A 46,057-nucleotide genomic window follows, 5' to 3' on the forward strand; every position below is an offset into this window, starting at 1 on the left:
CTCTACCTGTCCCCAATTCTCGATCTGCACAGCAGCGATCTGGTCAGCTATACCATATCGGATCGTCCTGTGCTCAGCATGGTAACCACCATAGAAAGGGAAAGGCCGTCAGCCTTTCCCTTTTTTTGCTTTAACGGCAATATTTTTCAATATAAGCGTTCTGGCACTTGATGATGATCTTGATGGCTTCCTCGCGGCCGAGGACGTCGCTGACGACGGTCTCCTTGCCCTCCAGGCTCTTGTAGACGCGGAAGAAGTGGCGGATTTCGCTTGCCACATGGTTCGGCAGCTCCGAGATGTCCTGATAGGTGTTGTAGGTCGGATCCTGGAAGGGAATGGCAATGATCTTTTCATCGAGACTGCCGCTGTCCTCCATCGAAATAACGCCGATGGGGTAGCACTCCACGAGGCTCAGCGGGCGGATGCATTCAGAGCAGAGCACCAGAACGTCCAGCGGGTCGCCGTCGTCTGCCCAAGTGCGGGGGATGAAGCCGTAGTTGGCGGGATAGTGAGTCGAGGTGTAGAGAATTCGGTCGAGACGCAGCGCGCCGGTCTCTTTATCCATCTCGTACTTGTTTTTCGAGCCCTTCTCGATCTCGATGACCGCGAAAAAGTCCTCGGGGCGCACGCGCGCCGGTGCAATATCATGCCAAAGATTCATAATAGTTCTCCCTTCGTGAGAAATGGTATTGAGAAAACGCGCAGAAGTACGCTTCTGCGCGCTTTCGCTGACGAAAATTATTTGCTCAGTGCCTCGTCGATGCTCTTCGCGCCGAGCTTGCCGGCGCCCATGGCGAGGATGACGGTGGCAGCACCCGTGACGGCGTCGCCGCCGGCGTAGACGTTCTGATGAGAGGTGAGACCGGCCTCGTTCACGACGATGCCGCCCTTGCGGTTGACCTCAAGACCCGGGGTGGTGTTCTTGATGAGCGGGTTCGGCGTAGTGCCAAGCGACATGATGACGCAGTCGACCGGCAGATCGTGTTCGCTGCCGACCTTTTCGATCGGGCGGCGGCGGCCGGAGGCGTCAGGCTCGCCCAGCTCCATCTCCACGCAGGTCATGGAGGAGACATAGCCCTTCTCATCGCCGTTGATCTTGACGGGGTTATTGAGCGTCTTGAAGACGATGCCCTCTTCGATGGCATGCTCGACCTCCTCGTGACGGGCGGGCAGCTCTTCCATGCCGCGGCGGTAGACGACGTACACGTCCGCGCCCAGGCGCTTGGAGCAGCGCGCGGCGTCCATGGCGACGTTGCCGCCGCCGACGACGGCGACTTTCTTGCCCTGAAGCGGCATGATGGGCGTGTCGGAGCCGTCCTTATAAGCCTTCATCAGGTTGATACGGGTCAGGAACTCGTTGGCGGAGTAAACGCCGCAGAGGTTCTCGCCGGGGATGTGCATGAACATCGGAAGACCCGCGCCGGAGCCGATGAACACGGCCTCGAAGCCGTACTCGCTCATCAACTCGTCGATGGACACGACGCGGCCGATGACCATGTTCGTCTCGACCTTGACACCGAGGGCCTTCAGGCCGTCGACTTCCTTCTGCACGATGGCCTTGGGAAGTCTGAACTCGGGGATGCCGTAGACCAGCACGCCGCCGGCGAGGTGGAGCGCTTCAAACACGGTGACGTCATAGCCATTCTTGGCAAGGTCACCCGCGCAGGTGAGACCGCTGGGGCCGGAACCGATGACCGCGACCTTGTGGCCGTTGGGCGTGGGCTTGGCGGGCGCTTCCTGCACGTTTGCATTGTGCCAGTCGGCGACAAAGCGCTCGAGGCGGCCGATGCCGACAGGCTCGCCCTTGATGCCGCGGATGCACTTCGATTCGCACTGCGTCTCCTGCGGGCAGACGCGGCCGCAGACGGCGGGCAGGGAAGAGGTCTCGTGAATGACCTGATAGGCGCCCTCGTAGTCCTTTTCAGTGATCTTCTTGATGAATTCGGGGATCTTGACCTGCACCGGGCAGCCGGAGACGCAGGGATGGTTCTTGCAGTTTAAGCAGCGGGCTGCTTCGTCGAGCGCCTGCTCCTCGGTATAGCCGAGGGCAACCTCCAGAAAGTTCTTGTTGCGGACGTTGGGCTCCTGCGAGGGCATTTCGTTCTTCTTCAGACTCATGTTAGGCATATTACTGAACCTCCTTGCTGAACAGGTTGCAGGTCTCTTCGTATTTGTGGCGCTCCCAGTCGAAGTACATCTTGCCGCGCTTGAGACTCTCGTCCCAGTCGACCTTGTGACCGTCGAAGTCCGGGCCGTCGACGCAGGCGAACTTCGTCTCGCCGCCGACGGTGAGGCGGCAGCCACCGCACATGCCGGTGCCGTCGACCATGATCGGGCTCATGGAAACGGTGGTGGGGATGCCGTAGGGCTCGGTGGTCTTGGACACGAATTTCATCATGATGGCAGGGCCGATGGCGAAGATCTCGTCATACTGGTTGCCCGCGTCGATGAGCTCCTTGAGCGCATCGGTGACAAGACCCTTCTCGCCGTAAGAGCCGTCGTCCGTCATCAGCTTCAAAACGCTGGACGCCGCGCGGAACTTGTCCTCAAGAATGACGAGGTCCTTATTCTTGAAGCCGACGACCGCGTGGACTTCCGCGCCGCAGTCGTGGAACTTCTTCAAAACGGGGTAAGCGATGGCGCAGCCGACGCCGCCGCCCACGACGCAGACCTTCTTCTTGCCTTCGGTCTCGGTCGGGCGGCCCAGCGGGCCGACAAAGTCCTGAATGTACTCGCCCTCGGCTTTATGTCTGAGCTTTTCGGTGGTGGCGCCGATCGTCTGCACGATGATGGTGACGGTGCCCTTCTCACGGTCGAAGTCGTGGATGGTGATGGGGATACGTTCACCGTTTTCATCGACGCGCAGGATGATGAACTGGCCGGGCTCGGCCTTCTTTGCCACCATCGGCGCCTCGATCTCGTAGAGGGTCACGGTGGGCTTGAGCGCTTCTTTCTTCACGATGCGATACATGAATGATTCTCCTTTTTGTTGAGATTCAGCGCCGTGCCGTCCGGGGAGAACGGCAGGCGGGATTCCTGGACGCAGCGCCGGGAATATGGAATGATGCTATATTTTATATCATGAAAGTTTTCTTGCGTCAATGAATGTCAAAATTCTGACGACGCAGGAAAACTTGCATTTACGAAAAATATTTGCAAAAAACTAAAGCAGCGTCACGCTGCGGCCCTCGGTGCTGATGAGGTCCTCCTCGCGCATCTTGCGCATCTCGCGCATCATGGCGCTGCGGTCGGCGCTGATGTAGTCGGCAAGCATGCTGAGGGAAAACGGCAGGGGGAACGTCCGGCTGCCGTGCTCGTCGGCGAGCTGCTCGAAAAAGCACAGCAGCTTTTCGCGGATGGAGCGGCAGGCGAGCACCTCGATCCGGCGGCTCAGATGCAGAGACTTTTTCGAGAGCAGTTGGAAGAGGTTCGTTACGACCTGACTGTGGCAGGCGCAGGCGTTTTCGCAGCGCTTTGTGATCTGGTCATAGCGCATGAAGATGACGCGGCAGTCCTCGCGGCACTCGATGAGTGCGCTGCCGTCGCGAAAGCCGGTGAATGCCAGCTCCTCGCCAAAGACGCTGCCCTCGTCCATGCTTTCAAGCACGGTGCGGTTGCCGTCGGCGTGCAGGCGCAGAAGCGCCGCGCTGCCCGAGAGCAGCACGCCGATCATGTCCTGCTGCTGCCCGCAGGTGAGGATGGTCTGTCCTGCGCTGAAGCGCTGCTCGTAAGCGCTGAAGCAGCGCAGCATATTTTCGCACGATGCTTCGTCCACGCCTGTAAACAGCGCGGAATCGCGGCAGTCCATCGCTTTCCCTCCCGTAAGGCCTGCTGCTTTACCGGTGCAGCGCAGCCGTTGACCTATTGCATTATCATATACCAGAGAGGGAAAAAAGTAAATGACAATTTCGCGAAAAAATCGGACAAAAAAGCGTGCGATCCCTGTAAAAAAGCATCCGCCTTATTTGGCGGATGCTTTGTCCTTGGTTTTGCGCGCATAGTCGTAAAACACCTGCGCGATGGGCGACAAAATGCTGTTTTTGTGCTTGACGATATAGAGCTGGCGGCGGAAGCGCGAGTCGGGGAAGGGGAAGGCGAGAAGCTTTCCGAACTGAACATAGTCCTGCGCGGCGCTCTGCGCGATGAGACCGACGCCGAGACCCTCGCTGACCATCTGCTTGACGCTCTCGGTCGAGCGGATCTCGACCGCGGTGCGCAGCTGGGCGATGTCGACGCCGAGCTCATTTAAGAGTTCCTTGCCCGCCTGATACGTGCCGCTGCCCTTTTCACGGCTGATGAACGTCTCTTCCTTGAGCTGCTCGATGGGGAAGGGCTTGCCCGCAAAGGCCTGATACTTTTCGGTGTTCGGCGCGATGAGCACCATCGGGTCGTTGGCAAAATCCTGATAGACGCATTTGTGGCTCGCCACCATCGTGCCGCAGAAGCCGATCTCTACGCTGCGCGTGGCGACGAGCTCCACGACCTTGGGACTGTCCTCCATCTGGATATTGAAGGTGATGTCCGGATAGCGGGCGCGGAAGTCCTGCAAAAGGTGCGGCAGATAATACTGGCTGGGCACCGTGGAGGCCGCGATGGAGATCGTACCCTTCATCTCCTGCGAGAAGTTGCGCAGCGCGATGGCCGCGTTCTCGCGCACCTGCAGGATCTCCTTGGCGTATTTGTAGAGGAGCTTGCCCGCGTCGGAGGGGTAGGTCTCCTTCGTGGTGCGGACGATGAGCTTGATATTCAGTTTTCTCTCCAGTGCGGAGACGTGCGAGCTGATGGTCGGCTGCGTCAGGTGCAGCAGCTCCGCGGCGCGGGAAAAGCTGCAGTTTTCCACCACGTAGACGAACGCTTCGAGCTCTTTGATATCCATATCAATGTCCATGAAGTTCCCCCGTCAGACCGGCAAAAGCAAAATGTTTTGCGTTGATAGTGCGTTGAATGCTTATTTTTTAACAGTATACACAGTTTAGCGCCGTTTGTCCAGAGAGGGAAACGGCATTTTGCAGGATTTTATGCATTTTTTGCCCGTGCGATGCACCGCGCGGGCAAAAAATGACGACTTACTGCTTGTCCTGCGCCAGCGCCTCGCCCAGCGCGATGGCGAGCTGATCGGGGCAGGAGGTATTCTTGAAGCCGCAGCGGATGCCGCGCATGCGCGCGATGGCATCCTCGGCCTTCATGCCTTCGACCAGGCGCGAAATGCCCTGAAGGTTGCCGTTGCAGCCGCCGATGACCTCTACGCTCTTGATGGTGTGGTCGTCGTTCAGCTCAATGTGCATTTCCTTGGAGCAAACGCCCTTGGTGCGGTAGTTATAAGTCATTTCTATCTCTCCTTTTCTGATAGTCCGCGCCAATCATAGCACATTCGCCCTGCGTTCGCAAGGGATGCACCGAAAAAGGAAAGAAAAAGAAGATGCGGCAATTCGGGGTGGTATTCCGCGAACAAGCGTGCTATAATTATCCTGTTAGAATATTGCCATTACAGAACAAAACGCAAAAGGAGTTGTTTTTTATGTCAGTTTTGACCGCCGTTGTTCTCGGCCTTGTGCAGGGGATCGCGGAATTTTTACCGATCTCGTCCTCCGGCCATCTCGCCATCGCGGAGCATTTACTAAGCATCCAGGGCGCGAGCAACGTGCCCGACTTTTTCGACGTGCTGCTCCACCTCGGCACGCTCGTGGCGGTGTTTGCCGCTTACTGGGATGATATCCGCGATATGATCGTGGAGTTTTTCACCGGCATCGGCGACCTTGCCCATCATCGCACGCCGAACCCCGTGCCGCCTGCGCGCCGTCTTATCCTGCTCATCATTGTGGGCACGCTGCCGCTTTTCGTCATGGTGCCGTTTCGCCGTTTTTTCACGGAGCTGAGTGATAATATGTACTTTATCGGCGGCGCGCTGATCGTCACGGGCATCCTGCTCTTTGCGAGCGACCGTGTGCGCCATGGCCGCAAGACGGAAAAGACCGCCACGCTGCTCGACGCGCTGCTTGTCGGTATCGGTCAGGCCATCGCGCTGTGCCCGGGAATCTCCCGCTCCGGCATGACGATCACGGCGGGCTGCTTCACGGGCTTTGAGCGCAAGTTTGCCGTGCGCTTTGCATTCCTGCTCTCCATCCCCGCGGTGTTGGGGGCGAACATCCTGACACTCAAAGACGCGATCGACGCGGGCATCGACTTCTCCAGCGTGCCCGTGTACCTCGTCGGTGTCGTCGTCGCGGCGGTGTCGGGCTATGCGAGCATCCGCCTGCTGCGCTATGTTGCCGACAAGGGCCGTTTCGGCGCGTTTGCCTATTACTGCTGGGCCGCCGGCGTGCTGACGCTGGTGCTCACGATCCTGCACTAATTTTTGATTCTGAGGTGAATCATGGCACAACAGAAGAAAAAAACCACCACAACGAAAAAGAAAACGACGGGTTCGTCCCGCTCCTCGTCTTCCGGCAAGCGCACGGCGAAGAAGAATCAAAAGCGCCCCATCCGCCGTGAGGTCGCGGGCGCAATCCTGCTGGTGCTGGCGCTGTGCCTGGGCTTTAGCTATTTCCAGTCGGGGGCGTGGCTGCTCGATCAGCCGGCGAAGCTGTGCCGGTCGCTCTTTGGCTGGGGCTATTACCTCGTCGCGCCCGCACTGCTGCTGGGGAGCTACATTCTGCTCTTCCACCGTGGGCGGAACGTCGCGTCCTGCCTTGTCGGCACGGCGCTGCTGCCGGTCGTGTTCGGCGCGATCATGCACATCGCCCTCTGCAAAGAGAAGTATGTCAACATGGATGGCATCTTGAAGCTTCTGTGGACGAGCGGCAACGCGCTCGAGTCCGGCGGCGCGGTGTCTGCATCGCTTGCGATCATGCTGGTGCTGCTGGTGAAAAAGGTGCTGGCGATGGTCCTGCTCGTTGTGCTGTTCGTCGCATTTTTGATGATGGCGTTCCGTTTGACGCCTGCCGCCGTGATCGAGGCCGTGCGCTCGCACGAGCGCGTGCCCTATGAGCCAGCGGAGGAAGAGGATCTTCCGCCGCAGCACACCCATGCACCGCGCCGCAGTGCGCCGGTCCATACGCCGGACGCCGCCATCGACATTCCGCTCGACGGCGAGGAGCGCGTCATCAAGAAAAATTCCACGGGCGGCTTCTTCCGCAAGAAGTCCGACAATATCAAGAGCCCCGACGAGCTGTTAGCGGGCGGAAGTGCCGCGGAGACAAAGATCGCTGCACCCGTTTCGCCTGCCGCCGCGCCGTCCGCACCCGTTAAGCCTGTGACGGTGGAGGCCGACGATTTCGACCTGCCGCCGTTTGATACAGCGCCGAGCGCGCCCGCGCCGGTCGTCCCGGCACCCGCACCTGTGATGCACACACCGTTTGCCGCGCCCACGCCGAGCGTGCAGAGCGCACCCGTCGCCGCAGCCGCAGCAGCAACGACGGTTCCCGCCGTGCTGACTGACAAGCAGGAGGACAAGCTCCGCCGCGCCGAGGTCGATGCCGCGCGCGAGGAGGTCACGCGCGAGATCGAGGGCAGCGACGCGCAGCCCCAGCCGCCTGCATATCAGTATCCGCCCATCACGCTCTTAAAAGAGGGCAGCGTGACGAACGCCGCTGAGGCGGGCGCGGAGCTGCGCAACAACTCCCGCCGCTTGGCGCAGACACTCACGAGCTTCGGCGTGGACGCCCAGCCGGGCGATGTGGTGCGCGGCCCGTCGGTCACGCGCTATGAGTTCACGCTCAGTCAGGGCGTGAAGCTCTCGAAGATCACAAATTTGCAGGACGATATCGCCCTTGCGCTGGGCGCGAGCGGCGTGCGCATCGCGCCCATCCCCGACAAGATCTCCGTCGTGGGTGTCGAGGTGCCGAACAAGCTTGTTTCGCCCGTCAGCATCCGCACGGTGCTCGAATCCACGGAGTTCACCACCCATCCTTCCACCACGGCCTTCGCCGTCGGCAAGGACATCAGCGGCAAGAACATCGTCGGGAATATCTCGAAGCTTCCGCACGTGCTCATCGCCGGTACGACAGGCTCCGGTAAGTCCGTGTGCACGAACTCGCTGATCGTCTCGATGCTCTATAAGTCAACGCCCGAAGAGGTGCGCTTCATCATGGTCGACCCGAAGATGGTCGAGCTTGCGCCCTACAACGGCATCCCGCACCTGCTCATCCCCGTCGTCACCGACCCGAAAAAGGCTGCAGGTGCGCTGCAATGGGCCGTGTACGAGATGATGAAGCGCTACAAGATGTTCTCCGAGCACAACGTCAAGGACCTTGCCTCCTACAATAAGGTGGCGGAGACGGACGAAACGCTCAAAAAGCTGCCGAGCGTCGTTGTCGTCATCGACGAGCTGGCCGACTTGATGCTCGTCGCGGCGAAGGAGGTCGAAGAGTCGATCTGCCGCGTGGCGCAGATGGGCCGCGCCGCGGGCATGCACCTGGTTATCGCGACGCAGCGTCCGTCCGCGGACGTCATCACGGGCCTGATGAAGGCCAATATCCCGAGCCGCATCGCGTTCGCGGTCGCTTCCGCGATGGAATCGCGCATCATCCTCGACACCGCGGGCGCGGAAAAGCTCGTGGGCCGCGGCGATATGCTCTATGCCCCGCTGGGCGAAGGCAAGCCCAAGCGCGTGCAGGGCTGCTTCATCTCGAGCGAGGAAATTGAGCGCGTGGTCAACTTCGTCAAGGAAAACGGCGAGACGGACTACGACGAATCCGTCATCGACAAGATCAACGCCGCCGTCGCCGAAAAGGAGAAGGGCAGCGCCAAGGGAGGCGGCAATGCCGCGCCTGATCAGAACGCCGCCGACGATGTGGATGAGCTGCTCCCCGCCGCGATCGACGTGGTCATGGAGACGGGTCAGGCGTCCGTCTCGATGCTCCAGCGCCGCTTGAAGCTCGGCTATTCGCGCGCGGCGCGCATCGTCGACGAGATGGAGACGCGCGGCATCGTGGGCCCGTTCGAGGGCTCGAAGCCCCGCCAGCTGCTTATCACGAAAGAGCAGTGGCAGGAGCTCAAGATGAAGGGCGCCTACGGCGCGACGCCGCCGGAAGCGGAAGAGCTTCCGCCGCCGGACGAGGAAAACTGAACAAAGCAAAAGCACCGAAAGCAAAACGGCTTTCGGTGCTTTTTTTGCGTGTCTCGGTTTCCATGCGCACGGGAAGCGCATAGACTGTCGGGGAAGAAGAAATGGGGGAGGAGATCGACATGGCCTATTCCGACAGGGAGCTGCTCGCCCGCCTCATCGAGTGCGAAGCGGGCGGCGAGGGCGAGAATGGGATGAAAGCCGTGGCGAGCGTCGTGATGAACCGTGTGCGCTCGACGGGCGGCGAATACGCGCGCGTGGGGCAGGGCAGTATCCGCAATATCATCTTTCAGCCGGGGCAGTTCGTCTGCGCGAGCGAGACCGAGCGCGGCAGCTACAACCCGCAGAACATCTACAACATGCGCCCGACCGATATCCACTATGAGATCGCGGACTGGGCCATTGCGGGCAACCGGTTGAACGGTCTTGGAACGGCGTTGTGGTTCTTTAACCCGTTTTCGCCGTCCTGCCGCGCGAATTTTCCTTCAAATGTGGGGACGTTCGTCATGCGTATCGGCGACCACTGTTTTTATAACCCCACCGCCGCGTATTACGACACCTGAGAAAAGCAAATCAGCAGCAACGGGAAAGGGAGAGGACGTTTTTTATGATCCAGATGGGAAAAAGCATGCCGTGCCTTTATGAGCAAATGGCCGCCGTGCCCGCGATGGCGAGCACGCAGCAGAGCGGCAACAGCAATAATAGCAGTAATAACAACAGTAATAACAACGCGAGCCAGAGCTATGAGGAAATGCTTGGAGGATCGCCGGGGGCGGGGGGCATGTCGCTCGTGCTGCAGGGCGGCGCGAGCGGGCAGTTCCAGCCCACGCCCGACAAGATCGAAGAGTCGCAGACCGTCGACAAGATGGCCTACAATTCGTGGAAGGGGATGCTCGCGCGCAACATCGGCCGCGCAGTCATCGTGAGCTTCCTCGTCGGTTCGCAGAACACGGTCGTGGCGGTCGGCACGCTACAGGAGGTCGGAAACGACTATATCACGCTGTTCCACCCCGGCCGCAGCGCCTACATCACCGCCGACATCTACTCCATCCGCTTCGTGGAGTTCCCGCAGGGGAACAACGTGATCACACTCAACTAGTGATTTCGAAGAAGCGGCAAAGACACTTCTTCGAGAAAAATCCGCTGCGTTCTGCGCCTCGGTTGTCCGCTTTAAGCGTACAATTCGACGCTTACTCCGCGTAAAGTGTTTTCTGCCACGCGCATGTCGCGGCAGAAAACGAATTAAATTATTTTCGCGTCTGCGGACACGAAACTCTGCGAGGCGTTTATCAAAAAAGGGACGCTTTTTGCGTCCCTTTTTTGATGATTTAGAATCTTCTTCTCCGCCCGCGGTAGCCGCTGTGTGCTGCGCCGCGGCGGCGGTGGCCGTAACGACGGCGGCGGGAGAACATCGTCACATAGACGACGAGCGCGGCGATGAGCAATACCACCGCGATCAGCAAAATGCGGACGAGCGGCTTTGCGAAAAAGTCAGACACCCTGCGCTGTGCCGTCAGGAACCACGAGGCCGATACATCGTTCAGCGCTAAGAGGTCCGTCTCGGCGTAGACCTTACCATTGTAGGAGAGCGTCAGCTTGCCGAGCACGTCGCCCGCGGAAACGGGCGCGTCGACCGTGTCGTTCGTGAGCGTTACGGTGCGCTCGAGCATGTTGGGCTCCACGTTGTCGGGCAGAAGACAGGAGATATCCTCCGCCGCGTGGGTCGAAACGTAGCTCGCCTCGCTCGAAAGCGCGACGGGCACCTCCTGCACAAGGTCGGAGGAGGAGAGAATGTCGCGGAGGACAAAGTTGTCAAAGCCCCAGTCGAACATGCGCGACGTTTCGGAGAAGCTGCGCGTCTGGATGGTCACACCGTCCTCGAGCGTCACGCGCTCTGCGCCCAGCACCACGCTGATCATGTGGCGGCTGCCGCGCAGGGCGGACGAAATGAGGCAGTAGCCCGCCTCGGGTGTCGAGCCGGTCTTGATGCCCTGCGCGTCGCGGTACACATACCCGCGGGCGCGCCAGTTGGAAATGAGAAAGTTCGTCGAATGCAGCTCACGCGGCTTGTCGGTCATGTTCGTGGCGGGCACGGTGTAGCTCTTGGAGTTGCAGATCTCCATGAATTTGTCGTGCTTCATCGCCTCGCGCGTGATGAGGTAGAGGTCCCACGCGGTCGTGTAGTGCTGGGAATTGTGAAGGCCCGTGGCGTTGGCGAAATGCGTGTGCTCGCAGCCGAGCTCCGTCGCACGCTCGTTCATGCGCGCGACAAAGGCGTCGACCGAGCCGTAGAGCGTTTCGCCCAAAATGTTGCACGCCTCGTTCGCCGAGACGATGAGCATGCAGTTGAGCAGCTGCTCGACCGTCATCGTTTCGCCGGGGACGATGTTCGCCGTGCTGCCGTCGCTGGAGAGCCCCTCGAACGCCGATTCCGTCGCAGTGACGGAGTCGGTCAGCGCGATCTTGCCCTCGTCGATGGCCTCAAACACCAGCAGCGCGACCATCACCTTTGTGAGCGACGCGGGGAAGTTCTCCTGATGGGCGTTTTTCTCGTAGAGAATTTCACCCGTGTCGGCCTCGATGAGAAGACCGGCCTTCGCGTCGAGCGTGAAGTCCTCATAGGCGTCGGCGCTCGTCAGTGAAAAGAGCGGGAGCAGGAGCGCAAAGGATAAAAAAAGTGAAAACCAGCGGCGTTTTTTCATGGAAATATACCTCGTTGTATGATACAATCAAATATGGAATACAGTGAAGAGGAGCGCGCCGTTCGGCACGCTTCGACATCAGTATAGCAAAAAAGGCAGGCGAGCGCAACCGTGGAAAAGCAAGAAAAGAAAACCAAAGTCAGCGGCGTCTACCTTGTGCTCGCCGCGCTGACGGTGCTGTTCGCCGCTTCGCTCGTTTTTCTGCACAAAACGACCTACGAGGGCGCCTCGCACGGGAATTACACTGTGACGACGCAGGACAAGACCGACGAGATCACCGCACCCACGCGCGTTGTGACGCTCGTGAACGTCAACACCGCGACGGCGGAGGAGCTTGAAACGCTGACGGGCATCGGCCCGTCGCTCGCGCAGGCGATCATCGACTACCGCGCAGAGCACGGTGATTTTACGGCGGCGGAGGACCTTTTGAAGGTCAAGGGCATCGGAGAGGCGAAGCTCGAGGGCTTCCGCGCGGAGATCACATTCACGGAGAAGGATGGCAATGAAAATTCTGGTGGTTGACGACGAGCAGCTTCTCGTCAAGGGCATGAAATTCAATCTGGAAAACGAGGGCTATACGGTCGAGACCGCCTACGACGGCGCGACCGCCATCGACATGGCGAAAAGCGGCGGGTTCGACCTCATCATTCTCGATCTGATGATGCCGCAGGTGGACGGGCTGACGGCCTGCATGCGCATCCGCGAATTTTCCAATGTGCCGGTCATCATGCTGACCGCCCGCAGCGAGGACGCCGACAAGATCATCGGCCTTGAGTCCGGCGCGGACGACTATATCACAAAGCCGTTCAACATCTTAGAGCTCAAAGCGCGCATCCGCGCGCTGCTGCGCCGCGCAAACGCCGCACCGCAGCAAAAGCAGCCTGAAACGCTCCTGTTGACCGCGGGCGGCATCACGCTCGACCCCGAGCAGCGCGTCGCCGTCAAAAACGGCGAGATCGTCGAGCTCACGGCCAAGGAATACGACCTCATCGAGCTTCTTGTCAAGAATCCGCGCCGCGTTTACTCGCGCGAAAATCTGATGGACCTCGTCTGGGGCTACACCTACGCAGGCGACTACCGCACAGTGGATGTGCACATCCGGCGGCTTCGCGAAAAGCTCGAGGAAAACCCCGCCGCGCCGCAGCACATCCTGACCAAATGGGGCGTGGGGTACTACTTGAAGGACTGATTTCCCACTAAAAGAAAGAGAAGGGGGGCAGCGCCGTGCAGATGCATGCGAGCCTGCAGCGAAAATTCAGCTTCAGCTATATCGCCATCATTCTGGCGGTGCTGATCCTGCTGAACACGTATCCGCTCATCACGTCGGAAAACCTGACGTTCCGCTCTAAGCAGAGTTCGCTGCAGGGCAGCGTCTCGGTGATGGTGACGGCGCTTTCGGGCCTTGAGGAGCTGAGCGAGGAAAATGTCGCGGGTGCGATGACGCTCGTGGAGGAGACGGGCATCTCCCGCGTGCTTGTGACGGACGCCTCGGGCCGCGTGCTGTACGACACGCGCGAGACTGACGGCGCGATCGGCCGCTACGCCTTTTATACAGAGCTTGTGCAGGCGCTGCGGGGGGAGGACGTCTTCTACACCGAATTTTCGGACAAGGCGTTCAAAAGCCGCGCGGCCTCGCCGGTCATCTACCACAGCCAGACCATCGGCGCGGTCTACGCCTATGAATACGACACCGAGCAGGCGGAGCTGCTGTTGTCCTTGCAGCGAAATCTTCTGACCATTTCCGCGGTCGTGCTGGTGTTCGCCGGCGGGATCAGCGTGCTCTTATCCCGCGTGCTGACGCGGCGCTTCGGCGTACTGACCGACGCCATCCGCAAGATGCGCGAGGGCTCATACAGCCACCGCGCCGAGGTCGGCGGGCACGACGAGATCAGCGAGCTCGCCGCCGAGTTCAACGACATGGCCGACCGTTTGCAGACGACGGAGGACGCGCGCCGCCGCTTCGTGTCGGACGCGAGCCATGAGCTCAAAACGCCGCTGGCCGGTATTAGGCTTCTCTCCGACTCCATTTTGCAGACGGAGAACATGGACGCGCAGACCGTGCGCGAATTCGTCGGCGATATCGAGCAGGAGTCCGAGCGCCTGGCGCGCATCACGGAAAATCTGCTGCGCCTGACGCGTCTGGACAGCGGCATGCTGCCCGAGGCGCAGCGCGTCGACCTCTCGTCCGTGATGGCGCACGTGGTACGCATGCTGCGCCTTGTGGCCGAGGAAAAGCAGGTCGACCTCTCGTGTGAAATTCGCCGCGAGGGACAGACCCTTGCGAGCGAGGATGAAATTCACGAGATCATCTACAACCTGACGGAAAACGCCATCAAGTATAACCGCCCCGGCGGCTTTGTGAAGCTGCTGCTCGCGGGGGATGAGAAGGACTGCCTTCTCACCGTCAGCGACAATGGCATCGGCATTCCAGAGGGGGACATGCCCCGCATTTTCGACCGCTTCTACCGCGTGGACAAGATGCGCTCGCGCGCCGCGGGCGGTACAGGCCTTGGCCTTTCCATCGCCGCCGACACGGCGCGCCGCCGCGGCGGCAGCATCGAGGTCCGCGCCCGCGAGGGCGGCGGCACGGTGTTTACCGTGCGCCTGCCGCGCTGCGAAGAGGGAGGGAATGAGACATGAGAAGACGTCTTTCCCTGACTGCGGCATTAGTCCTCCTGCTTTCGCTTCTCTGCGCCTGCGCGGCCCAGCACGCGCAGGAAATGGACGAAAACGGCTACGAGCTCTATTTTCTCAGCGATCCCAACTCCGCGGGCGGCGGCGACGCCATCCGCGCGCAGGAAAAGCGCCTGGTGCTCGACGGCGCGATGGAGACCGAAGACTGTGTCCGCGCGCTGCTGGAGGCGCTGCTCGCAGGGCCCGACGAGCCGTCGCTCTCTTCGCCCATCCCGGAGGGAACGGCGCTCAAGTCGCTCAAGGTGTCGGGCCGCCGCGCGCAGATCGACTTGAGCGCACAGTATGCGCGCCTGACGGGCATCGACCTGTCGCTCGCTGACTACTGCATCACGCTGACGCTGACGCAGCTGCCGAATGTGAACGCTGTGAGCATCACGGCGGACGGGCGCGAGCTGCCGTACCGCGAGACGCAAGTGCTGCTCTCGGCGGATACGCTGCTTTCCTCGCGTGAGAGTGGCCTGCAGCCGATCACCGTGTCGCTTTATTTCCTCGACAGCAAGACGGGCGAGCTGCGCGCCGAGCAGCAGACGCTCGCGCTCTACGAGGGCCAGACGCGCGTGAACGCGCTACTCGAGGCGCTCGCGCAGGGGCCGGAGGACGATTCGCTCGTCTCGCTCCTGCCGGAGGACTTCACGGTCATCTCCTCTCGCATCGAAAACGGCGTGTGCTATCTGAATCTCCCGGCTAACGTCTCGCTGCCGGAGGATGAGGCGGCGCGCGATTTGATGCTGAGCGCGCTCGAGCAGTCCATTTTGTCGCTCGGCGGCGTGGACGAGGTGCAGTTTTTGATCGAAGGCTCGGCCGAGCCCGACGGCTACCGGTAAAAAAGGCCATCCGCAGAAATGCGGAGGGCCTTATCATATCTTGCGCTATTTTACGCTCACTCGCGTGCGAGCATCGCCGCGCCGATCACGCCCGCGCGGTAGCCGAGCGTGCAGAGCTCGATGCGCGTGTGCGAGACGGCATAGCGCGAGCCGAACGAACGCTCGCGCACCCTTTCGCGCAGCGGCAGGAGCAGCGCGTCGCCCTGATTTGCTACGCCGCCCGAGAGGGCCAGCACTTCGGGGAAGAAAATGTTGACAAGATTTGTGAGCCCGCAGGCCAGATGCTCGATGTAGTCCTCCACGACCTGCGCGCCCGCCTCGTCGCCGCGCTCCTTGGCGAGAAACGCTGTGCGGCCGTCGACACCGCCCTGCTCCGCGGCAATCGCGTGCAGCAGGCTCTCGGGGTGCGCGGCCATGGTGCGCTTCGTGTCGCGGATCAGCGCCGTGGCGGAGGAGTAGGCCTCGAAGCAGCCGCGGCTGCCGCAGGTGCACTCTTCGCCGTTTTCCGCGATGACCATGTGGCCGATCTCGCTCGCCGCGCTCGTGTAGCCTGTCAGGAGCTTGCCGCCGAGCACCACGCCGCCGCCGACGCCCGTGCCGAGCGTGACGACGATGGTGCTCTCCGCGCCGCGGCCGCAGCCGAACAGCGCCTCGCCCAGCGCCGCGGCGTTTGCGTCGTTGCCGAGGTGGATGGGAAGCGCAGCGTGCGCGCGCAGCGCGCTTCGCAGGTCGAAGTTCACAAAATTCAGGTTCGCCGCAAAGCGCACGATGCCGCTCGCGTCGTCCACCGTGCCGGGGCAGCCGACGCCCACGCCGCCGACGGTGTCCTCGCCGATAGAGAGCTGCGCGATGACCTGACCGATGCGCCCCGCGACCGCCTCGGGGCCGAGATCGACGCGCGTCGGGATAGAATGCTCCTTTAAGATCTCGCCCTCTGCGCTCACGAGTGCGCCCTTGATGTTCGTGCCGCCGAGGTCGATGCCGATATAGTTCATAAAAACGCCCTCCCGGGTGAAATGTGTCCTCATTGTATGCCGTGTTGGCGGAAAATGCAAGAGCTCGCACGGGGAAGAAAAAAGTTTCTTAAAAAAATCATAAGGGTGAAACTTTTTGAGAAATTTCTCGTCTAAGAGAATGTACGGAACGAAAAAAGCTCCGCATAATCAAGATGGAAAGAAGACGATGAAAGGAGAAATAAAATGAACCGCTGGGGACTAATCTGTTGAGGAGGCGGAGGACGGCTGGAGCGGCAGCGAGATCCGCGTGGCGCACGGCACGCATGTCACTTTCTGGGGCTGCACGCTCTACGCCGACAAGGAGTTGACACGGCCCATCGACGACACGCAGGGCGTCGACACGAGCGGCGAGAGCGCAACGGTCTATATCGTGCCGCTGGAAGAAAACCGTTAAAAAGAATTTGAAACGCGGGCGTAAGTCTGCACCCAAATAAGGAGGAAACCAAGGTGAAAAACTGGAAGAAAGCAGGCATTGGCGCGCTTTGCGTGATGAGTCTGCTCGCGGGCTGCGGCATGCAGGGCGGAGATACGAACAACAACGACAGCAATACTGACGAGTCCAAGGAGATCACACTTGAGCAGGTGCGCGTGGACAACATTCCCGAAAAGCTGCTCGAAGATCACGAGGCCGTGACCGTGAGCATTCAAGGCACCGATCAGGATGGCAGAGAGACCTACACCGCCAAGGTGCAGTACACGCGCGATGATAAGGGGAACCTGCTGCTGGCCTCGCACTACAGCTACACCGCCGACAGCCCCGTGGGCGAGGATGAATTCTTCGCTCAGGCCTGCCTGTCGATCGAGGGAAACGGCGTGTATCTCAGCAAAATGGAAAGCGACGGCCGCCTGAATATGAACTGCTATCCGAGCGGCGAGTATGAGAGCTACATTCAGGAGATGCTGCCCTCCTGCGGCGAACTGCAGGACGACGGCTCGGTCGAGACCATCGACGATCAGAGCGAGCAGGACGGCGCAGTGGTGATCTCGACGACCACGACCTACAGCGACATGCCGGACTACTACTTTACGACCCTCTACTATGTCGACCCCGCGACGGGCGAGCTTCTTGCCAAGTCCGTGACAGATTACAGCAAGGATGAGAGCGGTGAGGCATCCGTCCTCGGCACGACGCTCTATGATTGGAGCTATGGCGAGTCCTATCTGCCGGACAAGGAGCTGGCGGCCGAGGCCTTCAACAGCGATGAGGTCTGCGCGCTGACGCTCGTCTATAACCCCAGCGCGGCGGATGAGGAGACGCAGGAGATCTCCATCAAGCGCGGCACTTATGTCACGTTTGTGAGCAGCACCGGCAATCTTCTCTATGCGGACGCGGCGCTGACGCAGCCCATCGACGACACCGTGTCCATCGACACAAATGGCGAAGAGATGACGGTCTACGTCGTACCCGACGTGCCGCTGAACTAAAACGGCATGAACTTAAAAAAAGGCGGACTTCAAAAAAGTCCGCCTTTTTTTCAAAAAGGATGAAACATTTTTCGATAAATTCCGTCTAAATAATACAGGAAAGAGGCTCGGCGCGAGAATTAAGGAACTCTTAAATAATTTGTAACCAAATCGCGCCTGATTGTAACGACTTCCTCATAAGATGAGATTATAATGGATCCAAGATTAAAATTGAGGAGAATCTGCGATGGCAAATGACCAGAAGCCCATCATTTCGGTGCGAAAGCTCCGAAAGGTGTACATGATGGGGCAGGAGCACGTGGTCGCACTGCACAATATTGACCTCGACATCCCGCGGGGCGAGGTGTGCTGTATTTTCGGCACGTCCGGCAGCGGCAAATCGACGCTGCTCAACCAGTTAGCGGGACTCGAAAAGCCCACGCGCGGCGTGGTGCGCATCGGCGGCGTGCCGATCTCACAGCTCAACGAAAACCAGCTCGCCGCCTTCCGGCAGAAGCACATCGGATTTGTCTTCCAGTCCTACAACCTGCTGCCGGAGCTGACGGCGGCGGAAAACGTGGCCATGCCGCTGATGTTCAAGGGCATCGACCCGGATGTGCGGCTGCTGGAGGCAAAGAAAATGCTCTGCCGCGTGGGACTGAAGGACCGCATGGACCACTTTCCGAACCAGATGTCCGGCGGACAGCAGCAGCGCGTGGGCATTGCACGCGCGTTCGTCACGCACCCCGAGGTCGTGTTCGCCGACGAGCCGACCGGCAACCTCGACTCGAAGACAACGAAAGAGGTCATGCACATGATCCGTGGCTTTGCCAAGCGCTTCCACCAGACGATCGTGCTCGTCTCTCACGATCCGGAGATGACCGAGTATGCCGACCGCATCGTCACGCTCATCGACGGCAGGATCGTCAGCAACGTAGAAAATCAGGTCAAGGCGGAGATCGACGCCGCACCTTACATCGAATAACGGAGGAAATCAAACATGAAACGCATTTCAAGATCCCTGCTCTCGCTCTGCCTTGCCTTTGTGCTGTGCGCGGCGCTGCTGCCGAATGTGAATGTGGTGAATGCTGCCGGTGAGGGAGACGGCAGCAGTGGCGGAGCCTTTATGGTCACAGGTTACGATGTCAGTTCGTCGAGCATCACAACGGGCGACAGTGTGGATATCACGCTTTACCTTTACTGCACAGCAAACGGCACCGACGGCAATTCAATTCGAGTGATTCGCAATATCGACAGCTTCCAGGGCGACAGCACCTATTATGCGTCAGCCTCGTCGAGTGGCGATGGTACGACCTATACTGTTAAGCTCAGAAACCTTACTTATACGGGTGCGAGCGAAAAGCAGCTTTCGTTTACGATTTACTATAATGATGCATCCGGTAACGGTCACTATCAGAACGAGAACCTACAGATTCGCGAGTGCGTGCCCTACACCGAGCCGACGCCCGATCCCGAGCCGACGCCGGAAACGATTCCCGAGCCGCGCGCCGTTTTCAACTCTGACGGTATGTCCACGGCCATCGCCGCGGGCCAGACGAAGACCATCACCGTCTACATCCAGAACGCCGGCACGACCGCCATGCGTGACCCCATCCTGACGCTCAAATCCTCCGGCTCGCTTCTTATCATGGGCAGTCAGGACTACATGCTCGACGATATCCGCGCGGGCCGCGACACGGCTGTCACCGTGACGGTCAAGGCGCTCGACAAGATCGAATCCCAGATGCAGACGATTGACGCCACGCTGTCGTTCTACTACGACAATGGCACGCAGCTCACCGGCGGCAGCGCCAGCGGCAGCGTGAACGTTCTCTCCACCGTCACCAAGGATACGAAGGACGAAGACCCTATCGCGAGCCCCACGCCCATTGTCATCCTCTCGAAGTACAACTATGGCGGTTCGTCCGTCGCGGCAGGCTCGAGTACGAACGTGAGCTTCTCGTTCACGAACACCAGCAAGACCATCAAGATCGAAAACGTCATGGTCACCGTCACCGGCGGACAGGACCTGATGCTCAACGGCTCGACGAACACGTTCTACTTTGAATCCGTCGCCGCGAGCGGCAGCAAGACCGTCACCGTGCCGATGAAGGCCGCGCAGCTCATCAGCGCCAGCGCGCAGGACGTCAAGATCGACGTGACCTATGAATACGTCGACCAGAACGCAAGAAAGTCGGGCAACGCCACGCTGTCGCTGAGCGTTCCTCTTTACCAGCCCGACCGCTTTGAAATGAGCGAGCCTACAAGCTCCTACACCGGCTATGTCGGCGAGGAAACGAGCCTGACCATCGACTATGTCAACAAGGGCAAGAGCGCCATCAACAACGTTGAGGCGACCATCTCCGGCGATATCGACACGCCGACGGCCTATCAGCGCGTCGGCACGATCGACGGCGGCAAGAACGGCACCATCGCTTTTGCCGTGACCCCGCAGCTGGAGGGCGAGAATCAGGTCAAGATCGTCATTACCTACGAGGATTCCAACGGCAACACGAAAGAGCGCGTATTTGAAGCCACGGTCGAAGCCATGGCCTACGAGCCCATCGACCCCGTCGACCCTGACGAGCCTATCGATCCCGAGCCGACGAGCACCTTCCCGTGGAAGTACGTCATCATCGCGCTCGTCGTCATCGCCGTCATCGCGCTGATCGTGCTCCGCATCCGCAAGAAGAAAGCCAAGCAGAAGGCCGAGCAGGCGCTGTGGGACAAGTGGGACGAAGAGGAGCTCGCCGAGGAGAAGCAGGAGGCAGCGGAAGCCGCGGCGGCTGAAAGCAAAGAAACTGCGGCCACGGGTGCTGAGGAGCAGAAAAAATGAGATTCGCAGACATCCTGAAAATGTGCTTCGACAGCCTGTCACGGCGCAAAGGACGCACGATCCTGACGGTGCTGGGCGTGTTCATTGGCTGCACGTCCATCATCGTGATGGTCTCCATCGGCGCGGGCATGCAGGAGTCCTACGACCAGATGCTCAAAAATATGGGCGACCTCTCCATCATCGAGGTCTACCGCGGCTACAACCAGAGCACCGGCACGCAGACGGAGAGCAAGCTTGACGACAAGGCGGTCGAGAGCTTCCACGAGATCGCGGGCGTCAAGGCCGTCATGCCCAAGGCAAGTCTCGACGGATATAATGTAGGCTTCAAGGCTGGCGTCAACGGCCGCTACACGGCCGACTGGGTCAATTTTGCCGGCATTGACTCGAGCGCCCTTGAGGACATGGGCTTTGAGCTGATGGACGGGCGGTATCCCGAAAACAGCGACGAGGTGATCGTGGGCCAGTATTTTGCCTATAACTTCACCGATACGCTGATGCCGGACGGGCGAAACTATGTGGACCGTTACGTCTGGGATGAGAACGGAAATATTGATACCGAAAATGTTCCCGACCCGTTTTTCGACCCGCTCAAGACGAGCATCACCATGGTACTCACACCGTATGACGACGGTACGGGCACCGAGCCCACGCCTTACGAGGTCGAGCTAAAGGTCGTCGGTGTGCTGAAGGAGGACCAGGGAAAGGGCTATGAGACGAGCGACGGCGTGATGATGGACATCAATGCGCTCAAAGCTCTTATTCAGGACCTGACCGGCAAGACCGACACGAAGTTCGAGTATTCAAGCATCAACGTCAAGGCTGAGAGCCTCGACGCCGTGTCGGATGTGGAGCAGTCCATCAAGGACTTGGGCTACAGTACGTATTCTATGCAGAGCATGCGCGACGAGCTCAACAAGCAGACCCGCCAGATCGAGTTGATGCTCGGTGGCCTCGGTGCGATCTCGCTTCTGGTCGCGGCCATCGGCATCACGAACACGATGATCATGTCCATCTCCGAGCGCACGAAGGAGATCGGCATTATGAAGGCGCTCGGCTGCTATGTGCGCGATATCCGCGCGATGTTCCTCATGGAGGCGGGCAGCATCGGCCTTCTCGGCGGCATTTTGGGGCTTATTTTCAGCTTCATCATATCCGTCATCATCAATCTGTTCTCGTTCGGCGCGTTCGGCGGCGGGGGCGTCACGTGGGAGCTTATCAAGCAGGCGCTCATCGGCGGCGAAGGCGTGGTGCGCACGTCCGTCATCAAGCCGGAGCTTGTGATTTTCGCGCTGGTGTTCTCGGTGCTGATCGGACTGGTGTCCGGCTATCAGCCCGCGAACAAGGCGGTCAAGATCTCGGCGCTCGAAGCCATCCGAAACGAATAAGAAAAACGCAGTATTTTGCAAGAAGGCGGCGTCCTGGACCGGACGCCGCCTTCTTTTGTAAAAAGTGCGATATTGCAATGTTTCAAGCGCTTGCTTTGCTTGACCGCGCTGATGCGATGTGATATCATATATCAGTCAAAATATTTATGAAAACAGGAGGCGATCGCCTTGGCAACCGTCAAACGCAGATCCACCGTTCCCTATTATGCCGCGGCGGGAACATGGGTCATTTATGCGCTGCTGTTCCCGCTCTACCGCGTACCGCATTTCCTCTTTGTGGCGGTCGTGTCGGGGGTGGTGTTCTTCATTATGAACGCCGTGTGCGGCACGGTCGAGGTCACTGTGCCTGACCCGCCGAAAAAGGAGGAGACCACCGGGAATCCGGAGCTTGACGAGATGATCCGGGACGGCAATCTTGCCATCTCCGAGATGAAGCGTCTGAAAGATTCCATCAAGGACGCGAAGATCTCTGCCGACATCGACCGGCTCGAGGATTTGAGCGCGAAGATCTTCGCGCAGGTCAAGGCAGACCCCAAAAAGCTGCCGCAGATCCGCAAATTTATGGACTACTATCTGCCCACCACGCTCAAGCTCCTGAATGCCTATGACCGCATGGGCGCGCAGGGTGTGAACGGTGAGAATATCGATAACACCATGCAGCGTGTGGAGAGCATGATGAGTACCATCGTCGCCGCCTTTGAAAAGCAGCTCGATATGCTCTTCGGCAGCGAGGCGATGGATATTTCCACCGACATCACGGTGCTTGAAAACATGATGAAGCGCGAGGGGCTCAGTGAGGACGACGGTGAGCTGCATGCCGAGTCCGGCACGGCGACGGCCTCGCAGGACGACATCAAGCTCGAGCTATAAAGGAGTAAGCGATGCGAAAGAAAGTGATGGCGTTCAACGCCAAGGTGAACGCATGGATCATGAAGCGCCTCAAGGGCGTGTGGCTCGACCCGATCTTCTGTGCAATCTTTGCCATCATGTGTGTGGCAAGCATCATCGGCGCGCTGCATCTGCACAGGGATACGCTTTACTATTCCGCGCTGATTTGGGCGTTGGCCACGCTGCTGTGCCTGCGCCGCATCCAGCGCATCAAAAAGCACGAAAAAGAACAAACTCAAAGCCAAAATACGGAGGAGAAATGATATGAGCGACAACATGATGCCCGAGCTGACCCTGAACCCCACCGAAGCGGCGCAGGAGGCCGTTCCCGAGCTGACGCTCACGCCCGAAGCGCCCGCTGCGCCCGAGGCGGAGAAAAAGGAAGTCGAGCCCGTCAAGGTCGATGAGAGCATGCTCACCGAGCAGGAGAAGAAAGCTGTCAACGATTTTGCGAAAAAGATCGACATCACGGATACGAACCTCGTGCTCAACTACGGCGTGGCCGCGCAGAAGAGCGTTGCGACGTTCTCGGAAAATGCACTGTCCTCCGTGCGCAACAAGGACCTGGGCGAAGTGGGCGAGACGCTCTCGAACCTCGTCGTCGAGGTCAAGGGCTTCGGTCAGGAGGAGAAGAAGGGCTTCGCAGGCCTGTTCCACAAGCAGAAGGATAAGCTCGAGCTGATGCGCGCGCAGTACGGCAAGGCCGAGACGAGCGTGAACCGCATTGTTTCTGAGCTTGAAAAGCATCAGGTCACGCTGATGAAGGACATCGCGATGCTCGACCAGATGTATGAGCTGAACCTCAAGTACTACAAAGAACTGACCATGTATATCATCGCGGGCAAAAAGCGTCTGGCCGAGGTCCGCTCCGGCGAGCTCGAGGAGCTGCGCAAAAAGGCGGAGGCCAGCGGCCTTGCCGAGGATGCGCAGGCATACAACGACTACGCGCAGAAGTGCGAGCGCTTTGAAAAGAAGCTGCATGACTTGGAGCTCACGCGCATGGTCTCGCTCCAAATGGGCCCGCAGACGAGACTTCTCCAGAACAACGACACGCTGATGGTCGAAAAGATCCAGTCCTCGCTCGTCAATACCATCCCCCTCTGGAAGAGCCAGATGGTGCTCGCGCTCGGCATGGAGCACAGCCGTCAGGCCACGGCCGCACAGAGCGCCGTGACGGAGACGACGAACGAGCTGCTCAAGAAGAACGCCGACATGCTCAAGATGGGCACCATCGCCACGGCCAAGGAGGCCGAGCGCAGCATCGTCGATATCGAGACGCTGCAGCACACGAACGAGCAGCTCGTCTCCACGCTCGACGAAGTCGTGAACATTCAGCGCGAGGGTGCGCAGAAGCGCAAGGAAGCGGAGGTCGAGCTCGGCCGCATCGAAGGCGAGCTGAAGCAGAAGCTCATGGAGCTGAGAAGCTGAGACGCTCCGGATAGGAGAAACACATGAAATTCTTTCAAAAACGCGGTGTCGCCATCGTCGTGCTGATTCTGGCGATCGTCGCATCCAGTGCGTGGGGACTGCACAAGGCGCCCGCCGTCTCTACGCCGGAGGGCGGGGAAAAGCTCGATCCCTCACTTTCTGCGGCGGCCTTTACGCAGTATGTGCGCGATGATGCGGTGTTCTTTCCGACAAGACTGAGGAGGCTATCGGCCTCTACAACGCCAACTGGGACAAGATGTTCGGCAGCATCATGGCTGTCGTCACGACCGAATCCGCAAACGACATAGAGAATGCGGCGTATGATTACGCCATCGAGATGCAGCTTGCGGAAAATGATGCGATCCTGGTCATCGCAAAACAGCAGCAGGACTACTACCTGCTTGCCAGCGGCGATTTTTACGACCTGCTCAGCGGCCTTTCGCAGAGCTTTGTTGCCTCCTGCATGGCGGATAACGTGCAGAAGGGCGATTATGACGCGGCGGTGTGCTCGCTTTGCGCCGCGCTCCATGTGGAGCTGAGCCAGCAGTATCAGCAGAGCGAGGCGGCGCTGGACGAGGCGGCCAACGGTGTGATGTTCATCATGATCCTCATCATATTCTTTGTCCTCTGGATCATGCTTGACGGCATGCGTTATCGCCGCTATCGCCGCCGCTACATGATGCCCGGCATGGGCGTGCCGACGGTGATGTATCACCCCATCTTCTGGGGACGCCGTCCTCCGCGCGGCCCGCGTCCGCCCCGTTCGGGCGGCCCCCGTCCTCCACAGGGCGGCCCCAGACCGCCGCGCAGCGGCGGCTCCTCCGGCGGTAATCGCCGCCCGCCCCAGCAGCCGAGACGGCCTTCCGGTTCCTCGGGTAGCAGCTTTGGCGGGTTTGGCAGCAGCGGCCGCGGCGGCAGCTTTGGCAGCGGAAACTTCGGCGGATTTGGCGGCAGCAGCCGTGGCGGCGGATTCGGCGGTGGCGGCAGCCGCGGCGGTGGCTTCGGTGGAGGTCGCAGCGGCGGATTTGGCGGTGGCCGCGGAGGCGGCTTCGGCGGAAGACGCTGAAAAGCCAAAACCCCTGACACAAAACGAAAAGCACGTCTGCTTGGCAGGCGTGCTTTTTCTTACTTTGATTGCGGCCTGAAAGGCGATGACAGACAGGCTCGCACAGCATTGTAGATTTTCCGAGGAATACAATGCTGCTTATCGGATCTTCTCAAGTGCAACAGTGGGATCGCAGAGGAAAGCCTCACTCCGGCACTGCCCAGGCCAAACGACCACAATTTTAATATCCGGATTTTCTTTTGCCCGTTCAAAGAAAAGAGCAGAGGACCTGCGCCGCAGGTCCTCTGCTCTTGGTGCCGGTGACCGGACTCGAACCGGTACGCTGTCGCCAGCGGCGGATTTTGAGTCCGCTACGTCTACCAATTCCATCACACCGGCAGGTGCAACAATTATTATATGCGATGCAGGGAGCATTTGCAAGCAAAAGTTTTCGAAAAAAGGCTCCGACGCACTGCGCCGGAGCCTTTCACAATGTAAGATCACACGTAGCGCTGATTGATGACGTCGAACACGCCGCGCGTCGTGAGGCGCAGCGTTGGAATGACGGTCAGCGCCATGAACGAAAGCGTCATAAACGGGTCGACCCCGCGCGAGACGCCGAGCTTGAAGGCCTGCTCCTTGGCGTTTTCGAGCGCCTCGTTGACCTCGATAAGCGGCGCTTCGCTCATGATGCCTGCAATCTGGAGCTGGAGCTCGCCGAGCACCTTGCCGTCGTCCATCACGACGATGCCGCCGCCGAGCTCGACGACGCGGTTGACCGCCGCGGCCATGTCCTCCTCGTTCGCGCCGACGACGATAATGTTGTGGCTGTCGTGCGAGATGGATGTCGCCACCGCGCCGGACTTGAGGCCGTAGCCCTTGATGTAGCCGATGCCGATGTGGTGCGTGTTCTTGTGGCGCTCGATGACGGCAATTTTCAAGATATCGTCCTCAACGCTGATCTTTTCGGCGTAGCCCGCATCGGTCGTGACGATCTCGCCGGGCACCATGCCGAGCACCGCGCGCGGGCGGGACTCGATAAAGTCCGTGGCCTCAAGGTGCGCAACGTGGAACGTCTCGTGCGAGCGCTTGACGAGGTGCGGATCGATCTCGGGCGCTTCAAACGGCGTGACGGTCTTGCCGTCGAACATCAGCTTGCCCTTCTTGTAGACCTCAAGGATGTTGAAGCTGTCGAAATTGTCGATCACGACAAAGTCCGCAAGAAAGCCCGGTGCGATTGCGCCGCGGTTGTTGAGCAGGAAGTAGCGCGCGGCGTGGTGGCTCGCGCATTTGACGGCGATGATCGGGTCGACGCCCGACTTGATGGCACGGCGCACGATGTAGTCGATGTGGCCCTTTTCGAGAAGATCGTTCGGGTGCTTGTCGTCCGTGCAGAACATGCAGTAGGTGTAATACTGCGGTGTGAGCAGCGGGAGCAGCGCGTCGAGGTTGCGCGCGGCCGTGCCCTCGCGGATCATGATGTACTGTCCGCGCTCGAGCTTGGCGATGGCATCCTCCACGGTGCTGCACTCGTGGTCGGAATAGACGCCGGCGGCGATGTAGGCGTTCAGGTCGTTGCCCGAAAGGCCGGGGGCGTGGCCGTCGATTTTTTTGTGGTGCGCCTGCGCGGCGACGATCTTTTCGAGCACCTGCTCGTCGGCGTTCGCGACGCCGACATAGTTCATCATTTCGGCCAGACCCTCGACGCGGTTGTGCTCGTAGAACGAGTCGATCGCGCGGTAATCGAGCACCGCGCCGGATTCGTCGAGCGGCGTTGCGGGCACGCAGGAGGGGAGCATGAAGCGCACGTCAACGGGCAGATCTTCCGTCGCCTGCAGCATATACTCGATGCCGTCGGTGCCCATGACATTGGCGATCTCGTGCGGGTCGGTGATGACGGTCGTGGTGCCGTGCGGAATGACGGCGTTGGCAAATTCCTTGGGGGAAACGAGCGCGCTCTCTAAGTGGATGTGCGCGTCGACAAAGCCGGGCAGCACGAGCTTGCCGCCCATGTCGATCTCGACCACGCCCTCGTAATGCTCGCCCATGCCTGCGATTAGCCCTTCGGCCACGGCGATGTCGCCATGACTGAGCTCGTTGCAGAAGACGTTCACATACGTCGCGTTCTTGAGCACGAGGTCGGCCTTCTGCCGTCCCGAGGCCACCTCGACGACGTGGAGCTTCTTGTTCAGCTTGCGGTTGATCTTTCCTGCGTAGCTTTCCCGGTATGCCATGCGTTTTCCTCCTTATTTTGTTGTGTTTGACCAGTTTATCGGATGAATCATCCATCTTCCTCGTTTATTTTTTATAGGATACTACGTTCTTTTGCACTTGTCCAGCAGAAAAAGCTAAAATATTTTTAGTAAAACTGACGAAAAGTGAGAAGAACGCAGAAGTTCACTGCATCATAAACTGTATGATGGACCGGACAAATACAGGCCGTTGCCGAAAGATTGCTTTTCACAAAATGCTGTTTACAAGCATCTGATAATACAGTATAATTAAACAAACGGTATTGAAATAAATGAATATTTTCAACTAAAAGACAAATAAAACGCGCTGGCATTCACTGCGCCGGGCTTGCTTGAAGTGGCCCGCACACAAAATGGAGGCTGCGGCAATTTTAGGACCGGACAAGGAGGGGGAAGATATGAAAACCGAGCATTCCTATTCCGCAAAGGGCGTTTTGGCTGCGCTGGGGAGATCCGCTTTGTATCAGCTCTTTTTCGTGGCGGTGCAGGTTTTGCTGCCATTTGTCTATGGGATCGGTATCGCTGCCGATGCAGCGATCAATAGGGGAGCGGACCTTGCACAGGGGGGGCGCAGGCGGTGGCGGAGCGGCTTCTTGACGGCCTGTCGGCGCTCACGCTGCTATCGTGTCTGATCATCGCCGCGGTACTGCTGCTGTGGTTCCTGCTGCGGAAAAAGCCGCTATCCGAGGCGGCGGGCCTTCGTTACTGCTCGGGCTGGACGGTGGGCTTCTGCGCCTTCGGCGCGGTCGGCCTCTATGTGCTGGTCAGTCTGGTGCTTGCCCTGCTGCCGGAAAGCTGGATGGAGGAATATGGAAAAGCCATGCGCCTGAGCACAGAGACGGGACTGATCCCGGCGCTTGCCGTGGTGGCCGGCGCGCCGGTTGCGGAGGAGCTCGTGTTCCGCGGCGTCATCCAGTCGCGGCTGGAACGGGCCATGCCGGTGTGGATCGCAATTGTACTGCAAGCGGTACTCTTTGGATTCATCCACGGAACGCCGGTGCAGATCGGCTACGCGTTTCTCATGGGCCTGCTTTTCGGCTATATTTGCTATCGTACGGGGAGCATCCTGCCCACGATCGCCGCGCACGCCGCGTTCAACGCAATGAACGACCCGCTGGGGCTTTTGGGCGGTTTTGCGGAGAAGTGGCAGTTCCTTGCCGTCATGGCCGCCGTATGCGCGGCGGGCTGCGTGCTCTGCCGCCGCGGTTTGAGCGGACTAAGAACAGCGCCGGAGGCCGAAGCAAGGCCTACATCGCCGACGGTCTGCGAGGAGATCACCGAATAACAGAGAAAGCGCCTTTCAAAGAAAGCTCTTTGAAAGGCGCTTTGCGCTTCTGTGATTGAATCTTTTTACTTCACGCTGCCGTCGGCGTTGAAGACGGGCAGCTTTTCAAGGAACAGGATGTCCTTGCGGTCGGCTGCGCCGCCCTCGGCGAGAACGGCCATGCGGCCCGTAACGGTGCCGCCCGCCTTTTCGACGAGTGCTTCCATCGCCTTGAGCGAGCCGCCCGTGGAGATCACGTCGTCAACGAGCAAAATCTTCTTGCCGCGGATGAGATCCGCGTCGTCAGAGCCGAGGAAAAGCTTCTGCTGGGCGACGGTGGTGATGGACTTGTCCTCCACGGAAATGGGGTCGGGCATGTAGACCTTGGGGCCCTTGCGCGCGATAAAATACTTTTTCGCGCCGCTCTGGCGCGCCATCTCGTGGATGAGGGGGATGGACTTGGCCTCAGCGGTGAAGAGGTAGTCGTAGTCGATGCCCTCGGCGAGCTTCAAGAGCTCTTCTGCGCAGCGCACGGTCAGCTCCGCGTCGCCGAACATGATGAAAGCACCGATATAAAGATCGTCCGTTACCTTGCAGATGGGAAAGTCGCGGTCAAGACCCGCGACATGCATCGGATAAGTCGCCATAAAAGGAAGCTCCCTTCGCGTTTTACATCTTTTTCTGCCGTTTCGCGCGGCAAACAGGATTTAGTATATCTTTTTTGCGCGGATTGTCAAGCAGTCAGACCTCGGTGTCGCCCTCGGGCAGGATGATCGCGCAGGCAATATAGGCGAGCACGCCGGTACCGGCGGCCAGAGCGAGGACCGCCCAGAGCACGCGCACGATCGACGGGTCAATGTTGAAGTAGTCTGCGATGCCTGCGCAGACGCCGCAGATCATCTTGTTGTTGCGGGACTTGTAAAGACGCTTTCTTTCGTCCATGATCGTTCTCCTTATCCGGCTGCGAGAGCAGCCACGGTGGGTTTGTAAACAACTATTATAGTATACCACGTTTTTGCACGTTGTAAAGTGCGGTTTTTCCGCGTTTTGGGCAGGAAAAGGGGAGTGCGCAGAGGAAAATGCGCGATATTTTGCGCTTTTGCCGCTTTTTTGCCGGCAAGGGGCAAATTCCCCCTTGCAAGTTCCTTTTTTCTGTGATATAAGTACCACTTAGACAAATGCTGTGAAAGGGAAAATAGCGTGTTTGTTCCGCGTAGAGAGGACCGGTCGGCGGCTGGGAGCCGGTCTGCGGGATGTCGCTTGGTTCGCCCCTGAGCAGCCGCGAGGAAATGCGCGGCCGGTCAGCCCCCGTTACGGGCAGCGAGCGCGCGCCTTTGGGCGCGAATCAGGGTGGTACCGCGGAAGAAAGTCTTTCGTCCCGAGAGTGTCGGGAGGAAAGACTATTTTTTTGCCCCTGCCGCCGATTTTTGAAATTCTGCAAATTTTTACCTGAAAAGGAGAAATGATATGAAACAACAACTGGAAGCGATCCGCAAGGCGGCGCTCGATGCGATCTCCGACGCCGGTAAGGCGGAGGACCTCGAAGCACTGCGCGTCCGCTACCTTGGCAAAAAGGGGGAGCTGACCGCCGTTTTGAAGCAGATGGGTAAGCTCAGCGCCGAAGAGCGCCCCGTGATCGGGCAGCTCGCCAACGACGTGCGCGCCAAGCTCGAAGCGAACATCGAGGAAAAGACGAAAGAGCTCGCCGACAAGGCCATGGAGCTCAAGCTCAAGTCCGAGGCCGTGGACGTGACCATCCCCGGCAAGCAGGAAAAGATCGGCGTGAAGCACCCGATGTATCAGGTGCTCGACGAGATCAAGGACATCTTCGTCGGCATGGGCTTTGAAATTCTCGAAGACCGCGAGGTCGAACTTGCCGAGTACAACTTCACGAAGCTCAACGTCGAGGAGGACCATCCCGCCCGCGAGTGGAGCGACACGTTCTATTTCACCGAGGACAGCTCGATCCTGCTGCGCACGCAGACCTCTCCGATGCAGATCCACGCGATGGAGACGCGCGAGCTGCCCATCCGCATTCTAGCCCCCGGCCGCGTGTACCGCAAGGACGAGGTCGACGCCACGCACTCGCCCATGTTCCACCAGATCGAGGGCATGGCCATCGACAAGGGCATTACGATGGCGGACCTCAAGGGCACGCTCAACGAGGTCGTGCGCCAGCTCTACGGCGAGCACACGGTCACGCGCTTCCGCCCCCATCACTTCCCGTTCACCGAGCCGAGCTGCGAAATGGACATTCAGTGCCACAAGTGCCACGGCGCAGGCTGCCCCACCTGCAAGGGCGAGGGCTGGATCGAGGTGCTCGGCGCCGGCATGATCCACCCGAAGGTCCTCGAGGGCTGCGGCATCGACTCCACGGTCTATTCCGGCTGGGCGTTCGGCATGGGCCTTGAGCGTCTGGCGCTCGGCCACTTCAAGATCAGCGACCTGCGTTTGATCTTCGAGAACGATGTCCGCTTCCTCGAACAGTTCTAATATTCCTCGCGAAAGCGGCGAGCCGCTTTCTGCGATCTCTTTCGCAGGGTGCTGCGCCGCACTCGCTTTGCTCGCACGCTTGCACCCTGAGCGGTGTTTTTTGTGACGCGCATGTCGTCACAAAAAACAAAATTTGATTGTTACTTCTTAGGAGGATACAAATATGATCCTATCCCGTAATTGGCTCAACGAATTCGTTGACCTCAAGGATATCACCGATAAGGAATTCAACGACGAGATGACGCTCTCCGGCTCGAAGGTCGAGACCATCGAGCGTCCCGACGAGAACCTCAAGAACGTGGTCGTCGGCAAAATTCTCGAGATGAAGCGCCATGAAAACTCCGACCACATGTGGGTCTGCCAGATCGACGTCGGTCAGGCCGAGCCCGTGCAGATCGTTACCGGTGCGTGGAACATCCACGTGGGCGACTATGTCCCCGCGGCGCTGCATGGCGCGCATCTGCCGGGCGGTGTGAAGATCGAAAAGGGCAAGCTGCGCGGCGTCGAGTCGAACGGCATGCTCTGCTCGCTCAAGGAACTCGGCATGACGGCGGAACACGACTTCCCCTATGCCGTTATCACGCCCGCGGCGCTTCTGAACGACTACCATCCCCTCGACCCCGCGAAGCCCTCCATCCCCGCTGACATCAAGCCCGGCAACAAGGTCTACGGCCCTGTGCTCTGCGGCCGCGTCGAGGCGGTGGAGAGCGTTGACGGCGGCTATAATGTCCGCGTGAACGACGGCACAGTCACCCGTGCGGCGAAGACTGTCTGCTCGAACCTCCACGAGGGCGACCTCGTCGCGTACAACACGAAGAGAGACACGATCTGCACGCTCGAGGACCTGCACGCCGAGCAGAAGGAGTTCCCTCACTGCATCGCCGACGGTATCTTTGTCTTACAGGAAGAGGACGCCGAGCCGGGCCTCAACATGGCGCACATCCTCGGCTTTGACGATTCCATCGTCGAGTTTGAGATCACGCCGAACCGCCCCGACTGCCTTTCCGTCATCGGCCTTGCCCGCGAGGCGAGCGCGACGTTCAAGCGCCCCCTTAAGCTGCACACGCCCGAGCCGCACGGCTGCGGCGGCAGCATCGCCGACCTTGTCGACATTGACATTGAGGACGGCGACCTCTGCCCGCGCTACACCGCGCGCATGGTGAAAAACGTCAAGATCGCTCCATCTCCGCGCTGGATGCGCGAGAGATTGCGCAACAGCGGCGTGCGCCCCATCAACAACATCGTCGATATCACGAACTATGTGATGCTCGAATACGGCCAGCCGATGCACGCCTTTGACTTCAGCTGCGTCGAAGGCGGCCACATCATCGTGCGCACCGCGCGCGAGGGCGAGACCATCCAGACGCTCGACGGCAACGAGCGCAAGCTGACGCCGAACATGCTCTGCATCTGTGACGAGCACAAGCCCGTCTGCGTCGCGGGCGTCATGGGCGGCGCGAACAGCGAGATCGTCGGCGACACGGCGATGGTGCTCTTTGAGTCCGCTAACTTCAACGGTGTTTCCGTGCGCCGCACGGCCAGCGCCCTCGGCATGCGCACCGACGCCTCCTCCCGCTATGAAAAGGGCCTCGACATGATGAACACCATCAAGGCCGTCGAGCGCGCCTGCGAGCTCGTGGAGCTGCTCGGCTGCGGCGAGGTCGTCGACGGCGTGATGGACGTGGTCGCCAAGGAAAAGGCCCCCACGGTCGTCAAGCTCGAACCCGACAAGATCAACGCCCTGCTCGGCACGGAACTCAGCGAAGACCTGATGCGCGAAATTCTTGTCTCCCTCGGCTTTATCCTGAATGGCGACGACATCTACGTGCCGTCCTGGCGCGGCGACGTCGAGCATTACAGCGACATTGCCGAAGAGGTCGCGCGCTTCTACGGCTACAATAAGATTCCCTGCACGCTCATGCGCGGCGAGACCACGCGCGGCGGCTTTAGCGAGCAGCAGCGCTTCGACCGCGCCATCGGCGGCGCTGTGCGCGCGCTGGGCTACGATGAGATCATCACCTATTCCTTCATCAGCCCGACCTATTACGATAAGATCCGCATGCCGAAGGATTCCTCGCTGCGCAACTCCCTGAAGATTTTGAACCCGCTGGGCGAGGATACCTCCATCATGCGCACGACGATCCTGCCGAGCATGCTCGAGATCATTGCCCGCAACCACAGCTACCGCAACAAGTCCGCCCGCCTCTATGAGCTCGGCAAAATTTACCTGCCGCGCGAGGATGGCCTTGCTGACGAGCCGAAGTACCTCTCCCTCGGCGCTTACGGCGACGGCGTGGACTTCTTCTCCTTCAAGGGCAGCATCGAGACGCTGCTGCACGAGCTGCGCATCACGGATGTCAAGTACGTCGCCTGCACCGACAATGATTCTTATCACCCCGGCCGCTGCGCGAAAGTGTATGCGGGCGAGACATACCTCGGCGTGTTCGGCCAGATCCATCCGCTCGTCGCGGCGAACTACGGCATGGACACCGAGGTCTACACCGCAGAGCTGAGCTTCGATGCGATGTATGAAAAGCGCGGCGACATCCCTGTCTACCAGCCGCTTCCGAAGTTCCCCGCCGTCACGCGCGACATCGCCGTCGTGTGCGACGAGGCCGTCACGGTCGGCGCGCTCGAAGAGAGCATCCGCCGCGGCGCGAAGGGCCTTTTGAAGGATGTGTCGCTGTTCGATATTTACCGCGGCCCCGGCGTGGCCATCGGCAAGAAGAGCGTGGCATTCAACCTCGTTCTGCGCGCGGATGACCGCAGCCTGACCGGCGAAGAGGCAGATGAGGACGTCCAGTCCATCCTCGCAGCGCTCAAGGCCGACCACGACGCGGTGCTCCGCTGAGAATTCCTTAAGGAAACATTACGATTTGGTTACAGTTGACAGCGCTCTCTTTACTTTTTGAAATTGCGTTGCTATACTGTCTGCATGGAAAGGAGGGGCTCTCCCAATGGAAGAATTTACCCGAAAGTTTAATGTTGCGCAGGAAAAGGACGCTGAGATCCGTCATATTCTGACCACCGTTTATGCCGCGCTGGAGGATAAGGGCTATAATCCCATCAACCAGATCGTGGGCTACATCCTGTCGGAGGATCCCACCTATATCACGAACCATAACAACGCCCGCACGCTGATCCGCAAGCTGGATCGCGACGAGCTGCTGCAAACGCTTGTGCGCAGCTACCTCGGCAAGTAAGCGAAAAACGTCAGAATAACGACCCTCGGAGACCGTGAACGCGGCCTCCGAGGGTTTGTTGCATTTTTTCGCCCCACTTTTATTGACAAGGGGGGCAAAAAATGCTATACTGCAAAAAGTTACAAAACGGTTACAAAGTTACAAATTGGTTACAAGGACAGGAGTGAGTCAGATGGCAGAAGCTACGGAAGGTCTCGTTTACCGCGGACACCCGCTGCGCCGTGTGGATAATCTCATCTACTACGGCTCGATGGCGGATAAATATATCGTGATGATGCAGGCGTTGGATACCACGCCGCTCAAGGATATCACGCTTGCCAAGCGCGTTTCCATTCAGTTGCAGATGACGGACGCAAGCCTCCGTTCGCGCGACCGTGTGGTTCGCTCGACGGAAAAAGGAAGCCTTGGCGAGGCGATGGAATTTGCCTCCATCTGGCTTGAGCGCGCGCTGAGCGGCAAGATGTAAATAGCCGCCGCGCAGCCCCCTGATTTTATTCACGAAAGGATGACTCAGCTATGAGAAACCATTCACGATGCTTATCGTTCCTGCTTTCGGGCATTCTCTCCGTCAGCCTGCTCGCGCCGCTCTCTTCGGCGCAGGCCGCTTACGACGGTTCAATCCGCAACCTCGTTGACCGCGTGACGGTGCTGACGGAATCCGTTCAGACCGAGAGCGCGAACGAAGAAGAGCTCGCCAAGCTCGATGAGATGCAGGCAGAGCTTGAAGACAAGGCCGACGCCAAGGAAGACGTGAGCGAGACCGAGACCGTCTCCATGGTCGTTACGGGCGGCACGATCAACGTGCGCACGGGTCCCGGCACAAATTACGACAAGATCACGCAGGTGGTCAGCGGCAAGCAGGTCACCGTCGTCGGTGAATCGAACGGCTGGTATCAGGTCACGTTCGGCTCCACGACCGGCTGGCTGCTCGGTGAATATCTGCGCGATCCTGCCGACCTCGACGGCACAGTGGGCGCAAAGGTCGTCTCCATGGCGATGCCCTTCCTCGGCACGCGCTACCGCTCCGGCGGCGCGTCCCCCAACGGCTTTGACTGCTCGGGCTTCACGATGTATCTCTACGCGCAGCTCGGCTACTCCCTGCCGCACTCGGCGACCGCCCAGTATAAGAACTGCGGCTACGCCGTCGCCAAATCCGACTTGCAGCCCGGTGATCTGGTGTTCTTCTCGGATTCCTCACACGCCATCGGCCACGTCGGCATCTACATCGGCAACGGTCAGATCATCCACGCGCGCTACAGCGTCGGCAAGATCACGATCGACAGCCTGTCCGCGAGCTACTATGCTTCCCGCTACGTCGGCGCGAAGCGCATCGCGTAAAAGTACATAAAGAAAGCGGAACAGCTTAGGCTGTTCCGCTTTTTTACTTCATCAAAAAGCAGCGAAGCTGCTTCTTGATGAGAGAGCTTCAGGAAGTGGTGCTCACCGCGCCATTTCCTGCAAAGTGTCGCTGCGGACGCGCGTGTCGTCCTCCACGACGGATCAAAATACTTTGCCGCCTGCGGGCGGCAAATGAGGTCGATTGACCGTTCGCCTTGCCTTGCGCAGATAGTGCGAGCTGTTACTCAACAGTTGTTTCGGTGTCGCTTTCCTCCGCCTTCTTCACCTCCGCGGCGCGGATGGCTTCTGCTTCGGCTTTGGCTTCGGCGAGGACTTTTTTCTCGCTCTTTGTTTTGAGCTGCTTTTCGTCGAACTGCGCCCAGAGATCAGGGCGGCGGAGCATCGTGCGCTTGTAGCTCTCTTTTTTGCGCCATTTGGCCACGTTTTCGTGGTGGCCGGAGAGCAGCACGTCCGGCACGCGGCGGCCGTGCCATTCATCGGGGCGGGAATACTGCGGATACTCCAAAAGCCCAGCCCAGTGGGACTCCTCGGTGAAGCATTCCTCCTCAGGCAGCACGCCCGGGACCATGCGGCAGATGGCGTCCGTCACGGCCATGGCGGGAATTTCGCCGCCCGTGACGACGAAGTCGCCCATCGAGAGTTCTTCGTCCACGCACTCGTCGATAAAGCGCTGGTCGATGCCCTCGTAGTGGCCGCAGACTAAAATGAGGTGGTCATACTTATCCTTCAGCTCGCGCGCCACGCTCTGTGTGAACGTGCGCCCGCAGGGGGAGAGGTAGATCGTATGCCCGCGGCTGCCAGCCTCCTCGCACACATGCGCCCAGCAGCGGTACAGGGGGTCTGCCTGCATCACCGCGCCGCGCCCGCCGCCGTAGGGGTAGTCGTCGACCTGCATCTGCTTGTTCGTCGTGTAGTCGCGGATCTGGTGCGTCTTGATCGTGATGTAGCCGCGCTCCTGCGCGCGGCCAAGGATGCTGACGTTCATCATCGCGTCGACCGAAGCGGGGAAGAGTGTTAAAATATCAATCCTCATCGGTTTCTAACCCCTCGATCATGTGCACGCTGATCTCGCGCGATTCCTCGTCGATGTCCGTGATGAAGATATCCTTCACCGCGGGGATGAGATAGGTCTTCTCCTCGCCTTTGACCTTGTAGAGCTTGTGGGCGGGGTAGGAGAGCACGTCCACCACCGTGCCGATATACGTGTGGGGGAAGTAGTTATAGACGTTCATGCCGATGATCTCGGCGTCGAAGTGCTCACCTGGCTTGAGCTGGACATCGTTGCGGCGAATGGAGAGCACCTTGCGCTTGAGCGCGGCGGCAGCATCCATGTCGTCGACCTCGGGCAGCTTCATGAGCACCATGTCGCCCTGCACGCGCTTGCTCGTCGGGCGGAAGGGCGCACCGTCCATGTAGAACGTTTTGAACCCGCACAGAAGCTCTGGGCTCACGTCCCAGGGCTGTACCTTGACCTCGCCGCGCACGCCGTGCGTGTTCACGATCTGGCCGACTTCGATATATTCCGGGCGCGCGCTCGGCTGCGGCGCGCTCTTTTTGGAAAAGAGACCCATTGTCATGCTCCTTTGTTTTGTTCTATCCATCCAGTATAGCGGAATCGGCGGGGGATGGCAAGAATAAAAAACGTTCCCGAGAGCTTCTCGGGAACGTTTTTGCAGTTCAGTCTACGATGTCGACAGACACCTTTACGCCGGTGCGCTGAGCATAGGAACGGACGACCGTGCGGATCTCCTTGGCAATGCGGCCCTGACGGCCGATGACCTTGCCCATATCGTCAGGTGCGACGCGCAGCTCCAACGTAAGCTCGTCCGCGCCCTGCTTCTCCGTGACGGTGACGTCATCGGGATGCTCAACAAGGCTGCGGGCGATGTAGAGCAGCAAGTCTTTCATTTCTTGCACCCCGGGTCTTACAGCGCGTTGACTTTCTTCAGCAGCGCACGGACCGTGTCGGTGGGCTGAGCGCCGGTCTTGATCCACTCCTGAGCGCGCTCAGCGTCGATCTTGATCTCGGCGGGGGAGACGCAGGGATTGTAGGTGCCGATCTCTTCGATGAAGCGGCCGTCGCGGGGATAACGGGAATCAGCGACGACAACACGATAGAAAGGAGCCTTCTTGGCGCCCATTCTGCGCAGACGAATTTTAACCATGGTTACTACCTCCAAAAATAATGTAAATGATTTTGTATTATGATGAAATGCTTGTGCACTTATCAACGGAAATTACTTGAAGCGTTTCTTGCGCCCGAAACCGCGCATCCGGCCGCCGCCGAAGCCGCCCATGCCCTTTGGCATCTTGCCGCCGCGCGTGACCTGCTTGATCATGCTCTGCATCATCTCAAACTGCTTGAGCAGGCGATTGACGTCCACAACCTCGAGTCCGCAGCCGGCGGCGATGCGCTTTTTGCGGCTGGCGCCGAGCACCGCGGGATTCTCGCGCTCGTAGGGTGTCATCGAGAGGATGATCGCCTCGGTGTGTGCCATCATCTTGGGGTCAAGCTCGGCGTTTGCCATCTGCTTGCCGAGCTGGCCGGGCATCATGCCCGCGAGCTGTTCAAAGCTGCCCATGCTCTTGAGCTGGACGAGCTGGTCGTAATAGTCGGAGAGAGTGAAGCGGTTCTTTTTGAGCTTTTCTTCGAGCTTTTTTGCCTTTTCCTCGTCGATGCTCTGCTCGGCGCGCTCGATGAACGACAGCACGTCGCCCATGCCGAGGATGCGCTGCGCCATGCGGTCGGGGTGGAAGGGCTCGATCATGTCGAGCTTTTCGCCCGTGCCCATGAACTTGATGGGTTTGCCGGTCGCCGCGCGGATCGAGAGGGCTGCGCCGCCGCGGGCGTCGCCGTCGAGCTTCGTGAGCACGACGCCGTCGATGCCGAGTGCCTCATCAAAGGCGGTGGCGGCGTTCACGGCGTCCTGACCGGTCATCGCGTCGACGACGAGCAGGATCTCGGTCGGCTTGACGGCGGCCTTGATGCGCTTGAGCTCGTCCATTAGCGCTTCGTCGATGTGCAGGCGGCCTGCGGTATCGAGGAAGACCATGTCGTTGCCGTGGTCACCGGCGTACTTGACGGCCTCCTGCGCGATCTGAACGGGGTCAATCTGACCCATTTCGAAAACGGGAATATTCAATTGCTTGCCGACGACCTGTAACTGCGTGATGGCCGCGGGACGGTACACGTCGCACGCGGTGAGCAGCGGACGGTGGCCCTGCTTGCGGAAGTAGCCCGCGAGCTTGGCGACGTTCGTCGTCTTACCGGCGCCCTGCAGGCCGACCATCATGATGACCGTCGGCGGCTTGGAGGCGAAGGTCAGCTTCGCATTGGCGCCGCCCATGAGCGCGGTGAGCTCTTCGCTGACGATCTTGATAACCTGCTGGGCAGGGGTCAGGCTGTCGAGCACCTCGGCGCCGACGGCGCGCTCAGAGACGGTTTTGACAAAGTCCTTGACGACCTTGTAGCTCACGTCTGCTTCGAGGAGCGCCAGGCGCACCTCACGCATTGCGAGCTTGATGTCCTCTTCGCTCAGGCGGCCCTTGCCGCGCAGGTGTTTGAATGTGGCGTTGAGCTTTTCGCTCAGTCCTTCAAATGCCATGGATGTATTTACTCCTTGAGTGCCGCCGCCTCGGCCTCGATCACGCCGGCAAGCTCTTCGAGCTGGCGGTCCTCATACCGGCGGAAGTTGAGCTGCTTGATCTGCTCGGCCGCGTCCGTGATCTTTTCCACGTGGGGCTGAAGCTGCATGAAGCGCTTGATGAGCCCCGTCTTGTCTTCGATCTCGGTCATGTAGTTCTCCGCGCGCACGATGACGTCGCGCACGCCCTGACGGGAGATGCCGTAGTTCTCGGCAATTTCGGAGAGCGACAGGTCCTCGTTATAGTAGAGATCGTAGAATTCCTTCTGGCGGTCGGTGAGAAGCTCCCCATAAAAGTCGAAGAGCATCGTCATACGAAAGGTCTGGTTTTTCACGGGAAGTTCCTCCTTGTGCAGATTCTTATGTAAAGTTTTATACCTTTACAACATGAATCAGTTTACATGATTTTATCAAAATTGTCAAGGAAAAATCGCAAGAAAAACGTCATGCGAGCAGAAAATTCTTCCGTTTTTGCGCCGGAAAGTGCGGTGTAAGCAGAAAAGAGTGGAATTGTTCACAGTTTCGTGGTATCCTAAGGGCAAATTCTGAAAAATGACCACAGGAGGAATCCGTGATGGAACCGGTCAGACTTGAGATCGCACCCGAGGTGAACCTCGACTATGTGCGCTCGGATAAATTCAAAACGGGGACGCTGAGCGTGCAGCTCATCACGCCGATCAACGAAAAAACGGCGAGCTTTGGCGCGCTGCTGCCGAGCGTGCTGCGCCGCGGCACGATGTCGCACCCCGATATGCGCTCACTTTCCACCGCGCTCGACCTGCTCTACGGCTCGTCCATCGGCTGCACGGTGCGCAAGAAGGGTGAAAACCAGTGCATCGGCTTTGCCGCGAGCTTCATCGACGAGGAATTTGTCCCAGGTGGAGAAAAGCTGCTCGAGCCGATGTGCGACCTTTTGGGCGAGCTGCTGCTCGACCCCGTGACGCGCAACGGCCGCTTTTTGAACGACTATGTCGAAAGCGAGAAGCAGAACCTCATCGACGCCATCCGCGGCATCATCAACGACAAGCGTGACTACGCAGACCTGCGCTTACTTCAGGAGATGTGCCGCGGCGAGCGCTACGGGGTGGACAAGTTCGGCTCCATCGCGCGCGTTGAGAAGATCACGAACCAGACGCTCTTCCGCTACTATCAGGAGTTGCTCTCCACCGCGCACTTGGAGCTCTTCTACTGTGGCAGCGCCGAGCGCGAGCGCGTGGAGGAGGCCATCTCCCGCGCGTTTGCGCCGCTTCAGCGCGGGCGTGTTGTGCCGCCGGTCATCGCGGAGAAGAAAAACGCGCCGGAGACGCCGCGCGAGATCACCGAGCGCATGGATGTGACGCAGGGAAAGCTCTCGATGGGCTGGCGCGCGTCGACGAACGACGCGCCTGCGATGATGCTGGCAAATTTGATTTTCGGCGGGTACAGCAATTCCAAGCTCTTTTTGAATGTGCGTGAAAAGCTGTCCCTCTGCTATTATGCTTCTTCCGCCTATCACCGCTCCAAGGGCATCGTGACGGTCTCGTCCGGCATTGAGTGCAGGGATGTGGAGACCGCCAAGCGTGAAATTCTTGCCCAGCTTGCAAGCGTGCAGCGCGGCGAATTTGAGGAATGGGAGGTCGAGGGCGCGAGAGCGTGCTTGATCGCGTCGCTCGAATCGCGCGGCGACAGCGCGGGCCGCATGGAGGAAAACGCCCTCGGTCAGGCGGCCACGGGCATCCGCGAGACGGCGGATGAGCTCATCGCGGCGCTGCGCGCCGTGACGAACGAGCGCATCGCCGAGGCCGCGCAGAGCATGACGCTTGACACGGTGTATTTCCTGACAGGGGAGGACAGCAAGGATGAATGAGAAAAGCTACCCCCGCATCGGGGAAACGGTCCTGGAAAAGACGCTGCCGAACGGCTTGAAGATATTCATCGTCCCCAAGCCCCAGCACCGCAAAAAATACGCCTTTTTCGCCACGCGCTACGGTGGGATGGACATGCAGTTCATCCGAAACGGCGAAAAGTGCGACACGCCCGCGGGCATTGCGCACTATTTAGAGCACAAGATGTTCGACACGAAGGACGGCAACGCCCTACAGGTACTCTCGCAAAACGGTGCGGAGCCGAACGCCTTTACCTCCAACGCGATGACGGGCTATTACTTTGACTGCACCGAGCATTTTGAAGAAAACCTGCGCATCCTGCTCTCGTTTGTCTCCGTTCCGTACTTTACGGACGAAAGCGTGGAAAAGGAACGCGGCATCATCGGTCAGGAGATCCGCATGGTCGAGGATTCGCCCGACTGGCAGGTCTACGAAAGGCTCCTTGCCTGCCTGTACCGCTCGTCGCCCGCGCGCGTGCCCATCGCCGGCACGGTCGAGAGCATCGCGGGCATCACGGCGGAAACGCTGTACGACTGCCACCACGCGTTCTACTGTCCGTCCAATATGGCGCTGTGCGTTGTTGGCAACGTCGATCCCCACACGGTGATCGCGCTGGCCGAGGAGGTCTTGCCCCGCGAGCGCGGCGAGGAGATCGCACGCTGCTATGGCGAAGAAGAGGACGACGCTGCCGCGCAGAAGGAGACCGTCACGCAGATGGAGGTCGCGCTGCCGCAGTTTTTAGTCGGCTTTAAGTGCGAGACGAACGAGGGTGACCTTTTGCGCCAGTCGCTCATCGGCGAGATGGCGAGCGACGTGCTGCTCGGCGATTCGTCGCCGCTCTACCAGCGCCTTTACGATGAGGGACTCATCAATTCGAGCTTTGGCGGCGGCTTTGACCAGCTGCCGGGCGTCGCGGTTCTGTGCGCCGGCGGCGAGAGCGGGCAGCCGCAGGAAGTGAGCGACGCGATCTTGGGAGAGGCGCAGCGCCTCGCGCGCGAGGGCATCGACCCTGACTTTTTCGAGCAGATCCGCCGCGCGAGCTTCGGCGCGACGCTGCGCGCGCTCAACTCGTTTGAAAATATCGCCATCTCCATGGCGGACGGCTACTTCCGCGGCTTCGATGCGCTCCGGTTCCCCGAGGCGTACGCGAGCATCGAAAAAGCGGATGTCGAGCGCTTCCTGCGCGAAAACCTGACGGACAGCCGCCGCGCCATCTCCATCATCGAACCCAAGAAAGAAGGATAACGATCCCATGAGCTTTTCCGACGCGCCCATCAGCTTTCCCGGCCTTTTCGGCGACTGGCAGTTCACCGTGCCGTCCAAGGCATTGAACATCGGCAACGGCATCTACTGGTACGGCATCATCATTGCCGCGGGCATGCTGCTGGGACTCTATTTCTGCATGAAGCAGGCACCGAAATACGGCCTGAGCGAGGATAATATCATCGACACGGTGCTCTGGGTCATCCCGCTTTCCATCATCGGTGCGAGGATTTACTATGTGCTTTTCTACCTCGACCTGTTTCGCGGGAGCGACGGCTCGATCAACTGGTCGTCGACCTACCGCATCTGGGACGGCGGCCTTGCCATCTACGGCGGCGTCATTGCGGGCTTTTTGACGGCGTATCTTTTCAGCCGCCGCCGCAAGATCTCCTTCTGGGCGCTGGCGGACTGCTGCGTGCAGGGACTTTTCATTGGGCAGGCTATTGGCCGCTGGGGCAACTTTATGAATAGAGAGGCCTTCGGCGCGGCGACGGAGCTCCCCTGGCGCATGCGGCTCTGGACGTCGGCCACGACGTATATGGATGTACACCCTACGTTTCTTTATGAGAGCCTGTGGAATGTGATCGGTCTGCTGCTGCTTTATTTTGTCGTGTCCCGCGCCCGCCGCTTCGACGGGGAGAACACCTGCTTTTACTTCATCTGGTATGGTCTCGGCCGTTTCTGGATCGAGGGGCTGCGCACCGACAGCCTGTATCTTTTCCACTGGACGCTGTTTGGTCAGCGCATCCGCGTGTCGCAGGCGTTGTCGCTCGTGATGGTGCTCGTGTGCGCAGGGATCCTCGTCTATCAGTTCAAGGTCAAAAAGGCCGACGGGTCGAATCTGTTTGTCAAGCGTGTGCAGCAGACAACGGAGGCGGAAGAAGCCGCCGCTGAGCCTACCGCGCCGGACGAGAAGCAGTAAGCTCTATGCACTATCACATCGACAAAACCGCCGCGCAGAGCGCGTATTTACAGCTCTATCACCAGCTGCGGCGCGACATCGTCAGCGGTGTTTACCCGCTGGGGACGAAGATGCCCAGCAAGCGCCTGATCGCAACAGAGACAGGCGTGAGTGTCATCACGGTCGAGCACGCGCTGGCGATCCTATGCGACGAGGGGTATTTGGAATCCCGCGAGCGCAGCGGCTTTTTCGTGAGCTTCGCCGCGGCGGACTGCTTCCCGGTCTCCGAGACGGAGACCGAGCGCCGCACGACCGTTTCTCACGGGACGGAGGATGAATTTCCGTTCCCGTCGCTCGCCAAGACGATGCGGCGTGTACTCAGCGAGTACGGCGAGAGTATTCTCGTCAAGTCGCCGAACAACGGCTGCGCCGAGCTGCGCGGCACCATTGCGGCGTATCTCTCCCGCTCGCGCGGCATCAGCGTCCAGCCGGGACAGATCGTGATCGGCTCGGGCGCGGAATACCTCTACGGACTCATCGTGCAGCTTTTGGGGCGCGAGCGCGTGTTTGCGCTCGAAGACCCGTCTTACGACAAGATCCGCAGGGTGTATCAGGCGCACGGCGTCACGTGCGAGATGCTGCGCCTCGGCAGCGACGGCATCCGCTCCGATGAGCTCAACCGCGCGAGCGCGACGGTGCTGCATGTCACGCCGTTCCATAGCTTCCCGAGCCAGGTGACCGCCAGCGCGGGCAAACGCCGCGAATATCTCCGCTGGGCGGAGGAGCGCGGCGGCTACATCGTCGAGGACGACTTCGATTCGGAATTCAGCGTGTCGAGCAAGAGCGAGGATACGCTCTTCGCCCTTGAACCCGAGCGCTCGGTCATCTACATGAATACGTTCTCCAAGACCATCGCGCCGTCGATGCGCGTGGGCTACATGGTGCTGCCGCCCGCGCTCTCCGAGCAGTTTCGGCGCGAGGTGGGATTCTATTCCTGCACCGTGCCGGTCTTTGAGCAATATGTGCTTGCCGAGCTCATCGGCAGCGGCGACTTCGAGCGCCACATCAACCGCATCCGCCGCAGACGGCGGAAAGAATGAAAAAGCGGCGGCAAAGCCGCCGCTTTCAAAAAGTTTGAAAAATCGCTTGACGCGAAAAAATCTTTGTGCTATACTTCCATTTGCATTTGAACAAATGCGCTGGTGTAGCTCAGTCGGTAGAGCAGCTGATTCGTAATCAGCAGGTCATGTGTTCGAGTCACACCACCAGCTCCAAAAAGCATCGAAAACTTCGGTTTTCGATGCTTTTTTGTTGCAAAAACGCTGAAATAAACTGTACCCAAGAAAATGGACACGAGATTTTGACCCATGGCCCCGTTCGGCGGACACGCATTTGACCCATAGGGGCAGTCAGCGGCTTTGCCGCCTACTGCCAGCTCATGCCCCATGGGTACAACGAAATGCGCGGAAAGAGCCAAAGAGCACCGGAGAGGAAATTGCTTCCTTTCCGGTGCTCTGCTTGCCTGTGGGACTTATCGGATCTGTGCCATGAAGCTGCCCATTTTCTCCGCGGCCTTTTGCTGCATCTGCCGTGTGACGTGGGTGTAGGTTCGCAGGGTGAATCCCGCGTCGTAGTGCCCGAGCATACTGCTGACGGTTTTGACGTCCACCCCGTTTTGGAGTGCCAGGGTCGCGAACGTATGCCCTTATGCTGCTGTCACCGCCCAGGCAAAGCTGAAGCGGGAAGAACAGGCCCGCCAAAGCAGCCGACAGGAGATTGCTCACTCGGTTACGGAAGCGAATGTGCTAACCTCGGAGCTGACCGATCTGCTGATCGAAAAGGTGTATGTATTCCCCGACAACCGCATTGAGATTGTTTACAAGGTCCATGACCTCTTTGAATAATTGAAGATACAAAAACGGAAAACCCAGGCTATCAAATCCATCTTAGTGGCTTGGGTTTTCTGCTCTTTGGCGCTTTTATAGTCAAACGACAAGTGGTACAATATAGTTAAATTCTATTTACTATGAAAGCTGTACCAGGGGGAACAAAAATGGGAAATCGAACATTTGAAGATGTGAAAAGCTATGTAGAATGGCAATCTCAAGGAAAATGCACAGTATTGAGCGCAAAAACAGAGCAACACTTCAATGATTTGGGTGTTGATGTGCGCGTCTGGAATGTCAAAACCGATACTGATGGAGATTGGTGGGTAGTGGAGGGCGACGGGATTCCGATGAATCTCTATCCCCAAAGTGCATATTATTTTGGAGCAGATGAAGTGTATTCTTTCCACATGGGCTTAATGCAGAGAATGAGCGCAGCCCAGGGTGAATATAGTCCAGAGGATTTTGTAAATGGTGTGACGCTCGATGCAGAAATTGCTCCTCAACTTTTCCGAAAGCTCAAAAGTGTCGCTGCGCTAATTGATACCGCTATGGTGTATCTGAAAACAGCGCTTAGATGTGCAAAATGCTGAAAGCGACGCAGATCGCGGCGACCATAACAAAAGCAAGGAAGGAGTCAT

At 59.2% G+C, this 46,057-nt stretch carries 47 protein-coding genes, 2 tRNA genes and 1 pseudogene; 31 read left to right on the top strand and 19 right to left on the bottom strand.

From position 1 onward, the window contains the following. Positions 1-130: 130 nt before the first annotated feature. The 6 genes from NI20_RS0108760 to NI20_RS0108785 all read right to left on the bottom strand — a co-directional run bounded on the left by NI20_RS0108760 (position 131) and on the right by NI20_RS0108785 (position 5,327). On the bottom strand, positions 131-661 hold the full coding sequence (locus NI20_RS0108760) for an inorganic diphosphatase (protein WP_033121032.1): 531 nt from the start codon (positions 659-661) through the stop codon (positions 131-133). Between the two features lie 77 nt (positions 662-738). Beyond that, the gene (gene gltA / locus NI20_RS0108765) at positions 739-2,127 is read right to left on the bottom strand and encodes an NADPH-dependent glutamate synthase (RefSeq protein WP_033121033.1); all 1,389 of its coding nucleotides are present in this window, start codon (positions 2,125-2,127) and stop codon (positions 739-741) included. 1 nt (position 2,128) lies between these two features. Beyond that, positions 2,129-2,971, bottom strand: coding sequence for a sulfide/dihydroorotate dehydrogenase-like FAD/NAD-binding protein (locus NI20_RS0108770; protein WP_033121034.1), 843 nt, complete (start codon positions 2,969-2,971; stop codon positions 2,129-2,131). A 192-nt stretch (positions 2,972-3,163) separates the two neighbouring features. Then, on the bottom strand, positions 3,164-3,808 hold the full coding sequence (locus NI20_RS0108775) for a Crp/Fnr family transcriptional regulator (RefSeq protein ID WP_033121035.1): 645 nt from the start codon (positions 3,806-3,808) through the stop codon (positions 3,164-3,166). 153 nt (positions 3,809-3,961) lie between these two features. Then, positions 3,962-4,888 (bottom strand): selenium metabolism-associated LysR family transcriptional regulator, encoded by a 927-nt coding sequence (locus NI20_RS0108780; protein WP_052084544.1) that lies wholly within the window; start codon positions 4,886-4,888, stop codon positions 3,962-3,964. Positions 4,889-5,066: 178 nt separating this feature from the next. Continuing rightward, positions 5,067-5,327 (bottom strand): TIGR03905 family TSCPD domain-containing protein, encoded by a 261-nt coding sequence (locus NI20_RS0108785; protein ID WP_033121036.1) that lies wholly within the window; start codon positions 5,325-5,327, stop codon positions 5,067-5,069. Between the two features lie 191 nt (positions 5,328-5,518). On the opposite strand from NI20_RS0108785, the gene NI20_RS0108790 reads away from it, so the two are divergent. The 4 genes from NI20_RS0108790 to NI20_RS14210 all read left to right on the top strand — a co-directional run bounded on the left by NI20_RS0108790 (position 5,519) and on the right by NI20_RS14210 (position 10,163). After that, complete coding sequence (locus tag NI20_RS0108790) at positions 5,519-6,352, top strand: undecaprenyl-diphosphate phosphatase (RefSeq protein ID WP_033121037.1); 834 nt, start codon at positions 5,519-5,521, stop codon at positions 6,350-6,352. Positions 6,353-6,373: 21 nt separating this feature from the next. Continuing rightward, positions 6,374-9,067, top strand: a complete 2,694-nt coding sequence (locus NI20_RS0108795) for a DNA translocase FtsK (RefSeq protein ID WP_033121038.1) — start codon at positions 6,374-6,376, stop codon at positions 9,065-9,067. Positions 9,068-9,186: 119 nt separating this feature from the next. Beyond that, positions 9,187-9,627 carry a cell wall hydrolase gene (locus NI20_RS0108800; protein ID WP_033121067.1) on the top strand — a complete coding sequence of 147 codons (441 nt, stop codon included), beginning with the start codon at positions 9,187-9,189 and terminating at the stop codon, positions 9,625-9,627. A gap of 44 nt (positions 9,628-9,671) precedes the next feature. After that, complete coding sequence (locus NI20_RS14210) at positions 9,672-10,163, top strand: hypothetical protein (protein WP_052084545.1); 492 nt, start codon at positions 9,672-9,674, stop codon at positions 10,161-10,163. 229 nt (positions 10,164-10,392) lie between these two features. Here NI20_RS14210 and NI20_RS0108810 read toward each other — a convergent pair whose 3' ends face one another. Beyond that, positions 10,393-11,766 carry a D-alanyl-D-alanine carboxypeptidase family protein gene (locus NI20_RS0108810; RefSeq protein ID WP_033121039.1) on the bottom strand — a complete coding sequence of 458 codons (1,374 nt, stop codon included), beginning with the start codon at positions 11,764-11,766 and terminating at the stop codon, positions 10,393-10,395. Between the two features lie 111 nt (positions 11,767-11,877). Between NI20_RS0108810 and NI20_RS16010 the strand changes: the two genes are divergently transcribed. Genes NI20_RS16010 through NI20_RS14220 form a run of 4 tightly spaced genes read left to right on the top strand, consistent with a single transcriptional unit; the run spans position 11,878 to position 15,284 of the window. Further along, entirely contained in the window at positions 11,878-12,288 is a 411-nt protein-coding gene (locus NI20_RS16010) for a ComEA family DNA-binding protein (RefSeq protein ID WP_052084546.1), read from the top strand. After that, entirely contained in the window at positions 12,269-12,955 is a 687-nt protein-coding gene (locus tag NI20_RS0108820; RefSeq protein ID WP_369699411.1) for a response regulator transcription factor, read from the top strand. Before NI20_RS16010 ends, NI20_RS0108820 begins: the two co-directional genes overlap by 20 nt. Before the next feature lie 41 nt (positions 12,956-12,996). Then, on the top strand, positions 12,997-14,406 hold the full coding sequence (locus NI20_RS0108825; protein ID WP_033121070.1) for a cell wall metabolism sensor histidine kinase WalK: 1,410 nt from the start codon (positions 12,997-12,999) through the stop codon (positions 14,404-14,406). Continuing rightward, a complete protein-coding gene (locus NI20_RS14220) occupies positions 14,403-15,284 on the top strand; it encodes a GerMN domain-containing protein (RefSeq protein ID WP_052084547.1) in 882 nt (293 codons plus the stop codon). Before NI20_RS0108825 ends, NI20_RS14220 begins: the two co-directional genes overlap by 4 nt. Positions 15,285-15,340: 56 nt before the next feature. Here NI20_RS14220 and NI20_RS0108840 read toward each other — a convergent pair whose 3' ends face one another. Further along, entirely contained in the window at positions 15,341-16,279 is a 939-nt protein-coding gene (locus NI20_RS0108840) for an ROK family protein (RefSeq protein ID WP_033121043.1), read from the bottom strand. Between the two features lie 268 nt (positions 16,280-16,547). On the opposite strand from NI20_RS0108840, the gene NI20_RS15075 reads away from it, so the two are divergent. From NI20_RS15075 to NI20_RS15715, 10 genes are all read left to right on the top strand, one after another. Beyond that, positions 16,548-16,694 carry a hypothetical protein gene (locus NI20_RS15075; protein ID WP_156108599.1) on the top strand — a complete coding sequence of 49 codons (147 nt, stop codon included), beginning with the start codon at positions 16,548-16,550 and terminating at the stop codon, positions 16,692-16,694. Between the two features lie 53 nt (positions 16,695-16,747). After that, positions 16,748-17,725 (top strand): hypothetical protein, encoded by a 978-nt coding sequence (locus NI20_RS0108845; protein ID WP_033121044.1) that lies wholly within the window; start codon positions 16,748-16,750, stop codon positions 17,723-17,725. Positions 17,726-17,951: 226 nt separating this feature from the next. Continuing rightward, positions 17,952-18,689, top strand: coding sequence for an ABC transporter ATP-binding protein (locus tag NI20_RS0108850; protein WP_033121045.1), 738 nt, complete (start codon positions 17,952-17,954; stop codon positions 18,687-18,689). A gap of 15 nt (positions 18,690-18,704) precedes the next feature. Continuing rightward, positions 18,705-20,540: a COG1361 S-layer family protein gene (locus NI20_RS14225; RefSeq protein WP_052084548.1), complete on the top strand. Its 1,836-nt coding sequence runs from the start codon at positions 18,705-18,707 to the stop codon at positions 20,538-20,540. After that, a complete protein-coding gene (locus NI20_RS0108860; protein ID WP_033121046.1) occupies positions 20,537-21,925 on the top strand; it encodes an ABC transporter permease in 1,389 nt (462 codons plus the stop codon). The genes NI20_RS14225 and NI20_RS0108860 overlap by 4 nt, the downstream gene beginning before the upstream one ends. Before the next feature lie 168 nt (positions 21,926-22,093). Beyond that, on the top strand, positions 22,094-22,795 hold the full coding sequence (locus tag NI20_RS0108865; protein WP_033121047.1) for a 5-bromo-4-chloroindolyl phosphate hydrolysis family protein: 702 nt from the start codon (positions 22,094-22,096) through the stop codon (positions 22,793-22,795). 11 nt (positions 22,796-22,806) lie between these two features. Further along, positions 22,807-23,076 (top strand): hypothetical protein, encoded by a 270-nt coding sequence (locus NI20_RS0108870; protein WP_033121048.1) that lies wholly within the window; start codon positions 22,807-22,809, stop codon positions 23,074-23,076. A 1-nt stretch (position 23,077) separates the two neighbouring features. Continuing rightward, positions 23,078-24,241, top strand: coding sequence for a toxic anion resistance protein (locus NI20_RS0108875; protein ID WP_033121049.1), 1,164 nt, complete (start codon positions 23,078-23,080; stop codon positions 24,239-24,241). A gap of 23 nt (positions 24,242-24,264) precedes the next feature. After that, positions 24,265-24,549 (top strand): hypothetical protein, encoded by a 285-nt coding sequence (locus NI20_RS15080; RefSeq protein WP_156108600.1) that lies wholly within the window; start codon positions 24,265-24,267, stop codon positions 24,547-24,549. After that, the gene (locus NI20_RS15715; RefSeq protein WP_052084549.1) at positions 24,498-25,307 is read left to right on the top strand and encodes a TPM domain-containing protein; all 810 of its coding nucleotides are present in this window, start codon (positions 24,498-24,500) and stop codon (positions 25,305-25,307) included. Before NI20_RS15080 ends, NI20_RS15715 begins: the two co-directional genes overlap by 52 nt. A 291-nt stretch (positions 25,308-25,598) precedes the next feature. On the opposite strand, the gene NI20_RS0108885 is transcribed toward NI20_RS15715, so the two are convergent. After that, positions 25,599-25,685 (bottom strand) — tRNA-Leu (locus NI20_RS0108885). A gap of 101 nt (positions 25,686-25,786) precedes the next feature. After that, positions 25,787-27,520: an adenine deaminase gene (gene ade, locus NI20_RS0108890; RefSeq protein ID WP_052084550.1), complete on the bottom strand. Its 1,734-nt coding sequence runs from the start codon at positions 27,518-27,520 to the stop codon at positions 25,787-25,789. Between the two features lie 416 nt (positions 27,521-27,936). Here ade and NI20_RS15085 point away from each other — a divergent pair, with 416 nt between their 5' ends. Together NI20_RS15085 and NI20_RS14230 are read left to right on the top strand one after the other, a co-directional pair. Continuing rightward, entirely contained in the window at positions 27,937-28,170 is a 234-nt protein-coding gene (locus NI20_RS15085) for a hypothetical protein (RefSeq protein ID WP_156108602.1), read from the top strand. Beyond that, positions 28,116-28,823, top strand: a complete 708-nt coding sequence (locus tag NI20_RS14230) for a CPBP family intramembrane glutamic endopeptidase (RefSeq protein ID WP_052084551.1) — start codon at positions 28,116-28,118, stop codon at positions 28,821-28,823. Before NI20_RS15085 ends, NI20_RS14230 begins: the two co-directional genes overlap by 55 nt. A 65-nt stretch (positions 28,824-28,888) precedes the next feature. On the opposite strand, the gene NI20_RS0108900 is transcribed toward NI20_RS14230, so the two are convergent. Further along, positions 28,889-29,449, bottom strand: a complete 561-nt coding sequence (locus NI20_RS0108900) for a phosphoribosyltransferase family protein (protein WP_033121050.1) — start codon at positions 29,447-29,449, stop codon at positions 28,889-28,891. Positions 29,450-29,543: 94 nt separating this feature from the next. Continuing rightward, positions 29,544-29,744, bottom strand: coding sequence for a PspC domain-containing protein (locus NI20_RS0108905; RefSeq protein WP_033121051.1), 201 nt, complete (start codon positions 29,742-29,744; stop codon positions 29,544-29,546). A gap of 525 nt (positions 29,745-30,269) precedes the next feature. Between NI20_RS0108905 and pheS the strand changes: the two genes are divergently transcribed. The 5 genes from pheS to NI20_RS0108930 all read left to right on the top strand — a co-directional run bounded on the left by pheS (position 30,270) and on the right by NI20_RS0108930 (position 35,836). Then, on the top strand, positions 30,270-31,295 hold the full coding sequence (pheS, locus tag NI20_RS0108910) for a phenylalanine--tRNA ligase subunit alpha (RefSeq protein ID WP_033121052.1): 1,026 nt from the start codon (positions 30,270-30,272) through the stop codon (positions 31,293-31,295). A gap of 163 nt (positions 31,296-31,458) precedes the next feature. Next, complete coding sequence (gene pheT, locus NI20_RS0108915) at positions 31,459-34,146, top strand: phenylalanine--tRNA ligase subunit beta (protein WP_033121053.1); 2,688 nt, start codon at positions 31,459-31,461, stop codon at positions 34,144-34,146. A gap of 106 nt (positions 34,147-34,252) precedes the next feature. Then, on the top strand, positions 34,253-34,498 hold the full coding sequence (locus NI20_RS0108920; protein ID WP_033121054.1) for an IreB family regulatory phosphoprotein: 246 nt from the start codon (positions 34,253-34,255) through the stop codon (positions 34,496-34,498). 172 nt (positions 34,499-34,670) lie between these two features. Then, entirely contained in the window at positions 34,671-34,964 is a 294-nt protein-coding gene (locus NI20_RS0108925) for a hypothetical protein (RefSeq protein ID WP_033121055.1), read from the top strand. A gap of 50 nt (positions 34,965-35,014) precedes the next feature. Next, a complete protein-coding gene (locus NI20_RS0108930) occupies positions 35,015-35,836 on the top strand; it encodes a C40 family peptidase (protein ID WP_052084552.1) in 822 nt (273 codons plus the stop codon). A 241-nt stretch (positions 35,837-36,077) separates the two neighbouring features. Here the strand turns inward: NI20_RS0108930 and trmD are convergent, their stop codons facing one another. The 6 genes from trmD to ylxM form a co-directional block, all read right to left on the bottom strand. Then, positions 36,078-36,890 (bottom strand): tRNA (guanosine(37)-N1)-methyltransferase TrmD, encoded by an 813-nt coding sequence (gene trmD / locus NI20_RS0108935; protein WP_033121056.1) that lies wholly within the window; start codon positions 36,888-36,890, stop codon positions 36,078-36,080. Next, positions 36,880-37,428 carry a ribosome maturation factor RimM gene (gene rimM / locus NI20_RS0108940; protein WP_052084553.1) on the bottom strand — a complete coding sequence of 183 codons (549 nt, stop codon included), beginning with the start codon at positions 37,426-37,428 and terminating at the stop codon, positions 36,880-36,882. Before rimM ends, trmD begins: the two co-directional genes overlap by 11 nt. A 106-nt stretch (positions 37,429-37,534) precedes the next feature. Then, entirely contained in the window at positions 37,535-37,765 is a 231-nt protein-coding gene (locus tag NI20_RS0108945; protein ID WP_033121057.1) for a KH domain-containing protein, read from the bottom strand. A gap of 17 nt (positions 37,766-37,782) precedes the next feature. After that, positions 37,783-38,022, bottom strand: coding sequence for a 30S ribosomal protein S16 (gene rpsP / locus NI20_RS0108950; RefSeq protein WP_033121058.1), 240 nt, complete (start codon positions 38,020-38,022; stop codon positions 37,783-37,785). 72 nt (positions 38,023-38,094) lie between these two features. After that, on the bottom strand, positions 38,095-39,462 hold the full coding sequence (ffh, locus tag NI20_RS0108955; RefSeq protein WP_033121059.1) for a signal recognition particle protein: 1,368 nt from the start codon (positions 39,460-39,462) through the stop codon (positions 38,095-38,097). A gap of 8 nt (positions 39,463-39,470) precedes the next feature. Continuing rightward, a complete protein-coding gene (ylxM, locus tag NI20_RS0108960) occupies positions 39,471-39,836 on the bottom strand; it encodes a YlxM family DNA-binding protein (protein ID WP_033121060.1) in 366 nt (121 codons plus the stop codon). Between the two features lie 239 nt (positions 39,837-40,075). On the opposite strand from ylxM, the gene yfmF reads away from it, so the two are divergent. From yfmF to NI20_RS0108985, 5 genes are all read left to right on the top strand, one after another. After that, positions 40,076-41,347: an EF-P 5-aminopentanol modification-associated protein YfmF gene (yfmF, locus tag NI20_RS0108965; protein ID WP_052084554.1), complete on the top strand. Its 1,272-nt coding sequence runs from the start codon at positions 40,076-40,078 to the stop codon at positions 41,345-41,347. After that, the gene (gene yfmH, locus NI20_RS0108970; protein WP_033121062.1) at positions 41,340-42,611 is read left to right on the top strand and encodes an EF-P 5-aminopentanol modification-associated protein YfmH; all 1,272 of its coding nucleotides are present in this window, start codon (positions 41,340-41,342) and stop codon (positions 42,609-42,611) included. The genes yfmF and yfmH overlap by 8 nt, the downstream gene beginning before the upstream one ends. Positions 42,612-42,618: 7 nt before the next feature. Further along, complete coding sequence (lgt, locus tag NI20_RS0108975; RefSeq protein WP_033121063.1) at positions 42,619-43,551, top strand: prolipoprotein diacylglyceryl transferase; 933 nt, start codon at positions 42,619-42,621, stop codon at positions 43,549-43,551. Between the two features lie 5 nt (positions 43,552-43,556). Then, on the top strand, positions 43,557-44,630 hold the full coding sequence (locus NI20_RS0108980) for a PLP-dependent aminotransferase family protein (RefSeq protein WP_033121064.1): 1,074 nt from the start codon (positions 43,557-43,559) through the stop codon (positions 44,628-44,630). 98 nt (positions 44,631-44,728) lie between these two features. Beyond that, positions 44,729-44,804: transfer RNA gene (locus NI20_RS0108985), tRNA-Thr, on the top strand. Positions 44,805-45,061: 257 nt separating this feature from the next. On the opposite strand, the pseudogene NI20_RS14610 reads toward NI20_RS0108985, so the two are convergent. Beyond that, positions 45,062-45,232, bottom strand: a pseudogene (locus NI20_RS14610) (tyrosine-type recombinase/integrase); the annotation flags it as partial. Positions 45,233-45,583: 351 nt separating this feature from the next. Between NI20_RS14610 and NI20_RS0108990 the strand changes: the two are divergent. After that, positions 45,584-46,009: a hypothetical protein gene (locus NI20_RS0108990; protein ID WP_242842969.1), complete on the top strand. Its 426-nt coding sequence runs from the start codon at positions 45,584-45,586 to the stop codon at positions 46,007-46,009. The last annotated feature ends 48 nt before the right edge of the window (positions 46,010-46,057 follow it).

Origin of the sequence: Oscillibacter sp. ER4 (genome assembly GCF_000765235.1) — a bacterium.
GTDB classification, from domain to species: Bacteria; Bacillota; Clostridia; order Oscillospirales; family Oscillospiraceae; genus Hominicoprocola; species Hominicoprocola fusiformis.

What these genes read in the sequence shown, in the direction of transcription:
- lgt (WP_033121063.1), top strand. Translation starts at nt 42,619, where the DNA reads ATGAGCTTTTCCGACGCGCCCATCAGCTTTCCCGGCCTTTTCGGCGAC.
- pheT (WP_033121053.1), top strand. Translation starts at nt 31,459, where the DNA reads ATGATCCTATCCCGTAATTGGCTCAACGAATTCGTTGACCTCAAGGAT.
- NI20_RS0108920 (WP_033121054.1), top strand. Translation starts at nt 34,253, where the DNA reads ATGGAAGAATTTACCCGAAAGTTTAATGTTGCGCAGGAAAAGGACGCT.
- gltA (WP_033121033.1), bottom strand. Translation starts at nt 2,127, where the DNA reads ATGCCTAACATGAGTCTGAAGAAGAACGAAATGCCCTCGCAGGAGCCC.
- NI20_RS0108945 (WP_033121057.1), bottom strand. Translation starts at nt 37,765, where the DNA reads ATGAAAGACTTGCTGCTCTACATCGCCCGCAGCCTTGTTGAGCATCCC.
- NI20_RS0108875 (WP_033121049.1), top strand. Translation starts at nt 23,078, where the DNA reads ATGAGCGACAACATGATGCCCGAGCTGACCCTGAACCCCACCGAAGCG.
- pheS (WP_033121052.1), top strand. Translation starts at nt 30,270, where the DNA reads ATGAAACAACAACTGGAAGCGATCCGCAAGGCGGCGCTCGATGCGATC.
- NI20_RS0108760 (WP_033121032.1), bottom strand. Translation starts at nt 661, where the DNA reads ATGAATCTTTGGCATGATATTGCACCGGCGCGCGTGCGCCCCGAGGAC.
- NI20_RS0108825 (WP_033121070.1), top strand. Translation starts at nt 12,997, where the DNA reads ATGCATGCGAGCCTGCAGCGAAAATTCAGCTTCAGCTATATCGCCATC.
- NI20_RS0108850 (WP_033121045.1), top strand. Translation starts at nt 17,952, where the DNA reads ATGGCAAATGACCAGAAGCCCATCATTTCGGTGCGAAAGCTCCGAAAG.
- NI20_RS0108860 (WP_033121046.1), top strand. Translation starts at nt 20,537, where the DNA reads ATGAGATTCGCAGACATCCTGAAAATGTGCTTCGACAGCCTGTCACGG.
- NI20_RS15080 (WP_156108600.1), top strand. Translation starts at nt 24,265, where the DNA reads ATGAAATTCTTTCAAAAACGCGGTGTCGCCATCGTCGTGCTGATTCTG.
- NI20_RS0108905 (WP_033121051.1), bottom strand. Translation starts at nt 29,744, where the DNA reads ATGGACGAAAGAAAGCGTCTTTACAAGTCCCGCAACAACAAGATGATC.
- NI20_RS0108775 (WP_033121035.1), bottom strand. Translation starts at nt 3,808, where the DNA reads ATGGACTGCCGCGATTCCGCGCTGTTTACAGGCGTGGACGAAGCATCG.
- NI20_RS0108810 (WP_033121039.1), bottom strand. Translation starts at nt 11,766, where the DNA reads ATGAAAAAACGCCGCTGGTTTTCACTTTTTTTATCCTTTGCGCTCCTG.
- yfmH (WP_033121062.1), top strand. Translation starts at nt 41,340, where the DNA reads ATGAATGAGAAAAGCTACCCCCGCATCGGGGAAACGGTCCTGGAAAAG.
- NI20_RS0108925 (WP_033121055.1), top strand. Translation starts at nt 34,671, where the DNA reads ATGGCAGAAGCTACGGAAGGTCTCGTTTACCGCGGACACCCGCTGCGC.
- NI20_RS0108800 (WP_033121067.1), top strand. Translation starts at nt 9,187, where the DNA reads ATGGCCTATTCCGACAGGGAGCTGCTCGCCCGCCTCATCGAGTGCGAA.
- NI20_RS0108770 (WP_033121034.1), bottom strand. Translation starts at nt 2,971, where the DNA reads ATGTATCGCATCGTGAAGAAAGAAGCGCTCAAGCCCACCGTGACCCTC.
- NI20_RS0108780 (WP_052084544.1), bottom strand. Translation starts at nt 4,888, where the DNA reads ATGGACATTGATATGGATATCAAAGAGCTCGAAGCGTTCGTCTACGTG.
- NI20_RS0108820 (WP_369699411.1), top strand. Translation starts at nt 12,269, where the DNA reads ATGAAAATTCTGGTGGTTGACGACGAGCAGCTTCTCGTCAAGGGCATG.
- yfmF (WP_052084554.1), top strand. Translation starts at nt 40,076, where the DNA reads ATGGAACCGGTCAGACTTGAGATCGCACCCGAGGTGAACCTCGACTAT.
- rpsP (WP_033121058.1), bottom strand. Translation starts at nt 38,022, where the DNA reads ATGGTTAAAATTCGTCTGCGCAGAATGGGCGCCAAGAAGGCTCCTTTC.
- NI20_RS14210 (WP_052084545.1), top strand. Translation starts at nt 9,672, where the DNA reads ATGATCCAGATGGGAAAAAGCATGCCGTGCCTTTATGAGCAAATGGCC.
- ffh (WP_033121059.1), bottom strand. Translation starts at nt 39,462, where the DNA reads ATGGCATTTGAAGGACTGAGCGAAAAGCTCAACGCCACATTCAAACAC.
- rimM (WP_052084553.1), bottom strand. Translation starts at nt 37,428, where the DNA reads ATGGGTCTCTTTTCCAAAAAGAGCGCGCCGCAGCCGAGCGCGCGCCCG.
- NI20_RS0108990 (WP_242842969.1), top strand. Translation starts at nt 45,584, where the DNA reads ATGGGAAATCGAACATTTGAAGATGTGAAAAGCTATGTAGAATGGCAA.
- NI20_RS0108785 (WP_033121036.1), bottom strand. Translation starts at nt 5,327, where the DNA reads ATGACTTATAACTACCGCACCAAGGGCGTTTGCTCCAAGGAAATGCAC.
- NI20_RS0108980 (WP_033121064.1), top strand. Translation starts at nt 43,557, where the DNA reads ATGCACTATCACATCGACAAAACCGCCGCGCAGAGCGCGTATTTACAG.
- NI20_RS15085 (WP_156108602.1), top strand. Translation starts at nt 27,937, where the DNA reads ATGAAAACCGAGCATTCCTATTCCGCAAAGGGCGTTTTGGCTGCGCTG.
- NI20_RS14220 (WP_052084547.1), top strand. Translation starts at nt 14,403, where the DNA reads ATGAGAAGACGTCTTTCCCTGACTGCGGCATTAGTCCTCCTGCTTTCG.
- NI20_RS0108870 (WP_033121048.1), top strand. Translation starts at nt 22,807, where the DNA reads ATGCGAAAGAAAGTGATGGCGTTCAACGCCAAGGTGAACGCATGGATC.
- NI20_RS0108900 (WP_033121050.1), bottom strand. Translation starts at nt 29,449, where the DNA reads ATGGCGACTTATCCGATGCATGTCGCGGGTCTTGACCGCGACTTTCCC.
- ade (WP_052084550.1), bottom strand. Translation starts at nt 27,520, where the DNA reads ATGGCATACCGGGAAAGCTACGCAGGAAAGATCAACCGCAAGCTGAAC.
- trmD (WP_033121056.1), bottom strand. Translation starts at nt 36,890, where the DNA reads ATGAGGATTGATATTTTAACACTCTTCCCCGCTTCGGTCGACGCGATG.
- NI20_RS0108930 (WP_052084552.1), top strand. Translation starts at nt 35,015, where the DNA reads ATGAGAAACCATTCACGATGCTTATCGTTCCTGCTTTCGGGCATTCTC.
- NI20_RS15715 (WP_052084549.1), top strand. Translation starts at nt 24,498, where the DNA reads ATGTTCGGCAGCATCATGGCTGTCGTCACGACCGAATCCGCAAACGAC.
- NI20_RS0108790 (WP_033121037.1), top strand. Translation starts at nt 5,519, where the DNA reads ATGTCAGTTTTGACCGCCGTTGTTCTCGGCCTTGTGCAGGGGATCGCG.
- NI20_RS14225 (WP_052084548.1), top strand. Translation starts at nt 18,705, where the DNA reads ATGAAACGCATTTCAAGATCCCTGCTCTCGCTCTGCCTTGCCTTTGTG.
- NI20_RS0108795 (WP_033121038.1), top strand. Translation starts at nt 6,374, where the DNA reads ATGGCACAACAGAAGAAAAAAACCACCACAACGAAAAAGAAAACGACG.
- NI20_RS0108840 (WP_033121043.1), bottom strand. Translation starts at nt 16,279, where the DNA reads ATGAACTATATCGGCATCGACCTCGGCGGCACGAACATCAAGGGCGCA.